General features: G+C 66.6%; 61 protein-coding genes and 2 pseudogenes (1 of these 63 running past the window's edge). 38 read left to right on the forward strand and 25 right to left on the reverse strand.

Annotated elements, in window-relative coordinates; translation table 11 throughout:
- Together AWB95_RS17410 and AWB95_RS17415 are read left to right on the forward strand one after the other, a co-directional pair.
- The coding region (locus tag AWB95_RS17410; protein WP_139818512.1) for an RDD family protein at positions 1-552 on the forward strand (552 nt) is incomplete at its 5' end.
- The gene (locus AWB95_RS17415; protein WP_062540741.1) at positions 553-1,704 is read left to right on the forward strand and encodes a cystathionine gamma-synthase; all 1,152 of its coding nucleotides are present in this window, start codon (positions 553-555) and stop codon (positions 1,702-1,704) included.
- A gap of 42 nt (positions 1,705-1,746) precedes the next feature.
- Here the strand turns inward: AWB95_RS17415 and AWB95_RS17420 are convergent, their stop codons facing one another.
- The 3 genes from AWB95_RS17420 to AWB95_RS17430 all read right to left on the reverse strand — a co-directional run bounded on the left by AWB95_RS17420 (position 1,747) and on the right by AWB95_RS17430 (position 3,604).
- Positions 1,747-2,439, reverse strand: a complete 693-nt coding sequence (locus tag AWB95_RS17420) for a GOLPH3/VPS74 family protein (RefSeq protein ID WP_062540740.1) — start codon at positions 2,437-2,439, stop codon at positions 1,747-1,749.
- A gap of 43 nt (positions 2,440-2,482) precedes the next feature.
- Positions 2,483-2,977, reverse strand: a complete 495-nt coding sequence (gene greA / locus AWB95_RS17425) for a transcription elongation factor GreA (RefSeq protein ID WP_062540739.1) — start codon at positions 2,975-2,977, stop codon at positions 2,483-2,485.
- A gap of 210 nt (positions 2,978-3,187) precedes the next feature.
- Positions 3,188-3,604, reverse strand: a complete 417-nt coding sequence (locus AWB95_RS17430) for a DUF4307 domain-containing protein (RefSeq protein ID WP_062540738.1) — start codon at positions 3,602-3,604, stop codon at positions 3,188-3,190.
- A gap of 80 nt (positions 3,605-3,684) precedes the next feature.
- Between AWB95_RS17430 and mca the strand changes: the two genes are divergently transcribed.
- The 4 genes from mca to AWB95_RS17450 are packed head-to-tail and all read left to right on the forward strand — an operon-like array spanning position 3,685 to position 7,153.
- Complete coding sequence (mca, locus tag AWB95_RS17435) at positions 3,685-4,554, forward strand: mycothiol conjugate amidase Mca (RefSeq protein WP_085168451.1); 870 nt, start codon at positions 3,685-3,687, stop codon at positions 4,552-4,554.
- Positions 4,551-4,793, forward strand: a complete 243-nt coding sequence (locus tag AWB95_RS17440; protein ID WP_062540737.1) for a hypothetical protein — start codon at positions 4,551-4,553, stop codon at positions 4,791-4,793. The genes mca and AWB95_RS17440 overlap by 4 nt, the downstream gene beginning before the upstream one ends.
- The gene (locus AWB95_RS17445) at positions 4,786-6,771 is read left to right on the forward strand and encodes a thioredoxin domain-containing protein (RefSeq protein WP_085168452.1); all 1,986 of its coding nucleotides are present in this window, start codon (positions 4,786-4,788) and stop codon (positions 6,769-6,771) included. Before AWB95_RS17440 ends, AWB95_RS17445 begins: the two co-directional genes overlap by 8 nt.
- A 10-nt stretch (positions 6,772-6,781) precedes the next feature.
- Positions 6,782-7,153, forward strand: coding sequence for a nuclear transport factor 2 family protein (locus tag AWB95_RS17450; RefSeq protein WP_062540171.1), 372 nt, complete (start codon positions 6,782-6,784; stop codon positions 7,151-7,153).
- Positions 7,154-7,228: 75 nt separating this feature from the next.
- Here AWB95_RS17450 and trhA read toward each other — a convergent pair whose 3' ends face one another.
- Positions 7,229-7,951, reverse strand: coding sequence for a PAQR family membrane homeostasis protein TrhA (gene trhA / locus AWB95_RS17455; RefSeq protein WP_373280778.1), 723 nt, complete (start codon positions 7,949-7,951; stop codon positions 7,229-7,231).
- A 65-nt stretch (positions 7,952-8,016) separates the two neighbouring features.
- Here trhA and AWB95_RS17460 point away from each other — a divergent pair, with 65 nt between their 5' ends.
- The 3 genes from AWB95_RS17460 (at position 8,017) to AWB95_RS17470 (ending at position 10,729) form a co-directional block, all read left to right on the forward strand.
- The gene (locus tag AWB95_RS17460) at positions 8,017-8,805 is read left to right on the forward strand and encodes a (2Z,6E)-farnesyl diphosphate synthase (protein WP_062540172.1); all 789 of its coding nucleotides are present in this window, start codon (positions 8,017-8,019) and stop codon (positions 8,803-8,805) included.
- A gap of 14 nt (positions 8,806-8,819) precedes the next feature.
- On the forward strand, positions 8,820-10,181 hold the full coding sequence (locus AWB95_RS17465; protein ID WP_062540173.1) for a hypothetical protein: 1,362 nt from the start codon (positions 8,820-8,822) through the stop codon (positions 10,179-10,181).
- Positions 10,182-10,309: 128 nt separating this feature from the next.
- Positions 10,310-10,729 carry a hypothetical protein gene (locus AWB95_RS17470; RefSeq protein WP_062540174.1) on the forward strand — a complete coding sequence of 140 codons (420 nt, stop codon included), beginning with the start codon at positions 10,310-10,312 and terminating at the stop codon, positions 10,727-10,729.
- A 138-nt stretch (positions 10,730-10,867) separates the two neighbouring features.
- Here the strand turns inward: AWB95_RS17470 and coaA are convergent, their stop codons facing one another.
- Complete coding sequence (gene coaA / locus AWB95_RS17475; RefSeq protein WP_062540175.1) at positions 10,868-11,806, reverse strand: type I pantothenate kinase; 939 nt, start codon at positions 11,804-11,806, stop codon at positions 10,868-10,870.
- A gap of 43 nt (positions 11,807-11,849) precedes the next feature.
- On the opposite strand from coaA, the gene AWB95_RS17480 reads away from it, so the two are divergent.
- From AWB95_RS17480 to phoH2, 5 genes are all read left to right on the forward strand, one after another.
- Positions 11,850-13,055, forward strand: a complete 1,206-nt coding sequence (locus AWB95_RS17480; protein ID WP_062540176.1) for a hypothetical protein — start codon at positions 11,850-11,852, stop codon at positions 13,053-13,055.
- 117 nt (positions 13,056-13,172) lie between these two features.
- Positions 13,173-14,600, forward strand: coding sequence for a glycine hydroxymethyltransferase (locus AWB95_RS17485; protein WP_062540177.1), 1,428 nt, complete (start codon positions 13,173-13,175; stop codon positions 14,598-14,600).
- A gap of 169 nt (positions 14,601-14,769) precedes the next feature.
- Positions 14,770-15,144 (forward strand): hypothetical protein, encoded by a 375-nt coding sequence (locus AWB95_RS17490; protein ID WP_062540178.1) that lies wholly within the window; start codon positions 14,770-14,772, stop codon positions 15,142-15,144.
- A gap of 133 nt (positions 15,145-15,277) precedes the next feature.
- Positions 15,278-16,099, forward strand: coding sequence for an acyl-ACP desaturase (locus AWB95_RS17495; protein WP_062540179.1), 822 nt, complete (start codon positions 15,278-15,280; stop codon positions 16,097-16,099).
- Positions 16,100-16,415: 316 nt separating this feature from the next.
- Positions 16,416-17,723 carry an RNA 5'-3' helicase PhoH2 gene (phoH2, locus tag AWB95_RS17500; protein WP_062540180.1) on the forward strand — a complete coding sequence of 436 codons (1,308 nt, stop codon included), beginning with the start codon at positions 16,416-16,418 and terminating at the stop codon, positions 17,721-17,723.
- Here the strand turns inward: phoH2 and AWB95_RS17505 are convergent.
- Positions 17,720-18,106, reverse strand: coding sequence for a hypothetical protein (locus AWB95_RS17505; protein WP_062540181.1), 387 nt, complete (start codon positions 18,104-18,106; stop codon positions 17,720-17,722). The genes phoH2 and AWB95_RS17505 overlap by 4 nt on opposite strands.
- Before the next feature lie 43 nt (positions 18,107-18,149).
- On the opposite strand from AWB95_RS17505, the gene AWB95_RS17510 reads away from it, so the two are divergent.
- From AWB95_RS17510 to AWB95_RS17520, 3 genes are all read left to right on the forward strand, one after another.
- Positions 18,150-19,031 (forward strand): polysaccharide deacetylase family protein, encoded by an 882-nt coding sequence (locus AWB95_RS17510; RefSeq protein ID WP_062540182.1) that lies wholly within the window; start codon positions 18,150-18,152, stop codon positions 19,029-19,031.
- A gap of 64 nt (positions 19,032-19,095) precedes the next feature.
- Positions 19,096-20,052, forward strand: coding sequence for an oxygenase MpaB family protein (locus tag AWB95_RS17515; RefSeq protein ID WP_062540183.1), 957 nt, complete (start codon positions 19,096-19,098; stop codon positions 20,050-20,052).
- A gap of 12 nt (positions 20,053-20,064) precedes the next feature.
- Positions 20,065-20,652, forward strand: a complete 588-nt coding sequence (locus AWB95_RS17520; RefSeq protein WP_062540184.1) for a TetR/AcrR family transcriptional regulator — start codon at positions 20,065-20,067, stop codon at positions 20,650-20,652.
- 70 nt (positions 20,653-20,722) lie between these two features.
- Here the strand turns inward: AWB95_RS17520 and AWB95_RS17525 are convergent, their stop codons facing one another.
- Both AWB95_RS17525 and glpX read right to left on the reverse strand, forming a co-directional pair.
- Entirely contained in the window at positions 20,723-22,120 is a 1,398-nt protein-coding gene (locus tag AWB95_RS17525) for a class II fumarate hydratase (RefSeq protein WP_062540185.1), read from the reverse strand.
- Between the two features lie 28 nt (positions 22,121-22,148).
- Positions 22,149-23,180: a class II fructose-bisphosphatase gene (gene glpX, locus AWB95_RS17530; protein ID WP_062540186.1), complete on the reverse strand. Its 1,032-nt coding sequence runs from the start codon at positions 23,178-23,180 to the stop codon at positions 22,149-22,151.
- A 54-nt stretch (positions 23,181-23,234) separates the two neighbouring features.
- Here glpX and AWB95_RS17535 point away from each other — a divergent pair, with 54 nt between their 5' ends.
- The gene (locus tag AWB95_RS17535; protein ID WP_085168453.1) at positions 23,235-23,873 is read left to right on the forward strand and encodes a DUF4245 domain-containing protein; all 639 of its coding nucleotides are present in this window, start codon (positions 23,235-23,237) and stop codon (positions 23,871-23,873) included.
- A gap of 13 nt (positions 23,874-23,886) precedes the next feature.
- Positions 23,887-24,690: a dienelactone hydrolase family protein gene (locus AWB95_RS17540; RefSeq protein WP_085168454.1), complete on the forward strand. Its 804-nt coding sequence runs from the start codon at positions 23,887-23,889 to the stop codon at positions 24,688-24,690.
- Here AWB95_RS17540 and AWB95_RS17545 read toward each other — a convergent pair.
- The 4 genes and pseudogenes from AWB95_RS17545 to AWB95_RS17560 form a co-directional block, all read right to left on the reverse strand.
- Positions 24,665-25,816, reverse strand: a complete 1,152-nt coding sequence (locus tag AWB95_RS17545; protein WP_085168455.1) for an AI-2E family transporter — start codon at positions 25,814-25,816, stop codon at positions 24,665-24,667. The genes AWB95_RS17540 and AWB95_RS17545 overlap by 26 nt on opposite strands.
- Positions 25,817-25,849: 33 nt before the next feature.
- Entirely contained in the window at positions 25,850-26,677 is an 828-nt protein-coding gene (locus AWB95_RS17550; protein WP_085168456.1) for an SDR family NAD(P)-dependent oxidoreductase, read from the reverse strand.
- 8 nt (positions 26,678-26,685) lie between these two features.
- Positions 26,686-27,210, reverse strand: a pseudogene (locus AWB95_RS17555) (SDR family NAD(P)-dependent oxidoreductase); the annotation flags it as partial.
- Complete coding sequence (locus AWB95_RS17560; protein ID WP_085168458.1) at positions 27,207-28,274, reverse strand: NAD-dependent epimerase/dehydratase family protein; 1,068 nt, start codon at positions 28,272-28,274, stop codon at positions 27,207-27,209. The gene AWB95_RS17560 and the pseudogene AWB95_RS17555, both read right to left, overlap by 4 nt.
- A gap of 404 nt (positions 28,275-28,678) precedes the next feature.
- Between AWB95_RS17560 and AWB95_RS17570 the strand changes: the two genes are divergently transcribed.
- From AWB95_RS17570 to AWB95_RS17585, 4 genes are all read left to right on the forward strand, one after another.
- A complete protein-coding gene (locus AWB95_RS17570) occupies positions 28,679-28,894 on the forward strand; it encodes a YlcI/YnfO family protein (protein ID WP_232315788.1) in 216 nt (71 codons plus the stop codon).
- A gap of 101 nt (positions 28,895-28,995) precedes the next feature.
- Positions 28,996-29,274, forward strand: a complete 279-nt coding sequence (locus AWB95_RS17575) for a DUF1876 domain-containing protein (RefSeq protein ID WP_085168471.1) — start codon at positions 28,996-28,998, stop codon at positions 29,272-29,274.
- A 3-nt stretch (positions 29,275-29,277) separates the two neighbouring features.
- A complete protein-coding gene (locus AWB95_RS17580) occupies positions 29,278-29,802 on the forward strand; it encodes a 2'-5' RNA ligase family protein (protein ID WP_062541843.1) in 525 nt (174 codons plus the stop codon).
- Positions 29,803-29,851: 49 nt separating this feature from the next.
- Complete coding sequence (locus AWB95_RS17585; RefSeq protein ID WP_085168460.1) at positions 29,852-32,980, forward strand: ATP-binding protein; 3,129 nt, start codon at positions 29,852-29,854, stop codon at positions 32,978-32,980.
- 3 nt (positions 32,981-32,983) lie between these two features.
- On the opposite strand, the gene AWB95_RS17590 is transcribed toward AWB95_RS17585, so the two are convergent.
- From AWB95_RS17590 to AWB95_RS17605, 4 genes are all read right to left on the reverse strand, one after another.
- Entirely contained in the window at positions 32,984-34,093 is a 1,110-nt protein-coding gene (locus tag AWB95_RS17590; protein ID WP_085168461.1) for a 3-beta-hydroxysteroid dehydrogenase, read from the reverse strand.
- Positions 34,094-34,155: 62 nt separating this feature from the next.
- Positions 34,156-34,374 carry an exodeoxyribonuclease VII small subunit gene (locus tag AWB95_RS17595; RefSeq protein WP_085168462.1) on the reverse strand — a complete coding sequence of 73 codons (219 nt, stop codon included), beginning with the start codon at positions 34,372-34,374 and terminating at the stop codon, positions 34,156-34,158.
- On the reverse strand, positions 34,364-35,608 hold the full coding sequence (xseA, locus tag AWB95_RS17600) for an exodeoxyribonuclease VII large subunit (RefSeq protein ID WP_085168463.1): 1,245 nt from the start codon (positions 35,606-35,608) through the stop codon (positions 34,364-34,366). The genes AWB95_RS17595 and xseA overlap by 11 nt, the downstream gene beginning before the upstream one ends.
- Complete coding sequence (locus AWB95_RS17605; protein WP_085168464.1) at positions 35,605-36,174, reverse strand: lipid droplet-associated protein; 570 nt, start codon at positions 36,172-36,174, stop codon at positions 35,605-35,607. Before AWB95_RS17605 ends, xseA begins: the two co-directional genes overlap by 4 nt.
- Positions 36,175-36,249: 75 nt before the next feature.
- Here AWB95_RS17605 and AWB95_RS17610 point away from each other — a divergent pair, with 75 nt between their 5' ends.
- Positions 36,250-37,251, forward strand: coding sequence for a 4-hydroxy-3-methylbut-2-enyl diphosphate reductase (locus tag AWB95_RS17610; RefSeq protein ID WP_085168465.1), 1,002 nt, complete (start codon positions 36,250-36,252; stop codon positions 37,249-37,251).
- Positions 37,252-37,261: 10 nt separating this feature from the next.
- Here the strand turns inward: AWB95_RS17610 and AWB95_RS17615 are convergent, their stop codons facing one another.
- Entirely contained in the window at positions 37,262-38,275 is a 1,014-nt protein-coding gene (locus AWB95_RS17615; protein WP_139818513.1) for a DUF6542 domain-containing protein, read from the reverse strand.
- Between the two features lie 118 nt (positions 38,276-38,393).
- Between AWB95_RS17615 and ychF the strand changes: the two genes are divergently transcribed.
- The 5 genes from ychF to AWB95_RS17640 all read left to right on the forward strand — a co-directional run bounded on the left by ychF (position 38,394) and on the right by AWB95_RS17640 (position 42,761).
- Positions 38,394-39,485, forward strand: coding sequence for a redox-regulated ATPase YchF (gene ychF / locus AWB95_RS17620; RefSeq protein WP_062539034.1), 1,092 nt, complete (start codon positions 38,394-38,396; stop codon positions 39,483-39,485).
- Between the two features lie 54 nt (positions 39,486-39,539).
- Positions 39,540-39,872: a hypothetical protein gene (locus AWB95_RS17625; RefSeq protein WP_062539033.1), complete on the forward strand. Its 333-nt coding sequence runs from the start codon at positions 39,540-39,542 to the stop codon at positions 39,870-39,872.
- 316 nt (positions 39,873-40,188) lie between these two features.
- Positions 40,189-41,331, forward strand: coding sequence for a S1 family peptidase (locus AWB95_RS17630; RefSeq protein WP_232315547.1), 1,143 nt, complete (start codon positions 40,189-40,191; stop codon positions 41,329-41,331).
- Positions 41,315-41,554 carry a hypothetical protein gene (locus AWB95_RS17635; RefSeq protein ID WP_232315545.1) on the forward strand — a complete coding sequence of 80 codons (240 nt, stop codon included), beginning with the start codon at positions 41,315-41,317 and terminating at the stop codon, positions 41,552-41,554. Before AWB95_RS17630 ends, AWB95_RS17635 begins: the two co-directional genes overlap by 17 nt.
- Before the next feature lie 40 nt (positions 41,555-41,594).
- Positions 41,595-42,761 carry a hypothetical protein gene (locus AWB95_RS17640; protein WP_062539031.1) on the forward strand — a complete coding sequence of 389 codons (1,167 nt, stop codon included), beginning with the start codon at positions 41,595-41,597 and terminating at the stop codon, positions 42,759-42,761.
- Positions 42,762-43,152: 391 nt separating this feature from the next.
- Here AWB95_RS17640 and AWB95_RS23060 read toward each other — a convergent pair whose 3' ends face one another.
- The 5 genes from AWB95_RS23060 to AWB95_RS17665 all read right to left on the reverse strand — a co-directional run bounded on the left by AWB95_RS23060 (position 43,153) and on the right by AWB95_RS17665 (position 47,025).
- Positions 43,153-43,440, reverse strand: a complete 288-nt coding sequence (locus tag AWB95_RS23060; protein ID WP_139818514.1) for a hypothetical protein — start codon at positions 43,438-43,440, stop codon at positions 43,153-43,155.
- A gap of 284 nt (positions 43,441-43,724) precedes the next feature.
- Positions 43,725-44,216 carry a hypothetical protein gene (locus tag AWB95_RS17650; protein ID WP_232315542.1) on the reverse strand — a complete coding sequence of 164 codons (492 nt, stop codon included), beginning with the start codon at positions 44,214-44,216 and terminating at the stop codon, positions 43,725-43,727.
- Between the two features lie 128 nt (positions 44,217-44,344).
- On the reverse strand, positions 44,345-46,027 hold the full coding sequence (locus tag AWB95_RS17655) for an alpha/beta hydrolase (protein ID WP_062539029.1): 1,683 nt from the start codon (positions 46,025-46,027) through the stop codon (positions 44,345-44,347).
- A gap of 3 nt (positions 46,028-46,030) precedes the next feature.
- Positions 46,031-46,345 carry a PE domain-containing protein gene (locus AWB95_RS17660; protein ID WP_085168469.1) on the reverse strand — a complete coding sequence of 105 codons (315 nt, stop codon included), beginning with the start codon at positions 46,343-46,345 and terminating at the stop codon, positions 46,031-46,033.
- A gap of 113 nt (positions 46,346-46,458) precedes the next feature.
- The gene (locus tag AWB95_RS17665; protein WP_139818515.1) at positions 46,459-47,025 is read right to left on the reverse strand and encodes a TAXI family TRAP transporter solute-binding subunit; all 567 of its coding nucleotides are present in this window, start codon (positions 47,023-47,025) and stop codon (positions 46,459-46,461) included.
- Positions 47,026-47,319: 294 nt separating this feature from the next.
- Here AWB95_RS17665 and AWB95_RS17670 point away from each other — a divergent pair, with 294 nt between their 5' ends.
- The 4 genes and pseudogenes from AWB95_RS17670 to AWB95_RS23970 form a co-directional block, all read left to right on the forward strand.
- Positions 47,320-47,604: a type II toxin-antitoxin system Phd/YefM family antitoxin gene (locus AWB95_RS17670; protein ID WP_084706970.1), complete on the forward strand. Its 285-nt coding sequence runs from the start codon at positions 47,320-47,322 to the stop codon at positions 47,602-47,604.
- Between the two features lie 68 nt (positions 47,605-47,672).
- Entirely contained in the window at positions 47,673-47,864 is a 192-nt protein-coding gene (locus AWB95_RS23825) for a type II toxin-antitoxin system RelE family toxin (protein WP_269745716.1), read from the forward strand.
- Between the two features lie 54 nt (positions 47,865-47,918).
- A complete protein-coding gene (locus tag AWB95_RS24215) occupies positions 47,919-48,275 on the forward strand; it encodes an Mtp family mycobacterial-type pilin (RefSeq protein ID WP_476638861.1) in 357 nt (118 codons plus the stop codon).
- 51 nt (positions 48,276-48,326) lie between these two features.
- A pseudogene (locus AWB95_RS23970) lies at positions 48,327-48,440 on the forward strand (type II toxin-antitoxin system Phd/YefM family antitoxin); the annotation flags it as partial.
- Positions 48,441-48,596: 156 nt separating this feature from the next.
- Here AWB95_RS23970 and AWB95_RS17690 read toward each other — a convergent pair.
- A complete protein-coding gene (locus tag AWB95_RS17690) occupies positions 48,597-49,292 on the reverse strand; it encodes a hypothetical protein (RefSeq protein ID WP_062539025.1) in 696 nt (231 codons plus the stop codon).
- A gap of 26 nt (positions 49,293-49,318) precedes the next feature.
- On the opposite strand from AWB95_RS17690, the gene AWB95_RS23325 reads away from it, so the two are divergent.
- Positions 49,319-49,480: a hypothetical protein gene (locus AWB95_RS23325; RefSeq protein WP_099539742.1), complete on the forward strand. Its 162-nt coding sequence runs from the start codon at positions 49,319-49,321 to the stop codon at positions 49,478-49,480.
- On the opposite strand, the gene AWB95_RS17695 is transcribed toward AWB95_RS23325, so the two are convergent.
- The gene (locus AWB95_RS17695; RefSeq protein ID WP_062539024.1) at positions 49,470-50,282 is read right to left on the reverse strand and encodes an adenylate/guanylate cyclase domain-containing protein; all 813 of its coding nucleotides are present in this window, start codon (positions 50,280-50,282) and stop codon (positions 49,470-49,472) included. The two genes, AWB95_RS23325 and AWB95_RS17695, sit on opposite strands and share 11 nt — an antisense overlap.
- A 125-nt stretch (positions 50,283-50,407) precedes the next feature.
- On the opposite strand from AWB95_RS17695, the gene AWB95_RS17700 reads away from it, so the two are divergent.
- Complete coding sequence (locus AWB95_RS17700; RefSeq protein ID WP_062539023.1) at positions 50,408-51,817, forward strand: glucose-6-phosphate dehydrogenase; 1,410 nt, start codon at positions 50,408-50,410, stop codon at positions 51,815-51,817.
- Between the two features lie 14 nt (positions 51,818-51,831).
- Positions 51,832-52,860 (forward strand): phosphogluconate dehydrogenase (NAD(+)-dependent, decarboxylating), encoded by a 1,029-nt coding sequence (gene gnd, locus AWB95_RS17705; protein WP_062539022.1) that lies wholly within the window; start codon positions 51,832-51,834, stop codon positions 52,858-52,860.
- An 87-nt stretch (positions 52,861-52,947) separates the two neighbouring features.
- On the opposite strand, the gene AWB95_RS17710 is transcribed toward gnd, so the two are convergent.
- Positions 52,948-53,796: an alpha/beta fold hydrolase gene (locus tag AWB95_RS17710; RefSeq protein ID WP_062539021.1), complete on the reverse strand. Its 849-nt coding sequence runs from the start codon at positions 53,794-53,796 to the stop codon at positions 52,948-52,950.
- A gap of 77 nt (positions 53,797-53,873) precedes the next feature.
- On the opposite strand from AWB95_RS17710, the gene AWB95_RS17715 reads away from it, so the two are divergent.
- Entirely contained in the window at positions 53,874-54,347 is a 474-nt protein-coding gene (locus tag AWB95_RS17715; protein ID WP_062539020.1) for a VOC family protein, read from the forward strand.
- A gap of 51 nt (positions 54,348-54,398) precedes the next feature.
- Positions 54,399-54,620, forward strand: the 5' end (the start) of a protein-coding gene (locus AWB95_RS17720) for a hypothetical protein (protein ID WP_062539019.1). The gene runs 342 nt beyond the window's last position; only the first 222 of its 564 coding nucleotides appear in the window; it begins with the start codon at positions 54,399-54,401; the stop codon falls past the right edge of the window.

The raw sequence follows: 54,620 nt of genomic DNA on the forward strand, positions 1-54,620 counted from the left end.
CCGCCGCCCCCGTCCTCCGGTGGATATGCGCCGCCGCCCCCCGGGTCGGCCATCCGCGCTCTGCCGACGCAGGCCTACACCTCATGGTTCAACAGAGTGCTGGCATTCCTCATCGACAACATCCCGTATGTGTTCATCGTTGGCATCGGCTGGGTGATCTTGATGAGCACCCAGGAGGAGGAGTGCCTGGCCGACGTCACCCGCTACGACATCGACGAGGTCTGCGAGGTCGGCTATTCGTCGACCGGGTTGACGGTGTTCTGGCTGTCGGTGCTGCTGGGGCTGGCCTACCTGGTCTGGAACTACGGCTACCGGCAGGGCACCACCGGGTCGAGCATCGGCAAGTCGGTGCTGAAGTTCAAGGTGGTCAGCGAGGAGACCGGCCGGCCCATCGGTTTCGGCACCTCGGTGGTGCGCCAACTCGCCCATCTCGTCGACGCGATCATCTGCTACATCGGGTATCTGTTTCCGCTGTGGGACGCCAAGCGGCAGACGCTGGCGGACAAGATCATGTCGACGGTTTGCCTGCCCGTGCAAGACCGTCCCGAGTAGATGACTGAAAAGCGCACGCCCGGGCTCGCCACCACGGCCATCCACGCCGGTTTCCACACCGACCCGTCGACCGGAGCGGTCAATCCGCCGATCTACACGGCCAGCACGTTCGCGCAGGACGGCGTGGGCAAGCTGCGAGCCGGGTTCGAGTACTCGCGCTCGGGCAACCCGACGCGGGCCGCGCTGGAGGCGTCGCTGGCCGCCATGGAGGAGGGCAGGTTCGGTCGCGCGTTCAGCTCCGGCATGGCGGCCACCGACTGCGCCCTGCGGGCGATGCTGCGCCCCGGCGAGCATGTGGTGATTCCCGACGACGCCTACGGCGGCACGTTCCGGTTGATCGACAAGGTGTTCACCGAGTGGGGCGTCGAGCACACGCCGGTCGCGCTGTCGGATCTCGATGCGGTGCGCGCCGCGATCACCCCGCGCACCCGGCTGATCTGGGTGGAAACGCCGACCAATCCGCTGCTGTCGATCGCCGACATCGCCGCGATCGCCGAGCTGGCCGGCGAACATTCGGTGAAAGTGTTGGTGGACAACACCTTTGCGTCGCCCGCGCTACAACAGCCGTTGACGCTGGGCGCCGATGTGGTGCTGCACTCGACCACCAAGTACATCGGCGGGCATTCCGACGTGGTGGGCGGGGCGCTGGTCACCGACGACGAGGAGCTCGACGCGGCGTTCGGCTTCCTGCAGAACGGCGCAGGCGCGGTGCCGGGGCCGTTCGACGCCTACCTGACGATCCGGGGCCTCAAGACGCTGGTGTTGCGCATGCAGCGGCACAGCGAGAACGCCGCCGCGGTCGCGGAATTTCTCGCCGGCCATCCGGCCGTGTCCAGCGTGCTGTACCCGGGTCTGCCGGAGCATCCGGGCTACGGCGTCGCCGCCCGCCAGATGCGCGGGTTCGGCGGCATGGTGTCGGTGCGGATGCGCGGCGGCCGGTCAGCCGCCGAAAGCCTGTGTGCGCGAACCGAAGTGTTCATTCTGGCCGAGTCGCTGGGCGGGGTCGAGTCGCTGATCGAGCATCCCGGCGCGATGACCCACGCGTCGACGGCCGGTTCGCAGTTGGAGGTTCCCGACGATCTGGTGCGCCTGTCGGTGGGCATCGAGGACGTCACGGATCTGCTGGCCGACCTCGAGCAGGCGCTGGCTTAGGTTGCGCGAGCAGACGCAAAAGGCCCCGAAAACCCTTGGTTTTCAGGGGCTTTTGCGTCTGCTCGCCACCAGGGCGGGACGTATCGCCGCCGCCGTCACCGCCAGGTTGACTTCGGGAAGGTCGGGCTCGGACTCGGCGACCCAACTGCCGCTGGCGATGTCGGCGGCCCGGCTGTTGACCCACTCCCAGCCTCGGTCGTTGAGGCTGAACACCGCGCCCAGCCCGTCGACCATGTGCAGCAACGAGATGATCGTCGCCGTCGCCGGGTCGGGGTTGTGCTCCTCGAACAGTGCGTTCATCAGCGCCGCGCGAGCGTTCGCCGCCCGGGTACGGTCGACCAACGGCCACGCGTACGTGCGCTTGACCCCCTTAAAAGCATTGCCCTGCAAGCGAACTTGCCGTATCTGGCCGATGCGCTCGAGCTGGGCGAGCACCGCGGCGGGAGTTTGGCGGCGCAGCTTGGCGATAGCGGCGGCCGGGCTCATCGGACGGCGCAGTAGCAGTTGCAGCGCGGGTTCCAGCACTGGGTCGGCCGGGTTGGGACCGCTGAGCACCACCAGGTGTCCCGCTTCGACGGGTTCGCTGTCGACGGCGGGACGGATCCGGCACGCATGCGCCAGATCGAGTAGCGCCGCTGCCGCCAGGACCCGTTCGCGGCAGCGGCGCTCGAGGCCCGGCTGCGCCGACGCGTTGTCGAGCAGCAGCAGAAGAAGATCCTCGGCAATGCGTGCCATGAGCGGACGCGGTCCCGCCCTGTTTCCCCGACCCTTGCCGTAGCTACGAGTGGTACGGCTCCGCGCTGACCAGCGTCACTTTGACGGTGTTGCCGTTGGGCACGGTGTAGGTGCGAGACTCGCCCACCTTGGCGTCGATCAGTGCGCCGCCGAGCGGCGAGTTCGGCGAGTACACCTCCAGGTCGCCGTCGTTGATCCCTTCCCCGCGGGTGGCGATCAGGAACGTCTCGGTGTCCGACTTGTCATTGCCGTAGTAGACGGTCACCACGGAACCGGGCAACGCAACCCCGGACTGCGTCGGCGCCTCGCCGACCTTCGCGTTGTTCAGCAGGTCCTGGAGCTGCCGGATGCGGGCCTCCTGCTGGCCCTGCTCCTCACGCGCGGCGTGGTATCCGCCGTTTTCGCGCAGGTCGCCCTCCTCGCGGCGGTCGTTGATTTCCGCGGCGATGATCGGACGGTTTGCGATCAACTGGTCGAGCTCGGCCTTGAGTCGGTCATGTGACTCCTGGGTCAACCAGGTCACCTGAGTATCCGTCATCTCGTCGCGCTCCTCATGTCATCCGTCCCGCGATATTCGCGTGGTTATGGCTCTGGCTGCGGGGTGGCTCGTTCGCGTTCACAGCGCGTATACCCGCTAATGCAGCAATACACGGTCCCAGCAGGACCGTGCATGCAAACATGCTACCACTGCGAAGCAGGCCGCCGACTACGTTTTCGCAGTTCGGCGTTCGTCGACACGGCCGCCCCGTCACGATGCGCGCAGGTAGCCAGGCACATCGGTGCCGCAGCCGTAGACGTCGCCCATCACCGGCGGCTTGCTGGATTTAAGGGTCGTCGTCACCTGGACCGTGGCCGCGTGCGACGGGGGAACCAGCACCTCGCGGCGTCCCGTTTCGCTGCCGTCTTTGGCGCGGACCCGCACGATGCAGTCCACCGGGCGCGACGGGTCGGATCGCGTCACGCTGATCGTCACCGACACCGTCTCGTCGTCGATCAGCCGGTAGCCGGCCAGCGTGCCTTCCACCTCGCTGCGACCCAGCCGCTGGTAGCCGACGACGGCGATGACCACGCCCGCGGCGACCACCAACAGCGCCAGCGCGATGACGACCCGGCGCCGCGACGCGCGGGAGAGCCGTGGACGGCCATAACGGGGGGTGTCGCTCATTCGCCGGTTTCGGATTCGGATTGCCAGGATGGATCTATTAGGTTAAAGCCCCAACAGCACAGAAACAGGACCAGGCTCCGATGAGCGAACTGCGGTTGATGGCGGTGCACGCCCACCCGGACGACGAGTCCAGTAAGGGCGCCGCCACCCTTGCCCGCTACGCCGACGAGGGCCACCGCGTGCTGGTGGTGACGCTGACCGGCGGCGAGCGCGGCGAGATCCTCAACCCCGCCATGGACCTGCCCGAGGTGCACGGTCGCATCGCCGACATCCGCCGCGACGAGATGGCCAAGGCCGCCGAGATCCTCGGCGTCGAACACACCTGGCTGGGCTTCGTCGACTCCGGGCTGCCCAAGGGCGACCCGCCGCCACCGCTGCCCGAAGGCTGCTTCGCGCTGGTGCCGCTGGATGTCGCCACCGAGCAGCTGGTGCGGGTGGTGCGCGAGTTTCGTCCGCACGTCATGACGACCTACGACGAGCACGGCGGCTACCCCCACCCCGACCACATCCGCTGCCACCAGGTGTCGGTCGCGGCCTACGAAGCCGCCGGCGACTATCGGATGTTTCCGGACGCCGGGGAGCCGTGGACCGTTGCCAAGCTGTACTACAACCACGGCTTCCTGCGCCAGCGGATGCAGCTGCTGCAGGACGAGTTCGCCAAACACGGTCAGCAGGGTCCGTTCGAGAAGTGGCTGGCGCACTGGGACCCCGAACACGACGTGTTCGCCGACCGGGTGACGACTCGGGTGGAGTGCTCGGCGTATTTCAGCCAGCGCGACGACGCGCTGCGCGCGCACGCCACCCAGATCGACCCCAAGGGCGACTTCTTCGCCGCACCGATCGAATGGCAGCAACGGCTTTGGCCCACCGAGGAATTCGAGCTGGCCCGCTCGCGGGTCCCGGTGCGTCTTCCCGAGACCGATCTGTTCGCCGGAATCGAGAACGAATGATTCTTGTCAATACACTTGTCCTGCTGGCCGATGACGCGCCCCGCAACAGCGGACCCGACTTCGGCAAGGCCAGCCCGTTCGGCCTGCTGGTGATCGTGCTGCTGCTGATCGGCACGTTCTTGTTGGTGCGATCGATGAACCGGCAACTGAAGAAGGTGCCCGAGTCGTTCGACCCGGCACATCCCGAGCCCGATCAGGCCGCCGACGAGGGCACCGTCGAACCCGAACCCGATGAGTAACACCCTCGCCACGGCGGCCAGCCCGTATCTGCGCCAGCACGCCGACAATCCGGTGCACTGGCAGCAGTGGACGCCGCAGGCGCTGGCCGAGGCCGTCGCGCGCGACGTGCCGATCCTGCTGTCCGTCGGCTACGCCGCATGCCATTGGTGCCATGTGATGGCGCACGAGTCCTTCGAGGACGAACAGGTGGCGGCCGCCATGAACGACGGGTTCGTCTGCGTCAAGGTCGACCGCGAGGAACGGCCCGACATCGACGCGGTCTACATGAACGCCACCGTTGCGCTCACCGGGCACGGCGGCTGGCCGATGACGTGCTTCTTGACGCCGGACGGGCGGCCGTTCTTCTGCGGCACCTACTACCCGAAAGCTGCGTTCCTGGAACTGCTTTCGGCCGTCGCCAACACCTGGCGAACCCGACGCGACGAGGTGGAACAGGTATCGGATCACATCGCCGCCGAGTTGCGCAACATGGCGTCTGGCCTGCCGGGCGGTGGCCCGGAGGTCGAGCCGGCGCTGTGCGATCATGCCGTGTCTTTGGTGCTCCAGGACGAGGACACCGATGACGGTGGGTTCGGCGGCGCGCCGAAGTTCCCGCCGTCGGCGCTTTTGGAGGCGCTGCTGCGGCACTACGAGCGGACCGGGTCCACGCCGGCGCTGGAGGCGGTGGAGCGCACCTGTGCCGCGATGGCCCGCGGCGGAATCTACGACCAGCTGGCCGGTGGATTTGCCCGCTACAGCGTCGACAACGCTTGGGTGGTACCGCATTTCGAGAAGATGCTGTACGACAACGCGCTGCTGCTGCGCGTCTACGCCCACTGGACGCGGCGCACCGGGAATCCGCTGGCCCGCCGGGTCGCCCGCCAGACTGCCGCGTTCCTGCTGAACGATCTGGCCGACGGCGACATGTTCACCTCGTCGCTGGACGCCGACGCCGCCGGTGCCGAGGGCTCAACCTATGTGTGGACACCCGCACAATTGCGCGAAGTGCTGGGCGACGACGACGGACATTGGGCCGCTTCGGTTTTCGGCGTCACCGAGACCGGTACATTCGAGCATGGCACCTCGGTGCTGCAGTTGCGGGCCGACCCGGACGATGCTGAGCGCCTGGAGCGCGTCCGCACCGTGCTGCTGGCCGCCCGCCTGACCCGGCCGCAACCGGACCGCGACGACAAGGTGGTCACCTCCTGGAACGGTCTGGCGATCACCGCTTTGGCGGAAGCCAGTGTGACACTTGATGATCCGGAGCTATTGGCCGCTGCCCGGCGATGCGCGGCAGCCCTGGTGGACCTGCACATCGTCGACGGCAGGCTGCGCCGGGCCAGCCTCGGCGGACGGGTGGGCGACAGCGGGGCGATCCTGGAAGACCACGCGATGCTGGCCACCGGATTGCTGACTCTTTACCAGCTGACCGGCGAGGACACTTGGCTGGCGACGGCCACCGGGCTGCTCGACGTCGCGCTGGCACACTTCGCCGACCCGGACCGGCCGGGCCGGTGGTTCGATGCCGCCGACGATGCCGAGCAGCTGATGTTCCGGCCCGCCGATCCGCTGGACGGCGCGACGCCGTCGGGGGCCTCCTCGATTGCCGAGGCGCTGCTGACCGCCGCGCACCTGGTGGGCGGCGAGCGCGCCACGAGGTATTGGGCGGCGGCGGCCGATGCGCTGCTGGCGCATTCTCCGCTGTTGGCCCGCGCGCCGCGTTCGGCCGGGCATTGGCTGGCGGTTGCGGAAGCGGTGGTGCGTGGTCCGTTGCAGGTCGCGGTGGCCTGCGACGGGCCCGGATCGGCGCTGCTGGCCGCCGCGCGCAAACTGGCGCCCGGCGGGGCCATTGTGGTCGGCGGGGCGGCGGGCTCGTCGGAGCTACTGCTCGACCGCGACAGGGTCGACGGCGCCGACGCCGCCTACGTGTGTCGCGGCCGCGTCTGCGACCTGCCGGTCACCAGCACCGACGATCTGGCCGCCGCCCTGGCGCGGTAGCCTGCTGCCCATGCCGAGTGCCGAACACATCGCCGACACCGTCAACCGCTACATCAGCCTGGTCGCCAAGGGCAGCGCCGACGACATCGCCGAGCTGTACGCCGAGGACGCCACCGTCGAGGATCCGGTCGGCGGCGAGGTGCACATCGGCCGGCAGGCGATCCGCGGTTTCTACTCCGCGGTCGAAAACACCGAGCGGGACTGCGAATTGGTCACCCTGCGCGTTGCCGGCAACGAAGCGGCATTCCAATTCCGGCTCACGGTGAAGGCAGGCGACGGGGGGATGGTCATCGAGCCCATCGACGTGATGGCGTTCGACGACGAGGGCAAGGTCGCCGCGATGAAGGCCTACTGGTCGGCGGAGAACGTCACCCAGCTGTAAGTCCGAGCAGACGCAAAATCCCCTTTCCCGCAGGCGTTTTGGGCGATTTTGCGTCTGCTCGCGACGGTTTGCGGTCTACAACACCGCGAACCACATGGCAATGTAGTGGCAGATCGCGGCCACCGCGGTAAATGCGTGGAAGAACTCGTGATAGCCGAACGTCGTCGGCCACGGGTCGGGCCAGCGCACCCCGTAGAACACGCCACCCACGCTGTAGAGCGCACCACCGACGATCAGCAGCACCATCGCGGCGACCCCGGCGCCGTGCAGGATAGGGCCGACAAACCAGATCGCCACCCAGCTCAACAGCAGATACAGCGGCACCCCGACCCAGCGCGGCGCCGTCGGCCAGCACACCTTCAGCAGGATCCCGGCCAGCGCGCCGCACCACACGATCCACAGCACCAGATGCCCGGACGCCGGCGGCATGGCGCACACCGCGAACGGTGTGTAGCTGCCGGCGATGAACACGAAGATCATCGAGTGGTCGAGCCGTTTCATCCAGGTCCGCGCCCTCACCGATTTCCAGTGGACGCGGTGATAGGTGGCGCTGACACCGAACATCGCCACGATGGCCGCGGTGTAGGTGAGCGTTGCGAGCCCGGCGCCCGCGCCCGCCAGCGGCCACGACACCGCCACCAGCGTCGCGCCGGCGACGATTGACACCCACGCGGAGTGGACGTGGATCCAGCCCCGGAACCGCGGCTTGGTCAAGACATTGGCAGCGCCTTCGACGACGCGGTCGGCGGCATCCGCGACCGCGCCCATCGGCCCGGTTGACTCGGTTTGGTTGCTCACTAATCCTCACTGACTTACGCCGGGATTACCGGTGAAGAGTGCCTTTCACAGTAGTCTGGATTTCCGTGGAGATTATCCCGCCGCGCCTCAAGGAACCGCTGTATCGAATCTATGAGCTGCGGTTACGGCAGGGCCTGGCGGCCTCCAAATCCGCGCTGCCCCGGCACATCGCCGTGCTGTGCGACGGCAACCGGCGCTGGGCACGCGACGCCGGCTACGACGACGTCAGCTACGGCTACCGGATGGGTGCGGCCAAGATCGCCGAGATGCTGCGCTGGTGCGCCGAAGCCGGTATCGAGATGGCGACGATTTACTTGCTGTCCACCGAAAACCTGCAACGCAACCCCGACGAGCTGGCTGCGCTGATCGAAATCATCACCGACGTCGTCGAGGAGATCTGCGCCCCGGCCAACCGGTGGAGCGTGCGGACAGTCGGGGACTTGGAGCTGATCGGCGAGGAGCCGGCCCGCCGCCTGCGCGAAGCGGTGGAAGGCACCCCGTCCGACGCCGGCTTCCACGTCAACGTCGCCGTCGCCTACGGCGGCCGGCAGGAAATCGTCGACGCGGTGCGTGCCCTGCTGAACAAGAAACTCGCCAACGGCGCGAGCGCCGAGGAACTCGTCGACGCGGTCACCGTCGACGCCATCTCCGAAAACCTGTACACCTCTGGGCAACCCGACCCCGATCTGGTCATCCGTACATCGGGGGAGCAGCGGCTCTCCGGCTTCCTGCTGTGGCAGAGCGCCTATTCGGAGATGTGGTTCACCGAGGCGCACTGGCCGGCGTTCCGGCGGGTGGATTTTCTGCGCGCGCTTCGCGATTACAGCCTGCGTCACCGCCGCTACGGCATTTAGCGCACACTGGACGCATGGCTGCGCTGTCGGCAGTGGTGTTCACACTGAGCTGGTGGCTGGGGCTGTATCTGCTGGCACGCGACCCGCGCAAGCCGGTGCTGGTCTTGGCGGCCATCGGGTTGTGTGGCTTCGCGGCCGTTGTCGCGCTGGACGCGGTGCGGTTGGTAGCGCACAGCGGGCTACTGAGCCACGTCGAGATCTACCTGGTGGCCGTTCCCGGTGTGGCCTGGTTCGCGGTGCTCGCCGAGCTGTCCCGACCGTGCGACAGCTGGCGGGCGCGCACCGGTGAGCTGCTGCTGATCGGCGGCGTCGCGGCGCTGACGCTGGTCGGCGCGGCGATGGCCGGCAGCGTCGACGGGCCGCTGCGGTCCGGGCATTGGGTGATGTTCGCGGTGATATCGGTGTCCACGCTCGGCGCCATGGTCAAGGCCCTGGTGCGGCCGGGTCAGCCGGTTCCGATGGTCGGCCTGGTGGTGTTGGCGACGCTGTTCTTCGCGCTGAGCAACGCGATCCTGATCATTCCGCTCGGTTTGGTGCCCAGCTGGCTGGCGTTGGCGTCGACGGGATGCGACGTGCTGGCACTCGGCGTCGCGGTGGCGCTGTGGGACGCGTTCGACGAGGGCCAGGCGCTGCGCGCCGACATGCTGCGCTCATTCGCCGGCAGCGTGGTGGTGGCGGTGCTGTTCGGCGGGCAGGTGCTGATCGGCATCGGGGTCACCGGGCGCGAGAGCAGCGCCCAGACCGCGCTGACCGTGCTGCTGTTCACCAGCGTGGCGATCGCGATCGCGGTCCAGGTGCTGGCCAACCCGTGGGCGGGAGCGTTGGACCGGATGGCGTTCTGGCGGTCGCCGACACTGCGCGCCGACCGGGCGACGTTGCGGCGCACCGAATCCGCATTGCCGCTGCGCTCGGCCGACCCGCTCGACGGCCTCGACGACGACACCTTCGCCCGGCTCACCCGCCGCGCCCTCGGCCACTACGGCGACCTGTCGAAGCTGGTCGCCAGCCCGCTGACCGCCCTGCCCGAAATCGACGAGCGGCTGGCCGCCCGCGGCGCGCCCGACCAGCCGCTCGAACGGGCCATCGAACTCAAGGCGTTGCTGGCCGATCGCATCGCGGCGCTCAAGCCGCGCGACGGCGGCGACTTCGGCACCACCGAGCAATGGCGCTACTACAACTCGCTGTACTTCCCGTACGTCGTCGGCGTGCGCGCCTACGCGCAGAACGCCACCGCCGCCGGCCTGGACCCGATCGCCCGGCAGGCATGGCAGTGGTTCGTCACCGAGGTTCCGCAGCGCTCGCTGCACAACTGGCAGAACGCCGCCGCGCGGCTGATCGCCGCCGATCTGCGCGGCCGGGTGGCCGTTTCCAGTTAAGGAATGCCGGTGATCGTCAGCCGGTTGACCTGCGCATGGCATTAGTTGGCAGTGCCATGCGTCGATCTGGCAGTTCCGGAGCGGCACCCTCAAACATGTCCGAGCACGTCACCCAAGGAGTTTTTGACATGACCGCTACTGCCGGATTGGCCACCCGCCCGTTCGCCGACTCGACCGACTCGTTGCTGCGCTTCGCGATGCGCGCCGACGCCACGCTGACCGGGCTCGCGGGCCTGGCCGTCGCCGTGTTCGCCGACCCGATCTCGTCGCTGACCGGCTTGAGCTCGATTCAGGAATACGCGATGGGCGCCTTCTGCGTGTTGTACGGGCTGGCGGTGTTCAGCATCGCCGCGGCGCCCGACCTTCGCCGCGCCGGGATCGCCGTCGTGATCGCCAACGTCGTCTGCACCGTGGGGGCGGTTGCCGTCGTGGCCGCCGACGTGCTGCCGCTGACCGCCACCGGTGCCGTCGCGACATTGGCCGCCGGCGTGTACACCGCGCTGTTCGGCTACCTGCAATACCTCGGAGTGCGCCGGCTTCCGGCGTGACTCCTGCCCGCTGGTGCGGGGCGCCGCCGTTCGAGGTTTGCGGTGCGCGGCCCCGCACCGGCTTAGCTGGGCGAGCAGACGCAAAGTCCCCGCACGCACGGCGTGTCGGGGCTTTTTGCGTCTGCTCGCGTGTCGCGGCTACAGCTTGCGCAGCCGCAGCCGGTTGATGGAGTGGTCGGCGTCTTTGCGCAGCACCAGGGTGGCCCGCGGCCGGGTGGGCAGGATGTTCTCGACGAGGTTGGGCCGGTTGATCGAGCGCCAGATGTCGCGGGCGGCGGCGACGGCCTGCGAATCGTTCAGCCCGGCATAGTGGTGAAAATGCGATGCCGGATTGGCGAACGCCGTCGAGCGCATCGCCAAAAACCGGTCGACATACCACTGTTCGATGTCCTCGATCCGCGCGTCCACATACAGCGAGAAGTCGAACAGGTCCGAGACCATCAGCGTCGGCCCGGTCTGCAGCACGTTGAGGCCCTCGAGAATCAGGATATCGGGGTGGCGGACCACGTGTTTGGCGCCCGGCACGATGTCGTAGTGCAGATGCGAGTACACCGGCGCGCACGCGTATCGCGCACCCGATTTCACCGAAGTGACGAACCGCATCAACGCCCGCCGGTCGTAGCTCTCCGGAAAACCCTTGCGGTGCATGAGGTTTCGCCGCTCGAGTTCGGAGTTCGGGTACAGGAAGCCGTCGGTGGTGACCAGGTCGACGCGCGGATGGTGGTCCCAGCGGGCCAGTAGCGCCTGCAGCAGACGGGCGGTGGTCGACTTGCCCACCGCGACGCTGCCGGCCACCCCGATGATGAACGGCACGGGGCGGTCCGGGTTCTGCTGCGGCTCGCCGAGGAACTCCGCGGTGGCCGCGAACAGCCGCTGGCGGGCAGCGACCTGCAGGTGCAGCAGACGGGCCAGCGGCAGATACACCTCTTCCACCTCGAGCAGGTCGACCTGCTCGCCGAGACCGCGCAAGGCAACGACTTCGTCTTCGGTCAGCGGCAGCGGCGTGGACATCCGCAGCGCGCGCCACTGACTACGGTCGAACTCCACATAGGGGCTCGGCTCGCTCAGCCGTGGCATGGCCCTCAGTCTTGCAGGGGCGGCACGGATAGCGTTAACCGGTATGGAGCCCGACAGCCTGATCCGCGACTACCTGCTGCTGGGTCTGCGCTTCGACCGGATCGAGTCCGGCTATGTCGACGCCTACACCGGCGACCTCGCGCTGCGGCGGCTGGTCGCCGACGAACCCGCGCCCGACCCGGCCGAGCTGGTCCGCCAGGCTGAGCGGCTGATTGCCACGCTGCCAGATGTGCCGCGCCGCAACGGTTTCGACGACACACGCGCCGATTTCCTGCGTGCGCATCTGCGTGCGCTGGCGTGCGCCGGCCGCAAGTTCGCCGGCGAGGACATCGGGTTCGTCGAGGAGGTGCGCGCCTACTTCGACGTCGACATCGCCAAAGGCGACGCCGAGACCTACCGGCAGGCCCATGCGCGGCTCGACGAGTTGCTCGGCGGAACCGGCCCGCTGGCCGAGCGGATGATCGCCTACCGCGCCGCCGAGGAGATCCCGCCGCAGCGGCTGGCCGAGTGCATCGAGGCGTTCTCCAGCGCGCTGCGCGACCGCGTGCGCGCCGAATATCCGCTGCCGGACACCGAAACCATCGAATACCAGGTGGTCACGGATAAGCCGTGGTCGGGATTCAACTACTACCTGGGCAACTTCCACTCGACGGTGGCCGTCAACGCCGACCTCAAGCAGCTGATGTCCAACCTGCCGCGGCTGGTCGCCCACGAGTCGTATCCGGGCCATCACACCGAGCACTGCCGCAAGGAGGCCGGGCTGGTCAGACGCCACGGTCAGGCCGAGCAGACGCTCTTCCTGGTCAACACCCCGCAATGCCTGATCGCAGAGGGCCTGGCCGACCTGGCACTGCACGTCGCCGTCGGCCCGGGCTGGGGCCGTTGGGCGGCCGACATCTACGCCGACCTGGGTTTGCGTTTCGACGGCGAGCGGGCCGAGGCGATTTCGGAGGCGACGGCGGCGCTGGCCGGCGTCCGTCAGGACGCGGCGCTGATGCTGCACGACGAGCACCGCGACGCCGACGAGGTGACGGATTTCCTGCGCCGCTGGCTGCTGGTCACCGACGAGCGCGCCCGCCAGATGCTGCGGTTTCTGTCCTCGCCGCTGTGGCGCGCCTACACCAGCACCTACGTCGAGGGATATCGGCTGCTGCGGAGCTGGCTGGACAACCGGCCGGCCGGTGTCAGCCTCACCGAGCGGTTCGGCCGGCTGCTGGACGAGCCGCTGATCCCGTCGGCGCTGCGCTGAGGCTGACCCCTTTTTAGCCGCGAGCGTGCGTGTCGCCGGCCGACACGCCGACCACTTCACCGGGTTTGCGCACCCTCGCGGCAGAAGGACCACGCGCCCGGCCCTAGGCTGGCACCTATGACTGCCGAGTACGCCGACACCGCGAGCGCCGCCTACCGGGCCGCATTGCAGGTTGTCGAATCCGTAGAACCCCGCATCGCCGCAGCGACACGCAAAGAGCTTGCCGATCAACGTGATTCGCTCAAGCTGATCGCCAGCGAGAATTACGCCTCACCCGCGGTGTTGCTCACAATGGGCAGCTGGCTGTCGGACAAGTACGCCGAGGGCACCATCGGGCACCGCTTCTACGCCGGGTGCCAAAACGTCGACACCGTCGAAAGCGTGGCCGCCGAACACGCCCGCGAGCTGTTCGGCGCGCCCTACGCCTACGTCCAGCCGCACTCGGGCATCGACGCCAACCTCGTTGCGTACTGGGCCATTCTGGCCACTCGGGTCGAGGCGCCCGGCCTGGCCGAGGCCGGCGTCAAGCACGTCAACAACCTGTCCGAACAGGACTGGGAAGCGCTGCGCCACAAGCTGGGCAACCAGCGGCTGCTGGGGATGTCGCTGGACGCCGGCGGCCACCTCACCCACGGTTTCCGGCCCAACATCTCCGGCAAGATGTTCCATCAGCGCAGCTACGGCACCGACCCGCAAACCGAGCTGCTGGACTACGACAAGGTCGCGGCGACGGCGCGGGAGTTCAAGCCGCTGATTCTGGTCGCCGGCTACTCGGCCTATCCGCGGCGGATCAACTTCGCCACCATGCGCGAGATCGCCGACGAGGTGGGCGCCACCCTGATGGTCGACATGGCGCACTTCGCCGGGCTCGTCGCGGGCAAGGTGTTCACCGGCGACGAGGACCCGGTGCCGCACGCGCACGTCACCACCACGACGACGCACAAGTCCCTGCGCGGCCCGCGCGGCGGGCTGATCCTGGCGCAGCGACAGTACGCCGACGCCGTCGACAAGGGCTGCCCGATGGTGTTGGGTGGTCCGCTGGCACACGTGATGGCCGCGAAGGCCGTCGCGCTGGCCGAGGCCCGTCAGCCGGAGTTCCAGAGCTACGCCCAGCGAGTCGCCGACAACGCCAAGGCCCTGGCCGAGGGCTTCCTCAAGCGGGGAGCGCGGCTGGTGACCGGCGGCACCGACAACCACATCGTGCTGCTGGACGTGACGTCGTTCGGCCTCACCGGACGCCAGGCCGAATCGGCGCTGCTGGACGCCGGCGTCGTCACCAACCGCAACTCGATCCCCGTCGACCCCAACGGCGCCTGGTACACCAGCGGCATCCGATTCGGCACGCCGGCGCTGACCAGCCGCGGGTTCGGTGCTGGCGACTTCGACCGGGTAGCCGAGCTGGTAGTCGACGTCCTGAAAAACACCACACCCGAAGGCACGTCCAAGGCCAAGTACACGCTGGCCGACGGCACCGCCGAACGCGTGCGCGACGCGTCCGCCGAGCTGCTAAAGGCCAATCCGCTCTACCCGGAATTGACGCTGTGAAGTCGGCGAGGTTCTTTGCCTGCATCGCCGTCGCAATGTTGGCAGCCTCGCCGATCGCCGCCGCAGCACCGCCCGGATTTCCCGACGTGAATGCGTTCACTCCGGTGGATCCGCAGGCCTACCTGGGCGCCAGTCGCTCCCTCGATAACAACGAAAACGATGTGGGCATGTGGGCGTTTGGTTTTCGACCGCTGACGGAGTGGTCTGCAGCTGGACCTATTTCCCGAAGGCCATGGAAAGCCCGACGGGTTGGCCCGGCACCACATGCATGGGCAACATTCCCGGCCTCCCCGATTCGGTTCCCGACACTGGCGGCTTGGGATGCGCGCGGGTGTGGCCCCGGCCCGTTTCCTCCGAGTTCGTGTTCGACCGGCATGGCGGAGCCTGTCCGCCGTTTACCGGCGCTGCTCTCCTGAGTCCGGGGCAGAAGATCGAAACCGGTGACGCCACCCGTGTGGTCGGCGTGAACCAGTTGCTCGCCTGTATCGATCCCTCCCGTGGCAAGGGATTCGCCCTCCGGCAGTCCGGCAGCTGGGCGTTCTGACCGCCTGTCGGCGCAGCGGGCTGACCTGGGGGTATCCCGCTATGTACAGCCTGAGGACTGGGCGCTGGTCGACCGTTAGCGACTCGCCGCACCGATTTCACGGAACCTGTTAACCCGGGTTACAGTTACTTTTATGGCCGTGAAACCCGTTGCTAATGCACTGACGCTTGAACTCGAGCCGGTGGTGGAGCAGCTCATGGACCACCACCTCAACACCGAGGATCTCTGGTTCGCGCACGACTACGTGCCCTTCGAGCAGGGCGAGAACTTCGCCTTCCTCGGCGGCCGCGATTGGGACCCGTCACAGGCGACGCTGCCGCGCGTCATCACCGACGCCTGCGAGATCCTGCTGATCACCAAGGACAACCTGTCCGGTTACCACCGCGAGCTCGTCGAGCACTTCATCCTCGAAGAGTGGTGGGGCCGCTGGCTGGGACGGTGGACCGCCGAGGAACACCTGCACGCCATCGCGTTGCGCGAGTACCTGGTGGTGACCCGTGAAATCGACCCAACCGCCAACGAGCAGGTCCGCGTCGAGCACGTGATGAAGGGCTACCGGGCCGACCGCTACAGCCAGGTCGAGACCCTGGTTTTCATGGCGTTCTTCGAGCGCGCCCACGCAGTGTTCTGCCGCAACCTGGCCGCCCAGATCGAAGAGCCCGTGCTGGCGGGATTGATCACCCGGATCGCCAAAGACGAAGAGCGCCATGAGGAGTTCTTCGCCAAGCTCGTCGCGCACTGCCTGGACTACACCCGCGAGGAGACGGTCGCGGCGATCGCCGCCCGGGCCGCGGAGCTCGACGTCGTCGGCGCCGACATCGACGCCTACCAGGACAAGGTGCAGAAGATGGCCGAGGCGGGAATTTTCGGCGAACCCCAGCTACGCCAGGTGATCTCGGACCGCATCACTGCCTGGGGCTTGGCCGACCAGCCCGAACTGCAGCAGTTCGTCTGAACTTCACGGCGGCGAACGTGCGCAGTTGTACGCGTCTGCGCGGCGTGTCGTGCACAAACACGCACACTCGCGGCTAAGGCGCGGCGCGCCTGCACGGTGGGCATGCCCCGACCGGAGTAGCGTCGTATCCGATGGCTAGCGACGTGCTCTGCTGTCCAGACGGCACCTCTTGTCACGACCACAACAGGACTGTCGGTGGTGATCCGCTGCGCCCGGCTTGGCCGCGCTGGCGATCACCACGAACCGGCCCCGGTCCTGGTGCCGCCGCCCCGCCGATACGATCCGCGCGGGGCCGCGCGGATCCTAGGAGCGCTCCGTGACTGATACCCGGACGTATGTGCTGGACACCTCGGTGCTGTTGTCCGACCCGTGGGCGTGTACCCGGTTCGCCGAGCACGACGTGGTGGTGCCGCTCGTCGTGATCAGTGAATTGGAGGCCAAGCGCTATCACCACGAGCTGGGCTGGTTCGCCCGTCAGGCGCTGCGCTTGTTCGACGACCTCCGGCTGGAGCACGGACGACTCGATCAGCCCATTCCCGTTGGGGTACAAGGCGGTACGCTGCACGTCGAACTCAACCACAGCGACCCCGCCGTGCTGCCCGCCGGTTTCCGCACCGACAGCAACGACTCGCGGATCCTGTGCTGCGCCGCCAACCTTGCCGCCGAGGGCAAGCGAGTCACGTTGGTGTCCAAGGACATTCCGCTACGGGTCAAGGCCGGCGCCGTCGGCCTGTCCGCCGACGAATACCACGCCCAGGACGTCGTCACCTCCGGGTGGACCGGGATGGCCGAGGTCGACGCCTCGGCCGACGACATCGACGTGCTGTTCGCCGACGGCGAAGTAGACCTGGCAGCTGCACGGGACCTGCCCTGCCACACCGGAATTCGGCTACTGGGCGGCAGCTCGCATGCGCTCGGGCGGGTCAACGCCCACAAGCGTGTGCAGCTAGTGCGCGGTGACCGCGAGGTGTTCGGGCTGCGCGGACGCTCCGCCGAGCAGCGGGTGGCGCTGGATCTGCTGCTCGACGAGTCGGTGGGCATCGTGTCGCTGGGTGGCAAGGCCGGGACCGGCAAGTCGGCGCTGGCGTTGTGCGCGGGCCTGGAGGCGGTGCTGGAGCGGCGGACCCACCGCAAGGTGGTGGTGTTCCGCCCGCTCTACGCCGTCGGCGGCCAGGAGCTGGGCTACCTGCCCGGCAGCGAGAGCGACAAGATGGGCCCCTGGGCGCAGGCGGTGTTCGACACCCTCGAGGGCCTGGCCAGCCCGGCCGTGCTCGACGAGGTGCTCTCCCGCGGCATGCTCGAGGTGTTGCCGCTGACCCACATCCGGGGCCGCTCGCTGCACGACTCGTTCGTGATCGTCGACGAGGCGCAATCGCTGGAGCGCAACGTGCTGCTGACCGTGCTGTCGCGGCTGGGTGCGGGATCGCGAGTGGTGTTGACGCACGACGTCGCCCAGCGCGACAACCTGCGAGTGGGGCGCCACGACGGGGTGGTGGCCGTGATCGAGAAGCTCAAGGGGCACCCGCTGTTCGCGCACATCACGTTGCTGCGCAGCGAGCGTTCGCCGATCGCCGCGCTGGTCACCGAGATGCTGGAGGAGATCAGCAGCGGCCCGCTTCCCTAACCATTTAGCGCGGCGACCAGTCCGGCGGTGTCATCCACGGTGACGGTCAACGCCGAATGATCCCGCAGACCGATCACCCGGCGCACCGGCGGCTCGAAGTGGATGCAGACGCCGGCGTCGGCGTTGGTCCCGAACGTGAGCCCGTCGTCTGCAAACGACAGCCGCGGCCCCAGCGCCGTCCACCACCGGTACGGGCCGGTGACATGCGCGTCGCGCACTTGGCTCAGCGGCACGTCGACCCTTAGCGGCCCGTACCGGGCCACGAAGCGGCCGTCCGCGGTGAGGGTGACGCCCTGACGCCCCGGCCAGCGACGAATCGGCAGCCACAGCGGCGCCAGCCGCGGCTCGTAGCGGTAGGGGAAGAAACGGTCCTGGGCAGCCATGACTGTCACTATCCGGCATCGTGCCGACGGTTAGGCTGCCAGGGTGGGACGGGTGCGCGACAGCCAAGCCTGGCGGTACTGGCGTACCGTTCTCGGCGTCGTGGTGGCCGCCGCGGTGCTGGTGATCGGGGCGCTGACCGGTCACATACGGCGCGCCGACGCCGACAACGTGGACTGTGCGCAAGTCAAGTGCGTGGCGCTGACGTTCGACGACGGGCCCGGCCCGTTCACCGACCGGCTGCTGCGCATCTTGGCGGGCAACGACGCCAAGGCCACGTTCTTTCTGATCGGCAACAAGGTGGCCGCCAACCCGGCCGGCGCCAAGCGCATCGCCGAGGCCGGCATGGAAATCGGCAGCCACACGTGGGAACACCCCAACATGACCACGATCCCGCCGGAAGACATTCCGGGCCAGCTGTCCAAGGCCAACGACGCGATCGTCGCCGCCACTGGCCGCGCGCCGACGCTGTACCGGCCGGCCGGCGGGTTGTCCAACGCGGCGGTACACCAGGCCGCCGCTCGGCTCGGCCAGGCCGAAATCCTTTGGGATGTCATCCCTTACGACTGGATCAACGACTCCAACATCGCTGCCACCCGGGCGGTGTTGATGAGCCAGATCAAGCCCGGCTCGGTGGTGCTGTTCCACGACACCTACTCGTCGACCGTCGATTTGGTCTACCAGTTCATCCCGGTGCTCAAAGCCAATGGCTATCACCTGGTGACGGTCAGCCAGTTGCTAGGGCCGCGGGCGCCGGGCAGCAGTTACGGCGGCCGCGAGAACGGCCCGCCCGCAAACGACCTGCGCGACATTCCGCCCGGCGAGATCCCGACGCTGCCCAACACGCCGTCGCCCAAACCGATGCCCAACTTCCCGATCACCGATATCCCCGGCGCCAACTCCGGCGGTCCGAACAACGGGACGTAAGCCTATTGACACGTTGACACAAATACGTAGTCTTTGTGTCAACCGTTCGATCCGGGAGTGGGCGATGACCGTGCCGGCAGCTATCGATTCGCGTTCGGGCGCCGACAGCGTCGTGCGGCCCCGGGTGATGGCGGAGTTCCGCAAGCATTCCGGCAGCGTGTTCGCCGGTCTCTTCGGCGCAGCCGCGTTCGACGAGGTCGCTCTGGTTCCGGTGGCCGCGGCGGTGGACAAGACCGGCCGCTTCGCCCGAAACTTCGCCGACCGCGGAGTGCGCAGCGGCTTTTCGGCATTGCTGGCGATCTGGGGTGACGCCGACGACCGTGCGGCGGAGGGGGAGCGGCTCAAGCTGTTGCACCGCGACGTCCGCGGCCGGGGAACCGGCGAGTTCGCCGGCGTCCGTTACAGCGCGCTGAGCCCGCAGTTGTGGAATTGGATTGCGATCAGCGGGATCTTCGTCGTCCTGCAGTCGTTCACCCCGGCGACCGGCATCACGTTGACGCCGGCCGAGCAGGAGGCGGCGTATCGCCAACTGGTCGAGGCGTTTCGTGCCATCGAGCTGCCCGGCAAGTCAGGAAAGCTGCCGGCCAGCTACGCCGAGGCAACCCGGTATTACGACCGCATGGTGGAGACCGAGCTTGCGGCCAACCAGTTTTTGGACCGCGTGACGGCCGATCTGACCCGGCTGCCGTTGCCGACTTTGCTGCTGCCGGCGCCGATCCGGCGCGCGCTGACTCCGCTGTGGCTGGCGGTGCGGCCGGGGGCCGGACGGGTGGTCAAGGTGTGCTCGTTCGGGATCATGGATCCGCGGGTGCGGGAGCTGACCGGATTCCGCTGGCAGCCTTGGCATGACGTCGAGTTCGAGGTCTATACGCGGTTGGTGCAGCTGGCCTGGCGGGTGCTGCCGGACCGGCTGCTGCTTGTGCCCCTGGCATACAACCGCCTGCAATACGAGAAGCTGGTCCGATTGCATCGTTCGGTCGCGCTGGACTCGTTCGCGCCGCCGGGCTGTCCGGTCGGCTGACACACTGTACGGATGCGAAGGCAACGCAGCACCGCCAGTCCCACCGAGCAGGAGGACGCGATTCTCAAGGCGGCCGCCGAAGAGGTCGCGCTGGTCGGGGTGGGCCGGGCCAGCCTCGACGTCATCGCCCGCCAGGCCGGTGTCAGCCGCAGCACGCTGTATCGCCGCTTCCCCAACCGAGACGCGCTGATCACCGAGCTGGGGCGCCGCACCTTCGACTTCGCGATGGCCCGGCTGCGCACGGTCGCCATGGATTCCGGTCCCAAAGATGCTGCGGTAGCGGCATTCTGCGAGGGACTGCGGCTGCTGACCACCGAACCCGTGATGCGCAAGTTCCTGCAACTCGACAGTGACCTGACGGCCGTGGCCGGGGTGTATCAGGAAGCTCAAGCCTTCCTCGACAACGCATCGCTGGCGATGGCGAAGGCGCTGCGCGCCGCCGGCGCCACCATGCCCGACGACGAGTTGCTGGCTGTCGCCGAATTACACATCCGGGTGGCGTGCTCCCTGGCGCAGGTGCCGACCAAGGTCCTCGACGCCAGCGACGACGACGCGGTGCGCGCCTACGCCCGCAAGCACCTGGCGCCGCTGGTCTGGTAGGAACGGCGAGCAGACGCAAAAGCCCCCAACACGCGGGGCTTTTGGGGGGCTCTTGCGTCTGCTCGGCGGACTACTCCTCGACTTTCGCCATTGCGAGCACGTCGAGGCGACGGTCGAGCTCCTCTTCGGAGAGCTTGTCGCCGATCAGCCCGCGGTCGATCACGGTCTGGCGGATTGTCTTGCGCTCCTTGAGCGCTTCCTTGGCCACCGCTGCGGCTTCCTCGTAGCCGATCGCCGAGTTCAGCGGCGTCACGATCGACGGCGAGGACTCGGCCAGCTCGCGGAGGTGCTCGACGTTGGCGGCCAACCCGGCGATGCAGCGCTCGGCGAAAAGCCGCGACACGTTGGTCAGCAGCTTGAACGACTCCAGCATGTTGCGCGCCATCATGGGGATGTAGACGTTGAGCTCGAAGGCGCCGTTGGCGCCGCCCCACGCGATCGCGGCGTCGTTGCCGATCACCTGAGCCGCGACCTGCGTAACAGCTTCCGGGATAACGGGGTTCACCTTGCCCGGCATGATCGAGCTGCCCGGCTGCAGATCGGGCAGCTGGATCTCGGCCAGCCCGGTCAACGGGCCCGACCCCATCCAGCGGATGTCGTTGGCAATCTTGGTCAGCGACACCGCGATCGTGCGCAGCGCGCCGGACGCCTCGACCAGCCCGTCGCGGGCGGCCTGGGCCTCGAAAGAGTTGGTGGCGGTTCGTAATTCGGTCAAACCCGTCTTGGCTACCAGCACCTCGACCACTTTGGCGCCGAAGCCGTCGGGCGCGTTCAACCCGGTGCCGACTGCGGTGCCGCCGATCGCCAGCTCACCCAGCCGGGGCAGCGTCGCCTGCACTCTTTCGATGCCGGCTTCGATCTGGCGGGCGTAGCCGGAGAACTCCTGCCCGAGCGTCACCGGAACGGCGTCCATCAGATGCGTGCGGCCCGACTTCACCACTGTGCGCCACTCACGAGCCTTCGCCGCCAGCGCTTCCTGCAGCGCCTGCAGCGCCGGAAGCAGGTGGCGCACAGCGGCTTCGGTGGCCGCGATGTGGGTGGCGGTCGGGAAGGTGTCGTTGGACGACTGCGACATGTTGACGTCGTCGTTCGGGTGCACCGTCACACCGTTGGCCGCGGCGATCGACGCGATCACCTCGTTGGTGTTCATGTTGGAGCTGGTGCCGGACCCCGTCTGGAACACGTCGATGGGGAACTGGTCGTCGTGCTGGCCGTCGGCGATCTCGTTGGCGGCGGCGATGATCGCGTCGGCCTTCTCCGGCGCCAGCAACCCGAGGTCCTTGTTGACTTGCGCGCAGGCGCCTTTCAGCAGACCCAGGGCGCGGATCTGGGTGCGTTCGAGTCCGCGGCCGGAGATCGGGAAGTTCTCCACTGCACGCTGAGTCTGGGCGCGCCACAACGCTTTTGCCGGCACACGGACCTCGCCCATGGTGTCGTGTTCGATGCGGTATTCGGCGCTGTCGGCCATAAGGTGTGATCCTCGCTAGGGTTATCGGTCAGGGCAGTGGATATTGGGCGTTGGAATCGCCGGTGAAGTCGATCGCAGAGTATTCGTTGAGCTTCGAAAGCCGGTGGTAGGCCTCGATCATCCGCACGGTGCCCGACTTCGAGCGCATCACGATCGACTGGGTGGTGCAGCCGCCGGGGTAGTAGCGCACGCCCTTGAGCAAGTCGCCGTCGGTGACGCCGGTGGCGCAGAAGAACACGTTGTCACCGGAGACCAGGTCTTCGGTGGTCAGCACCCGGTCCACGTCGTAGCCGGCGTCAATCGCCTTCTGGCGCTCGGCATCATCCTTGGGCGCGAGCCGCGCCTGAATCGCCCCACCCATGCATCGGATCGCGGCGGCCGCGATGATCCCCTCCGGGGTTCCGCCGATCCCGGCCAGCATGTCGGTGCCGGAGTTCGGCCGGCACGCCGAGATCGCACCGGCCACGTCGCCGTCGGTGATCAGCCGGATCCGCGCCCCGGTGGCACGGACGTCGTCGATCAGCTGTGCGTGCCGCGGCCGCTCCAATATGCACACCGTCATGTCGCGCACCGACAGGTCCTTGGCCTTGGCGACAGCGCGGATGTTGTCCGCGATCGGCGCGGTGATGTCCAGGACGTGCGCCGCTTCGGGGCCGACGGCGATCTTGTTCATGTAGAACACTGCCGACGGGTCGAACATCGCGCCGCGGTCGGCGACCGCCAGCACCGAGATGGCGTTGGGCATGCCCTTGCTCATCAGCGTGGTGCCGTCGATCGGGTCGACGGCGAAGTCGCAGTCCGGGCCGTCACCGTTGCCGACCTCTTCGCCGTTGTAGAGCATCGGCGCGTGGTCCTTCTCGCCCTCGCCGATGACCACCACGCCGCGCATCGACACCGAGTTGACCAGTTCACGCATCGCGTCGACGGCCGCGCCGTCGCCGCCTTCCTTGTCGCCGCGGCCCACCCAGCGGCCCGCGGCCATGGCGCCGGCCTCGGTTACCCGCACGAGTTCCAAGGCCAGGTTGCGGTCCGGGGCTTCGCGACGAGAAGAGGCGGTCATGGCGCCGATTGTCCCAGAAGCAGGTCGGCGGCCTAAAGCTGGGATACTCGTGCTGTGACGACCCAGCCGCAGCCGACGCCCAAGCCGGCGAAGCCCCGGTTGCTGCAGGACGGCCGCGACATGTTCTGGTCGCTGGTGCCGCTGGTCGTCGCCTGCATCGTGCTTGCCGGCCTGGTCGGGATGTGCACCTTCGCGCCAGGCGCGGGCAACCGGGGACAGGTGCCGTCCTACGATGCCGCGGCGGCCTTGCGGGCGGATGCCCAGACGCTCGGCTTCCCGGTCCGGCTGCCCCGGCTGCCCGAGGGCTGGCAGGCCAATTCCGGCACCCGAAGTGGTGTCGAGGACGGCCGGACCGACCCGTCGACCGGTCAGCGGCTACGGGCCGCGGTGTCGACCGTGGGATACATCAGCCCGGCCGGCATGTATCTGAGCGTGAACCAGAGCAACGCCGACGAGGCCAGGCTGGTCGGCTCGATCCACCCGTCGATGTATCCCACCGGCACGGTCGACGTCGACGGCACCCATTGGATTGTGTATGAAGGCGACGGCGTCGAGCCGGTGTGGACCACCCGGCTCGACAGTGCCGCCGGCCCCGCCCAGATCGCGATCACCGGCGCCGGCAGCGCCGCCGAATTCCGTACGCTGGCCGAGGCCACCCAGTCACAGCCGCCGTTAGTGGCGAGACGGCCGTAGAGAAGAGGCAGCCGTGAGCGCACCCGAAGCGGATCTGGCGGGCTGGACTGCGGCGCCGTTCACCGGCGGCGGTTACACCCACGACGTCTACCGCAAGGGCGAGGGACCCGGCGTCGTGCTGATTCCCGAAATACCCGGCATCCACCCCGGGGTGCTGGCGCTCGGTAATCACTTGGTGGACAACGGCTTCACCGTCGCAATCCCGTCCCTGTTCGGCGAGCCGGGCCGGGCGGCGACGGCCGGCTACGCGGTGTCCACCATCGCTCGCGCCTGTGTGGCAAGGGAATTCGCGGCGTTCGCGACCAACAAGAACCGGCCGGTGTCGCAATTCCTGCGGGCCCTGGCCCGCAACCTCAACGCGTCGACACCTGGCAAAGGCGTCGGAGTGATCGGCCAGTGCTTCACCGGCGGCTTCGCGCTGGCCGCCGCCGTCGACGACAGCGTCCTTGCGCCGGTGCTGAGCCAGCCGTCGCTGCCGATACCGCTGACCCCGGCGCAGCGCCGCGACCCCGGAGTGTCGCGACTCGAACTCGACGTGGTCGCCGACCGCGCCGCCAACGACGGGCTGTGCGCGATGGGCCTGCGGTTCAGCGAGGACAAGCTGTCACCGGGTGAACGCTTCGCCACGATCAAGGAACGCCTCGGCGACGCGTTCGAAGTGATCGAAATCCCTTCCGGCACAGGCAACGAGCACGGATTTTCCAAGATGGCGCACTCCGTGCTCACCGACGAGGTCCGCGAGATCGAGGGGCATCCGGCTTACGAGGCCCGCAAGCGGGTGGTCGAGTTCCTCACTGCGCGGCTGGCGGCTTCTTAGGCGATTTGGGCGCGATTGTTTGCGCTGAGCGACGATTATCGCGCCGAAGTCGTTGCGGGTCTTCCGGCGCGACGCCTCTGTACGCCGCGAGATAGACGTCGATCGTGGTGACGACGACGATCATCAGCACCGGCCCGATGACGATGCCCCACGGCCCGAACATCGCAATGCCCGCGAACACCGACAGCAGCATCAGCGCGGGGTTGAGCCGAGCGTCGCGCGGCACCAGGACCGGACGCAAGAAGTTGTCCAGGTTGGTGACCACGATCAGATGCCAGAGCACCACGAAGGCACCGCCAATGATGTTGCCGAAGAACATCATTCCGATGCCGAACGGGATCGTGACAATACCGCCGCCCAGCGGGATGATCGACAGCGCGGTCAACAGGATCGCGAAAATGAAGAAGCCGTGGTGGAATCCGGCGATGTAGATCGACGCGGCCCCCGCAACGCCTTGGCAGAATGCGATGACGAACTGGCCGCTGACCGTGCCGCGCACCATCGAACCCATCTTGCGCAGGTACAGATCGGTGACGTCTTCGCCAAGCGGATTGAGTTGGCGGATCAACGTGGTCAGCTCTTCGCGATGGGTCAACAGCGCGACGAACACGTACACGAAGATGATCGCCGACGTGACGGCACCGAACACGTTTCCGGCGGTGTCCGCCACGACGTGCAGAAACCATTCACCGGCCTTCTGCGCAACCGTCACCATCGCTTTTCGCAGCGACTCCGCCGAGACGGTCGTGTGTACGAAGGGCACCCGCGCCAGCAGGTCGTTCGCGATGTGTAAACCCTTGTCGCCCAGCTGGTTCAGATCGGTGCGCTGGACCCAGTCGGTGACGTGGACGACCATCCGGGAAATCTGCGCGATCGCCAGCAGCACCACCAGGGCCAGCGGAACGATGACCGCGAGCAGCGCCACCAGCAGCGTGCAGGTGGCCGCCAGCCCGGTGGACAGCCGCCGGTCGAACCGCTGGAAAAGCGGTGTGAACAAATACGCCCCGACGGCCGCCACCACGATCAGCACGAAATAACTGCGCAGGAAATACGCCGCGAACGCACACGCGATCAGCGTGACGACGGCCAGCGCGCGTTTCTGGCTGGGCGTGAATTCGATATCCATCACCCGCCCTCCACGTCGGTCCCGACGTGAACGTTAGCGCTGGGCGGCCGATCTGGCGGCTTGGCGCGCCCGTTGTGCGCTGATGAATCGGATCGACAAGCGCTGCAGCAGACCGGGCGCCAGCCGCGCGAACAGCCACGAGGCGTACGCGCGCCTCGGCACCACCAACAGCGCCTTGTTGCGCTCGATCGCGCGCAAGGTGTCGCGGGCGAGGCGGTCGGGACTATAAGCGGTTTTCATGCCCTGCCCGCGCAGGTAGTAGTCGCGGCCGACAAAACCGCCGATTGCGCCCTTGTCCAGAATCGGTGTCTCGACGGCGGCCGGGCAGATCGCCAGCACGCCCACTCCGCGGGACACCGCCTCCGACCGCAGTGCCAGCGATAGCCCGACTACGGCGTGCTTGGTCATCACGTAGCTGGTGATCTGTCCCGCCGCGGTCAGCCCGGCCATCGAGGCGGTGTTGACGATGTGGCCGTGGCCCTGCCGCAGCATCACCGGGTACGCCGCGGCCACGCCGTGCACCACTCCGCGGATGTTGACGTCGATGATCGCGTTCCACTGGTCCAGGGTCAGCAGTTCGGTGTCACCGCCCCAGGCGATGCCGGCGTTGTTGAACATCAGGTCCAGTCGGCCCGCGCGGGCGACCACGTCGTCGACGGCGGCCTGCACGGCGGCCGCGTCGGTGACGTCGAGAACAGCCGCCCGGGCATTACGCAGGCCCTCAACGGTTTTCGCGGCGGCGTCGCCGTCGATGTCGGTGCACACAACGTCGGCCCCGGCGGCCGCCAGCGCCCGACAGAGCGCCGCGCCGATACCCGAGCCGCCGCCGGTAACGATCGCTTGCTTGCCGGTGAAAGTCACTGTGGCTGCACAAACCCCGGCGCGACGGCGTTGACCCGTATTCCACGCGGCGCCAATTCCAGCGCGGCGACCTGGGTCAGCATCGACAGTCCCGCCTTGGCCGCGCAGTAGGCGCTCATCGCCGCGGCGGGTTGCCGGCCGTTCAGCGAACTCAGCGACACCAGCGCCCCGCCGTCGCGCAGTTGCGGCGCAGCATGTTTGATCACCAGGAAGGCGCCGGTGAGGCAGACGTCGACCACCGCGCGGAAGTCTTCGACCGGCAACTCGGTGATCAGCCCGACCCCGCTGAACCCCGCGGTGTTGACGACGACGTCGAGCGGCCCGGCCCCGGCGAACAGCCGTCGCACCGAATCCTCGTCGGTGACTTCGACATTCGCCGACAGGTGCGGATCACCGAGCTCGGCGGCGACGGCGTGCGCGCCGTCGGCATTGCGATCAGCGACGGTGACTCGGCAGCCGTCGGCGGCCAGCGCGTGCGCCACGGCGCGGCCGATGCCGGACGCCCCGCCCACGACGACAGCTGCGGAGGTCATGCGTGCTGCCCGTCCGGCCGGTGATCACCCCATTTGGCGCTGATCACGCCCCACGGGTCGGCGTAGCGGCCGGGGTAGCGGTAGTACGGCGATCGGCGCTTGAGCAGCTCATGTGCCAGCGGTGCGGCCAGCCGTGCCGGGTAGCGCCGCCAACCCATTCGCTCGGCGGCGTCGATAAGCAGTTGTGGCCACGAAATACGTTGGAAGTCAAGCACTTCCTGCGACCGGGTGGTGTCCATCCAGTCGGTGGCAAACCAGTCGTCGTCGCTGTCGGGATTGCCTTTGCGGCCCAACGGAATTGCCCCCGTCAGCCCCATGGCCGCCGCGGTGGCCGGCGCGAGATCACCCTGGGTCAGCCGGTGCGAGTCGTCGCCACCGATCAGCAGCGTCTCCCCAACCGCGGGTGCCGTAGTGGCCGCGGCGAACGCGCGGGCGACGTCGCGCACGTCGACGGTCTGGATGCGACCGTCGGTCGGCAGCGAGGCCTCGAAGTAGATGGTGTCCAGGTCGACGTCGAAGCGCGGCTCGGCGGTGAGCACACCGCCCAGCCGCAGGATCACGAAGTCGAGCCCGGACTCGCGCACCAACTGCTCGGCTTCCACCTTGTGCGCGCCGTAGATGTCCGACGGCCGCAGCGGGGTGTCCGCGGTGAGCGGGTCGGTGGTGCGGTGCGGGTTGCGGGCGCCGTAGGCGGCGATGCTCGACGCTTGGACGAATCGCGGCGGCGACCCTAATCCCTTGGCGGACTTCAGCAATAGCCCGGTGGCGTCGACATTCACGGCGCGGGCGAGCGCCGGCCGGGCGTAGCACAGCGGCGGGATGATCGCGGCCAGGTGGATGATCGCCGCGGGGTTCACCGCTTGCAGCAGGGTGTCGACGGCCGTGGGGTCGGTCAGGTCGGCCCAGCGCACGTCGACGGCCTCGGGCAGCTTGTCGGCCGCCTTGCGGTTGGCGGGCACGTCGAGGTCGGTGGCGACGACGCGGCGACCGTCGTCAACCAGCCGTCGCACGGTCGCGGAGCCGACCAGTCCGAACGCGCCGGTGACCAACACTGTCTCAGTCATGGCGCATTACGCTACACGTCGACGCGGAATCGATGCGCGCCCGCGGCTTTGTAGCCGTTTGTAGTCGGAGCGACTACCCTGCTAGTGGTGGGCGACCGCCTAGATGTTGACCTACTCGACGATTATGACCCGTTCGAAATCGATACTCAGGCCGCGCACCTTTTCAAACACCCGCATTTGGGTGTTGCCGATATTGCCGACGTTTGGGAGGCTGACCCGTTGTTCTACCCGGCCAAGCCGCCCGCGCATTGGCTGATGTGCGCGGAGGTTGCGGGCACCGTTCTCGTGGTTCCTATTGCGCCCGCCCAATCGGGTGACCCTCGGCGATGCCGTCCGATCGGCTGTTACCCCGCTTCCAAAAATCTCGCAGACCAGTACCGGAGAGACCGATGACGAAGAAGCCCATGACCCCAGACGAAGAGTACGAGTTTTATGGGCGGCCCGAGAATCAGCAGCCGCAAGGCCCGCCTCGTAGACGCCGAGGTCGTCTGGCCGATCCCGTGCCGGTTAGGTTTCCGCCGGAACTGTTGGAGAAGGTCCGGCGTGCAGCCGAAGCCGATGACCGGTCGGTGTCGGCGTGGATACGGCGGGCAGTCGAGCACGAACTACATGCGGGTTGAACTCGGCTCCGCGAGCGTTGCACCGCGCGGGCGGTTCGCTGCGAAACGTAGTTCTTCTTGACGCCCGAGAGTGGCAGGCTGGTCACCGGAAGGTGATGGCAATGTACGACCGCAATCTGGACTACAACTGGCACGTCGACATCGAATTCGACGAGGACGACACCCATACTCACGCCACTGTTCGCGCGCAACGCGGCGACGGCCAGACGATCACCACATTGGGCGACGCCTACCGCCACCCGGGGGACGCCAGCCAGCCGATGATCGGCGAGGAGATCGCCGCCGCCCGCGGGCTGATCGCGTTGGGCACCGAGCTGCTGCACGACGCGTCGCTGCGGATCGAGCAGGTCACGCACCAGCCGGTCCACCTCTACCGCTGACTCGTGGCTCTGGCGGTTTGCCTGCTCTTCGACCGGCGATCCGAGCGGGCGATCCGCGGGTTGTGGGACCGAATCGAAGACCGGGGTGTGCCGAGCCTGCGCTCTCACACTCACGGCCGTCACGTGCCGCACGTGTCCTACGCGGTGCTGCGCAGCTGGGATCAGCCCGCGGTGACCGCGGTACTGGCCGACTTGCGCGACGGCGGCCCGGTGGAACTCAGCTTCGACGGTGTTGGGCTGTTCCGGCGCGGCCGGACCTGGCTGGTCGCCGGGGTGAGCGCGGATTTCGTTGCACGCCAAGCGCGGGTGGTCGAGGCCGTCACCGCCACCGGCGCGGAACTGCACAAGCACTACGTGCCGGGAATCTGGCTGCCCCACTGCTCGCTGGCGCCGCGCGCGATGCTGGCGCAGCTGCCTGAAGTGGTGGGTGCGGTACTGGACGTATTGCCGCTGCGAGCGCGGCTGGACCGCGCCGCATTGGTCAACAGCGCAACCGGTGACGTTTGCCCGCTGCCGTCGCTGCCGTGACTCGGCAATAAACGCCCTGGTAGTGGCCGAAAAGCTTATCCTTGGCGGGATGACGGCGGCAACCACGTGCCGGACCTGCGGCACCGAGCCCCTCGAGAACGCACGCTTCTGCCACTCGTGCGGTTCGCCGATCACTGCGGCCACCAGGCCGGCCGAGTACAAGCAGGTGACGGTGCTGTTTGCCGATGTGGTGCATTCGATGGATATCGCCTCGGCCGTCGGCGCCGAACGGCTGCGCGAGATCATGACCGAACTGTTCAACCGTTGCGGCGCAATTGTGCAGCGGTATGGCGGGACTGTGGACAAGTTCACCGGCGACGGCATTATGGCGGTCTTCGGCGCGCCGGTGGCGTTGGAGGACCATGCTTTTCGCGCCTGCTTCGCTGCCTTGGAGATTCAGCGCGCGAACGCCTCGAGCGATGGTGTCGCGCTGCAACTGCGAGTCGGCCTGAACTCGGGTGAGGTGGTCGCAGGTGAGATCGGTTCCGGGCCAGGCAGTTACACCGCCATTGGCGAACAGGTCGGGATGGCGCAACGGATGGAATCGGCCGCGCCGTCGGGTGGGGTGATGCTCAGCGAATCAACCGCGCGGCTGGTCGAGAGCCGGGTGGTGCTGGCCGACCCAGAGCTTGTGCGCATCAAAGGCGCCGACGAACCCGTGACGGCTCGTCGTCTGCTGCGGGTGGAGCCGCATCACGAGGCAGTCGGTCGTGCGGAGTCGAGCTTGGTCGGTCGACGCTGGGAGATGACGGCCGCTGAAGCGATCTTGGAGCGGGCCATCGACGGCAACGGCGGTGTCGTCGGCCTCGTCGGACCACCCGGGATCGGTAAGAGCCGCCTGGTCCGTGAAATTGCCGCGATGGCCGATAAGCGGGGTGTCGCGGTGTATTCCGCTCTGTGCGAGTCCCACACCAGCGATATCCCGTTCCACCTGGTCGCGCAGCTACTTCGTGCGAGCACCGGAGTGGCGGATCTCGACGGCAACGCCGCTCGGGTTCGGGCCAGAACCCGGGTGCCCGATGCCGATGAGCAGGATCTATTGCTGTTCAACGATTTGATCGGCATCGCCGATCCCGATGTCGAATTGCCCCAGATCGACCCGGATGCTCGACGGCGCCGGTTGACGGCACTCGCCAACACGGCCACGCTCGCCCGCACGTGGCCCGAGGTTTATGTCATCGAAGATGCGCACTGGATCGACGAGGTCAGCGAGTCGATGCTTGCCGACTTCCTGTCGGTGATCCCGCAAACCCCCTCGCTGGTCGTGATCACCTACCGCCCCGAATACCGCGGCGCTTTGTCGCGGGTGGCCGGTGCTCAGACGATTGCGCTTGCCCCGCTGAGCGATTCGGAATCATCGGCATTAATCGCTGAGCTACTTGGCCCGGACCCGTCGATCGGCGAACTGGCCGACGTGATCGCCGAGCGCGCTGCGGGGAATCCGTTCTTCGCCCAAGAGATCGTGCGCGACCTGGCCGAACGCGGTGTGCTACAGGGCAAGCGAGGAGAGTACCTGCTGTGCGCGGCGGTGGACGACGTGAGTGTGCCGGCCACCCTGAAAGCCACCATCGCCGCCCGCATCGATCGGCTGGAGCCGGCCGCCAAGAGCTCACTGAGTGCTGCTTCGGTTATCGGATCTCGGTTCAGCGTTGAGTTGCTCGCCGAATTGGATATCGATCCGGTGTTCGACGAGCTTGTCGCGGCCGAGCTGATCGATCAGGTCAAGTTCACCCCGCACGCCGAGTACACCTTCCACCACCCGCTGATCCGCACCGTCGCCTACGAGTCGCAGCTGAAATCGGACCGCGCTCAACTGCATCGGCAGCTAGCCGCCGTCATTGAACAAACCGACGCGAATGCCGCGCTGATCGCCGAGCACTTGGAAGCCGCCGGCGATCTCCCTGCCGCCTATGCCTGGCACATGCGGGCCGGTGCCTGGTCAACCAACCGCGATATCTCGGCGGCTTGGGTGAATTGGGAGCGAGCATGCCAACTCGCCGATTCGCTGGGCACCGATCCGGACGGCCTCGCGATGCGCATCGCCCCCCGCACACTGTTATGCGCCAACGCCTATCGGGGTAGGGATCCCGATGTCTCGCGGCTTTTCGAGGAACTACGCGAATTGTGTACCGCGGCGGGCGACAAAGCGTCCCTGGCGATAGGTATGAGCGGACTGGTGAACGAGCACATGATGGCTGCCCGCGTTAATGACGCCTCGCGGCTGGTCGCCGAACAGATGGCCCTGCTCGAGTCGATCACCGATCCGACGCTCACGGTCGGGGTGTCGCTTGGGCCTATCGCCGTCAAGTACGAAACCGGCGAGGTGGCTGACATCTTGCGGTGGTCAGAGACCGTCATCGATCTGGCGGCGGGCGACCCCGCTAAGGGTGACTTCATGATCGGATCGCCATTAGCGACGGCACTGGCATCGCGGGGGAGTGCAAGGTATCGCTTGGGACGGCCAGGGTGGCGCGAAGACTTCGATAATGCCCTGGTAATGGCGCGGGCGAGCGACCCCATGTCGCATGCAATTGTCATCTGCTACAAGTACGTTCCGGCGATACCGTGTGGGATGGTCCTCGCCGACGACGTTGCGGTGAGCGAGATCGGCGACGCACTGCGGGCAGCCGAGGGATCGGTCAACGACATCGCGCTCGGACTTGTCCGGCTGACGATGGGCGTCGGCCTCTTGCATCGGGAATCCGCAGAAGACCGTCGGCGCGGACAGCAACTATTGGAGCAGGTCCGCGACATGTGTATGCAAGGCCGGTTCTACCTGACCGAATTGGCGGTTACTGACGTGTACGTCGCTCGGGAGATGGCCAGGTGCGGAGACCTCGACGACGCCATATCCAGGTTGCGTAGCGCTTTAGACAATTTGTTCAGTCATGCGCAGCTGTCCTGGTGCGTTCCCGCTACGGCCATTCTGGTAGAGACGCTGCTGGTCCGCGGCGGCGATGGCGACGTGCAGGAGGCCCGCGCCGCAATTGACCGGCTGGCCGCTGCGCCCGCGGATGACGGGCTGGTCATGCGCGACATCATGCTGGTGCGGCTGCGCGCGCTGCTGGCCCGGGCTCACGGCGACGAGGCGAGCTATCGCACTCTCGTCGACCACTATCGCACTATGGCGAATGACGTTGGCTACGAAGGCCATATCGCACTGGCCCAAGCAATGTGACTGCTACTCCGGCGGGGGCGCGGCGACGACGGACGCCAGCTGGGGCTGGCTGGCGGCTTTGACCTTCTCGAACAGCTCGCAGTAATAGGGCAAGCAGTCGGCCATCGCCTGCTCGGTGGTGAACAGCGGCCGGTAGCCGAGGTCGCGCTCCGCCTTGGCGACCGAGAAGTAGTTGTCGAGGTAAAGGCGTTCGACGGCAAGGGGTTCCAGCGGCGGCTGCGGCAGCCCGAACTTGAAGTGCAGCCGCTGCCACACCGACATGACGTCGCGAACCAGCCGGCCTGATACCCGCACGCGCGGCCAGCGCACGCCGCACTCCTCGACGATCGGCCGGGCGAACTCGAACATGTTGATCGGCTCGGCGTCGTTGATGAAGTAGGCCTGGCCGGGCGCGGTGCCACCCGGCACCAGGTGTTCGGCGGCCAGGATGAATCCGTGAATCAGGTTGTGCACGTAGGAGTTATCCAATTTGGCGTTCTTGCTGCCGATGAGCACCTTGACATGGCCGGCGACAACGCTTTCGAACAGCTTGCGAAACATCGTCTGGTCGCCGCGGCCCCAGATGCCGCTGGGCCGGATCGAACAGGTCAGCAGTCCGTCAATTCCGTTCTGCGACAACACGAACTTCTCGGCGACGACCTTGGTTTCGGTGTAGAGGTCGTTGAACCGGTCGGTGTAGGGCAGAGTTTCGTCGCCGTTGGCGATGCGCCGGCCGCCCATTACCACGCTGTTCGACGCCGTGTAGACGAACCGTTTGGTTCCGGCCTTCTGCGCGGCGTGTACGAGGTTCTTGGTGCCGTCGACGTTGACCGCGAAGCTGCGACGGCGGTACTCGTCGGTGACCGACGCGCCGCCCATCAACTCGATGATCGCCGCGGTGTGGAACACCGTGTCGATCCCGTCGACCGCAGCAGCAACGGTGGCCGGATCGCAAATGTCGCCCTGCAGCACCTCCAGCCCCGGTTGCGGGGACAGCGGCGACGGCGCGCGGTCAAATGAGCGCACATGGTAGCCGAGGTCCAGCAGCCTGGTCACCAGGTTGGCGCCGACGAATCCGGAACCTCCGGTGACCAGGACGCGGCCGAGTTCAGTGGTCAGCGATGCATCACCCATGCGACGAGCATAACTGAAACGTGTTCCAGTTTGGGACGGAAATCCTCGAACTGGTTGCCCGGTCAACTATCGTCGGCGTCACTGGCGGCCAGCGCGTCGGCCACTCGCTTGCGAGCTCCAGCTAAGTGCTCTTCGCAGCGTTTAGCCAGCTGTTCGCCTCTTTCCCACAGCTTCAGCGAAGCATCGAGGTCGAGCCCACCCTGCTCCAGCAGTCGCACTACCTCGATCAGCTCGTCGCGGCATTCCTCATACCCGAGCTCACTAACAGGCTTAGTCCCCATCGGTCGGTCCTTCGCTGATCGCCGCCACCGCGCCGTCGCCGACCCGCACCCGCAACCGGGTCCCGGCCGGCGCGTCGTGCACCGAGCGCAGCACTGAAGCGGGTCCAGATGACGGAATGGTCTGCACCACCGCATAGCCGCGGGCCAGGGTGGCGGCGGGACCCAGCGTCGCCAGCCGGGCGGCCAGATGGCCCACGCGGTCGCTCTCCGCGCCGATCAGCCGGGCGATGTCGCGTCGCACCGCGGACCGGGCGCGGTAAATCTCGTCGGCGCGCACCTGTAACGCGGCCAGCGGCTCGGCGAGCACCGGCCGGCTGCGCAACGAAGCCAGCACACGTTCTTCCCTGGACACCCAATTGCGCAACGCCTGGGCGCTGCGCCGCCGCAGGTCGTCGATCAAATGCTGTTCGGCCGCGGTATCCGGCACGATCTTCTTGGCCGCATCGGTGGGGGTGGCGGCACGCAGATCGGCGACCAAGTCGCACAACGGATTATCGGGTTCGTGACCGACCGCGCTGACCACCGGAGTGCGGCAGGCCGCGATCGCGCGGCACAGCGTCTCGTCGGAAAACGGCAGCAGATCCTCGACGCTGCCGCCGCCGCGGGCCACCACGATCACGTCCACGTCGGGGTCGGCGTCCAATTCGCCTAGCGCCTCGACGATCTGCGGGACGGCGTTGGGGCCTTGCACGGCGGTGTTGCGCACCGCAAAGCGCACCGCGGGCCAGCGCGCGACGGCCACCGTCGTCACGTCGTGCTCGGCGGCGCTGGCCCGGCCGGTGATCAGCCCAATAACGTTGGGCAGGAACGGAATCGGGCGCTTGAGCCGCGGGTCGAAGAGCCCCTCGGCGTCCAGCAGCCGGCGCAGCCGCTCGATGCGCGCCAGCAGCTCGCCGATACCCACCGGTCGAATTTCGCTCAGCCGCAATGAGAATGTGCCGCGCCCGGTGTAGAACGTGGGCTTGCCGCAGACCACCACCTGGGTGCCCTCGGCCAGTTTGACCGGCGCGCCCAGCACCAGATCACGCGGACACGTCACCGTCAGCGACATGTCGGCGGCCGGGTCGCGCAGCACCATGAACACGGTCTTGGAGTCCGGGCGGATATTGATCTGGGTCAGCTGGCCTTCCACCCACACGGTGCCCAGCTTGTCGATCCAGCTCGCGACGCGGATGGCCACCGCGCGGACCGGGAACGGGTTCTCGGCTGAATTCGGCTGCGCGGCTTGGGTCACTTCGCGGTCGCGCGGGTGATCCTGTTGGCCAGCAGCGTCTGGAACGGCGCGCGCGCCCGGGTGGCCTCCTCATAGGCCAGCAACGCCTCGAGCTCATCGACGTCCAAGGTGTTGAGCCGCGCCCGCAGCTGCGCCAGGGTCAGCGTCTCGTAGTCGAGCTCCTTGGCCACCGGCGGCGCGGGAGTGTCGGACGCCGGCTTCTTCTTGGCGTGCCTGGCTATCGGCGGATCGGCCGGCGCATCGGATGTCGAGTACAGCGCGAACCGCCCTTCGGCGCGGCGTTCGCTGTCAGCGGCGTCGACGGCGGTCTGTTCCTCGTCCAGGTCCTCGTCGAACGTAGCCCACTCCGGCTGCTCGTCCTTCGGCGGGAAGATCGTCTCCAGGGTGGCGTCGCCCTTGATCACCAGATCGGCCATATTCTGCTGGAAGCGCATCACGATGTGCGCGGCCTGGCTGGCCAGTGTCATCGGGTACATCAGGATGGTTTTCGGCAGCTTGATCGTCTCCTCGACGGCGACGGTCGCCGCTCCCACCAGCAGCCGGACCCCATACGGTGCAGTAGCCATGCGTCCCAGCCTGCCCTACGCAACGGTCCAGGCCAAGCTGGCCCCGACGTGTCGGCGGTAAGTACGCTGGTTGGCATGCCACCGACCGTCAACATGGGGATTCCGAGCGCGGCGGGCTCGGTGGTCGAGCCGGCTACCGGCAAGCGTGTGCTGCTGGCCGAGCCCCGCGGCTACTGCGCCGGCGTCGACCGCGCTGTCGAGACGGTCGAGCGTGCGCTGGAAAAGCACGGCCCGCCGGTCTATGTCCGCCACGAGATCGTGCACAACCGGCATGTGGTGGAGACGCTGGCCAAGGCGGGCGCGGTGTTCGTCGACGAGACCGACGAGGTTCCCGAAGGCGCGATCGTGGTGTTCTCCGCGCATGGCGTGGCGCCGACGGTCCATGCGTCGGCCGCCGAGCGTGATCTGCAGGTCATCGACGCCACCTGCCCGCTGGTCACCAAAGTGCACAACGAGGCCAAACGCTTCGCCCGCGACGACTACGACATCCTGCTGATCGGTCACCAGGGTCACGAAGAGGTCATCGGCACGGCCGGCGAGGCGCCCGACCATGTGCAGCTGGTCGACGGGCCCGGCGCCGTCGACCAGGTCACGGTCCGCGACGAGAACAAGGTGATCTGGCTGTCGCAGACCACGCTGAGCGTCGACGAGACCATGGAGACCGTGGAGCGACTGCGGGAACGCTTCCCGAAGCTGCAGGACCCGCCCAGCGACGACATCTGCTACGCCACCCAGAATCGCCAGGTCGCCGTCAAGGCGATGGCACCCGAGTGTGAGCTGGTGATCGTGGTCGGCTCGGCCAACTCGTCGAACTCGGTGCGGCTGGTCGAGGTGGCGCTGGGTGCGGGGTCTCGCGCCGCGCACCTGGTGGACTGCGCCGACGACATCGACCCGGCCTGGCTGGACGATGTCACCACCGTCGGCGTCACGTCCGGAGCGTCGGTGCCCGAAATCTTGGTGCGCGGCGTGCTGGAGCGGCTGGCCGAACACGGCTACGACGTGGTGCAGCCGGTGACCACGGCCAACGAGACGCTGGTGTTCGCCCTGCCGCGAGAAATCCGCCCCGCCCGTTCCTAGTTCGGCTGCTTTACGCCTCGGTGTCGCGCGGGGGTGAGTTCCGGTAGCGAACCCGTGAGATCGGGTGATGCGTTGCCGTGGCGCCCGTCGGGGCGGCCCGGCGGCGCGGCGGCTCGGCGGGCTTGGCCGGCTCGTACGGCTCGATGGGGTCGTACGGGTCGAAGCGACTGCTGCGGCGGCTGGCCGCCCCGCCGCGACGCACATGCGGGTCGCGACGGATCTCCCGTGGCGGCCGGCCGCGCAGGTCCGGGTCGCGCGGCATCCTGGTTCGCCGCGGCACGTCGGGCGAATCGGCGTCGCGGGCGGGCGCCGGCCGACGACGACGGGGACGTTCGACCGCAGGCTCGGCCGCGTCGTCCAACGGCGGCCGCACATGCCGGGAGCGGGAGGCGGCCGGGCGCCTGGCCGGTCGTCCACTCGCTGCCTTGCCCGATCTCGTCGAACGCTCGCTGCGCCGTGCCCGGGCCGTCGCGGCCTTGCCGGTGTGCTCGGGCTTGGCGGATTCGCGCCCGAGGAGCGATGTCAGCTTGGCGACGATGCCGCCCTTGCCCTCGCTGGCCGTGTCGGCTTCACCCGTCGCCGCCGAGCGCGCCCCCATTCCCAGATACCAGCGGACCATCCCGATCAGCAGCACGGCGGCCGAGGTGAACAGCATCAGCGGGAAACGCTCGATCAGCGGATAGCCGCAGTTGATCAGCAGGTCCTTCAGCCCGGTGATCTTGGCGCCGTGGAACAGCCAATACGCCCCGGGCACCGCACAGAACAGGATCAGTGGCGGCTGGATGACCCCGGTGAAGACGCCGGCCTGCCGCACCGCCAGCACCGCCCCCAGGCAGCCCACAACATAGAGGGCGGAGAAGACACCGGTCAGCTCCTTGTTGCCCGACCCGGCGTCGAACGCGAAGCCCACCGCGGTGGCCGTCACGCCGATGACGACGGCCGCCCACCACGGAACACCGGGCATGCTGGGGATGATCGAGCGATGATCCGCCGTCACCGCCGATCTCGCCCGCTGTGCTGACACATGTTGACCGTACCGGCTCGGCGCCGAAAGGCGCGTAAAGACCTGCCCTCGAGCTTTAGGGGCGACCCGCTGCGCCCGGCTCCGCCGCGCTTGCGATCGCCCCTACACTTGGCTCCCTGTGAGCTTGAGCCTGGGGATCGTGGGTTTGCCCAACGTCGGCAAGTCGACGCTGTTCAACGCGTTGACCAAAAACGACGTGGTGGCCGCCAACTACCCGTTCGCGACCATCGAACCCAACGAGGGCGTCGTGCCGCTGCCCGATCCGCGGTTGCCGAAGCTGGCCGAGATGTTCGAGTCGGAGCGGATCGTTCCGGCGCCGGTGACGTTCGTCGACATCGCCGGGCTGGTCGCGGGCGCGTCCGAAGGTGCCGGGCTGGGCAACAAGTTCCTGGCCAAGATCCGCGAGTGCGACGCGATTTGCCAAGTGGTGCGGGTGTTTTCAGATGACGACGTGGCTCACGTCGCCGGGCAGATCGACCCCAAATCCGACATCGAGGTCATCGAGACCGAGTTGATCCTGGCCGATCTGCAAACACTCGAACGCGCCGTGCCGCGGCTGGAGAAAGAGGCCCGCAACAATAAGGACCGCAAACCGGTCTACGAGGCCGCCGTGGCCGCTCAGCAGATCCTCGACGGCGGCAAGACGCTTTTTGCCGCGGGCCTGGACGCCTCGCTGCTGCGGGAGCTGAACCTGCTGACCACCAAGCCGTTCCTGTATGTGTTCAACGCCGACGAAGCGGTGCTGACCGATGCCGCGCGGGTCGCCGCGCTGCGTGAGCTCGTGGCGCCCGCGGACGCGGTCTTCCTGGACGCCAAGATCGAAGCGGAACTGGCCGAGCTCGACGACGAGTCGGCCGCCGAGCTGCTGGAGTCCATCGGGCAGACCGAGCGCGGCCTCGACGCGCTGGCCCGGGCCGGCTTTCACACCCTGAAGCTGCAGACGTTCCTGACGGCCGGGCCCAAGGAGGCGCGGGCGTGGGTCATCCACCAGGGCGACACCGCGCCCAAAGCGGCCGGGGTGATCCACTCGGACTTCGAAAAGGGTTTCATCAAGGCCGAAATCGTGTCGTACGACGACCTGATCGCCGCCGGGTCGATGGCCGCCGCCAAGGCGGCCGGCAAGGTGCGGATGGAGGGCAAGGACTACGTGATGGCCGACGGTGACGTGGTGGAGTTCCGACACGGAGCAACAACTAAGCCGGTGAAGTAGCCGTTGGCTTGGCCGCCTCTACCGTCACGGGCCGTAGAGATGAGAGGCAGTCACATGACAACCACTACCAACGCCTTCCACCCGATCCCGCTGCCCACCGGCATCGTGTTCGTCGACAACTGGCAACCCGTAAATCCGCAGCCATACCGCGTTGTCATGGGCGCCGACCCCAGCATCGACCGCCGCGACGTGAAAGTGCGGACATCCGCCATTCAGTTCGCCGACGGCCGCATCGACGATGCCCACATCGAACCCCAGGCGATTCACGTCGACGACTGCGACTGGCCCCTGACCGCCGCCCAGGCGCGCGAGCTGGCCGCTGTGCTGATCGCGGCCGCCGACCAGGTCGACGCGATGTCAGAGCCCACGGGAACGGTCGACGCATGAAAACCGTATTCGCACTGGCGATCGCAGCCGCGGCGGCGGGGGGCATCGCTGTCGCGCCGGCAGCCCACGCCGACCCGGACCGGCTGCGACTTCACCCACAGCTGCAGCTATGACCCCAAATGGAGTGGCCCACTGATGCCCACGTGGGACGCGCCGGGCACCTATGGGGGGTGGACCGCGCTGCCCGAGCTCTGCGATCCAATCACGTACCGCTGCGGACAGGTAGCGGCGCCATGAGGCCGTCGAATGTGCCGCCGCGCTGGTAAGAAACGTTGACAGCGCGTCCACTGGAAGACTACAGATACCGTTGTGCGTTGTGACTGAATCCGGTCCAAGCGATACATCCGCTGCGGGTGTTGTGCCGGGGAGCCTCGGCTGGCGCATCCAGGTTGCGACGCTGGCGCACCGATTCTTCGGGATGATCCACGACCCGAAAGTGGCTCAACTGATCGAGCAGCCAGCGGACGGGGGGAAAGCCGGCGCGTGGCCCGTCGCGTACTTCACGCTGTATCTGCAAAAGCTCGGGGTACCAGGGGGCAACGCCTCCGCGGTCATCCGGATTTTGAGCGCGATGGAACACGTCGGCCTACTAATGCGTGCGGGTTGGCGAGCCGACATGGTCGGCTGGCCCATGCAGGGTCAGCTATACATTTCCCAGGGAGTGCAATCGCAGCAGATCAGCGGCAACCTGTGGCTGTCAGAAGTTCTCGGCGCCGAGCTCGTCATCGAGTCCTATAACGCGGTCACGGTTCTGATCGGCGGCGGCGAAGGCAAACCAGTGGGCACCGGATTAGTGCTGGACCATAAGCATGTAGTCACCAACCGCCATGTCATTGAGGGGCTGGTTGGCCCGGGCGTGATCAATCGCAACATCGAGGTCCGTGCGTCATTCACGCCGCCTGGAGCCCAGCCGCGAATCCGCCAATCTCGGATCATCGCCCACGGCGAAATCGACGTGGCAGTCATCGAGACAGAGCTCGCGGAGAACGAGCAACTCCTTGCGCTGCCCGGCATGTCATTCCGTGACCCCAAGTGGCACGACGAGGTCTGTGTATTCGGGTACCCCTACGTCCCCGGTCTGACCGAACGGACCATCATTGTCGAGCACGGCACGGTCGTGAAACCGTCGACGCAGGGCGCCGCGGTGGGTGGATACCCGCGCCAAAAGACTTTCCTAACATCAGCGATCGCGCGGCCAGGCAACAGCGGCGGCCCGATCGTGGCGCAAGATGGGCGCGTGATCGGCCTGGTCGTCGAGAACGCACGACACGGTTCCGGCGCAAGCGCTGGCGGCGCACCACCAGCGGACGAGCCCGATCACGAACTGCGCGAGTCGCAGTCGCGATCGAACGACCCCGACTCTCCGCCGTTCTATCGCGGCATCCCGGCCAGTGAAGTCATCCGCGCGATCGAGGAACTTCATTTCACTGGTATCGCGGTGATTGAGAACCCCGTCTAACGTGGTCGTCTTCGCCTGGCGCGGAGTCACATCGGAGCGAACAATACATACCTACGACGTCGAGGTCTACCGCGACGGTCCCTGGTGGATGGTCCGCATCCCCGAACTCGACGGACTCACCCAAGCACGCCACCCCGGCGAGATCGAAGACATGGCCCGCTCACACATCGCGGTGAGCACCGATCAACCCATCGACACAATCGCGGTGTACGTACGCGATTGATCCCCGGCGAGCAGCTTTTGCGCGAGCTACCGTTGACCGTGTGACGACGCTGTTTGATCAATTCGAGCGAAACGATCCTTCTCCGATGTCCTACGGGGGCAGTGTTTTTGACTTCTACAACCGGATCGATCGACCGGAGTGGGCTCGTGTGCGAGACGAGCTAGAAGACTGGTACCGCCACTACCGGAACGACAGCGAAAAGCTGAGGACAGACTTCCGCAGCCCCGATAACGATCAGCATTTCGCCACCTGGTGGGAGCTGTATGTTTATACTTTTTACCGGCTGCTCGGCTACGAGATCACAGTGGAGCCCACATTGCCCAATGGCAAGAAGCCGGATTTCCTGATAACCCGCGACGGTGTGGGCGCGTACGTTGAATGTAAGGCGGTTGTCGAAAGGTCCGTGAGCGCCTTGGAGGCGTCGATACTTGAGTGCACCGATAAGGCCAGCCACCCCGACTTCGTCGTGGAACTCGATATCGAGCAAGAGGGCAGCCTGCAGCCGGCCGTCGCCAAGATCCGCACGCCGCTTGAGAAGTGGTTGCAAGAGTTAAACGCCGATGACGTCATAGACGACCTCGAGGCCGGCAAGCCACTGCCGACACTCCCCCTCGAAATTGACGGCGACTGGCAGCTGTTGTACACCGCCTGGCCCGTTCCCCCCGAACAGCGAGGCAAATATACGCGCCTGCTGGGCATGCACTCAGCGCGCGTAATGTGGAACGACAGCGTGGGACTCATCAAACGAGCCGTCAAGGACAAAGGCAGCAAGTACACCGATGTCGACACGCCGCTCGATCACCCGTTGATCGTCGCGCTCAACACCGCGACGGTCTTCATCGACGACGACGAGGTAGACCAAGCGCTATTCGGAGCACGGTCGACATTGTGGAATCCCCACGGGGAACCGAGGTTTACTCCGCTGGGTCGCCGTACGAATGGATACTGGTGTGGCGATCCGCCGAAGGGAACTCGAGTGTCTGGCGTGCTATTGGGCCGCAACATAGATCCGTACGGAGCCGCTAGGGCCACACCACGCATGTGGATCAACCCGTGGCCCCAAGTCCCCATTTCCGAAACATACGGGCTCACGACAAACACTCTCCAAGATGACGAGCAAGTCCTCAGAACCGACGGCGACCTCGTGATCCACGAGTTGTTTGACCTACCCGAAAACTGGCCGCTGGTTGATAAGCAGCGGCGCTAACTTCCGGCTGTGCAATACAATTCGCGCAAATAACAGTCAAAAAAGCAGAGCATTTCCGACGGATCCGCGGTATGATCAGCGCCTGAGCGCGAACGAATTACGTTGTGGTGCAAGGCGGGAAGTCTCCGAACACCCCGCGCTCATCACCAGCCAACACTCATTTATGCTGGCGTTCTGCACGATCCGCGATCTCGGCCAAGCGGCGCCTCTCGGCCTGGACACGCTCGGCGTGGCGATCTGCCGCGCGCCGGCCCCAGTGGGCACCCGCGACCAGGCCGATAACCCCCGACGATTACCGGCCACAGCTTCACGATCAGGCCGACCGCAAAGAACGCAGAGCGACGAACTGCGTCCAACGATCGTAGCGCCGCGCGATGACATGCGAGGTGCGTCAACCGATCGCGGCCCTGATCTCGGCAGTCCACACCGTATGCCCAGCCATCGCGGCGCCTGGGTCGTAACTATCGCCCACCCGGTATCGCAACGGGCCCGTCCCGTCGACCAGTTCATCGAAATCGGCCTGAGCCATGTCGGCCACATGCCGGTCCTCGATTAGCGACAGCGGGTCATCAGCGCCCAGCAGCCACACCCGGCCGGCGTCGGCGCCTGCGTAGGTGAACCGGCCGGCATCCTTGCCGGCATGCTCGAGCGCGTCGGCCAGCCGGGCACTGTCAACCACAACATCACCATCCGATCGCAGGGCTTGCTCATGCGGGTACAGGTGCCCATCAATCCGCCAACGCGCCATCTTGTGATGCCAGTGCGCGATCAGCACATCGCGCAGCGGCGTCGCGCTACGGCCGCCGCGTGGCCGCCCCCTCTCCACCTTCGGCATCAAGCACCAACCCCTCTCCAACGAAACGTGCGTTCATCGGCTGGGGCCGAGGCCATGTCGGCGATGATGCCGATGATGTCGTTTTGCGGGGGGGGGCGAATGCATGCGCCGTCGGCGACGGGCATAGATCAACCTGCGGGTGCGGATTGATGAATTACCTTAGGAAATGGCAGGCCGTCTCGGCGCACGTCACCCGAAAAGCAGGGCGAGATCACCGTCAGCGTCGGCGGATACTGCGGAGGATATGCCGCCTCTATTTGTAGGCGATATCCGTCGGTGGCATAAGCGAAGCGATTCGGCTTTTCAAATCCGTTGCGCTCCATCACGGTGAGACCCCAGCTCTGCCAAAGTTCTCCGCTGCGAGCGACTAGCTCTGCTGGAGCAGTGCCTTCGGGACCAATCACATGCATGGCCGCCGTGTACTCGGTTGGTCCCGGACCCGGACCCGTGTAATTGTCATCGCACGCCAAATTGCTACCGCCCTGGCTGTCGCTGCTGTCGAGAACTGTGCCTGGCGGCAAGCCATCAACGGTTTTCTGTAAGTAGTGAAGCACCGTGTCTTGCGCCTCTTGTTGACTGCTCGGAACCTTCGGTGACGGAGCGACTGGGGTGGGCTCCATAGGTCCTCCTGGGATAGGCGTGGCGCCGGACGGCGTCGGCGGCCCGAGCGGTGCAGCTGGCCTGGTCGGTGAGCACGCGACAATCAGCGTACTGACAATGGCGATAGCTGCATGAAATCGAATTTTCGTCATGATGGTGGAGTGACGTCTGTTCTGCCAGCAATTATGCGCCCCATGTTGGCAAGCGCCGGGTTGCCCGGGTCCCAGTAGCTGCTGTGGGCGGCTACTGAGGGTAAGCCGAGCGGACCCGCCGGCCCGGGCGCAGCCTCGAAAGGAATGGCGCCAAATCCTGCTCCCGTCGGGTCAGGGCCAAGGGTGTAATCGGTAACCCAGTCGATGATGTCGTTTTGTGCTCGGGTTGCGAAAACGTGGGCACCGGGGTCGAGGTTCAGGTCGCTCGCGTGTCCTGTCAGCATCCCTGGGCTTCCCACGGCGATTACGTTGTTCGCGTCGAGGTGGTGGCCATCGAGCGCCGCTGCGCCCAGTTCGGTGGAGCCGTAACTGTGTCCGATGACCGTGTTGAGCGACGGGCCACCGGTGAGCGCGTCGTTGTGCGAGGCGCGCAATCCGGCCTGGAAATCGTCGAGCGCGGCGGCGCCGTTGTGGGCATAACTGGTCGAGGCTGCTTCCAGGAGGTTCATGGGCCGGTCATAACCCATCCACGTCGTCACCGAAACGTCTCCCGCCTGAAGCGTGCGGTCGGCCTCCCTTGCGGCCCAATACATTCTTTCCGACTTCTCGGCGCTGCCGTGGAAGCGCGCGAGGTCTTGGCCGGTGCCGGGCACGAAGGTGGCGTTGCGTTTGGCGGTATCGGGGTTGTTGATGGAGACCGCTGCGTGGCCTTTGTCGTCGATGATTCCCAGATACTTGGGTAGTTGGCCTGGCGGAACCTTGTCCGGTGGTGGGCCGAGCTCGTTTTGAACCTGTGAGTAACCGTCATGTGTGTGATTGGCGGCATCCCACTGCTTTTTCCATTCGGTGTATTGAATGTAGTCCAGGCGTGCGATCCCAGGCGCCTTGCCGGCCGCCCAGTCGGGATGTTGGGCGCGCAAGCGGTCCAGCTCAGCTTGGTTGGCTTTTTGTAGCTCTGCCAGATGCATTCGGTTGTAGTGGTCGCGATCGACAAACGGCATGCCGGCGTGGTTACCGATCGAGTGGTCTTGGGCATATAGCCGGTCTTTTTCCTCCTGGCTCAGCTTGTCCCAATGCTCGCGAAACTCCTTGGGGTCCTGCGGTACCGGCGTGGACGGCCGCTCGCCGGGCGGGGCGAGCGGCACCTCACGCCCGTTAGACGCCGGCCGCACGGTCAGCGGAGTTGCCGGCGGCTTGCCCAACTTGGCTGCTCCGGCCTGGACGAGCTGAACGTTTTCGGCGTGCGTCTCTTTGACCAGGCCTTTGATGAAGTAATTCTTCTGCTCGGAGGTGGCTTGTGGGTCGTTGGCGATTTTCTCGATCATCTGTTGGGTCTTCTCAACGTTTTCGATGATCTGCTGCTTGGTATTGGCCACCACGCCAGCCGAATCGCGATACAGCTTGGCCGCCGCAGCCGACCCGTTCACGTGGGCTTGCAGCGTGGTGATCTGCTGCTGATGTTTGGCGTGCGCGGCGTTCGCAGCCTGACCCGACCACACATCGTCCTCAAACAGCCTCGTGCGGCCCTGCTGAAACGCCCACAGCTGCTCATCAACGGCCTTTCGGTCAGCGTCGAAAGCGTCGGCAGCATCTAACAGGGTGGTTTCGTCGGCCTCAGGCCAGGCCGGCGGCGCGGTCATCTCCTCGCCGTACGGGCCGCCGGGCCGTTCGATGCCCATTGGCTAGCCCGACGCGGGGATGCCGGATATCTGCCGGTCAATCTCCTCGCCCAGCGGTTCATCGGTGCCGACATAGGCACGAGCTGCCGCGCCCAAAGCCTGCGCGTAGTTGCTCGCTTCGGCCTTGGCCGCCGGGCGATCCGCGACTAGGGGAGCGACAGCGCTGGTCACGTGGGCTGCGATGGCCGTCGACAGCGGATCGGCACCAGCGGGAGAGACCGGTTGCGGAGCGTCGGGGATCGCATTGGCAGCGCTTAGCAACTCCTGCCCTACGCCGGAAAGAAGCCCGGTCTTGACCCGCAAGTTAATCACCGCCATCGACACCCCCTCTCGCAATACGTCGTGTGGCAAATATATCCAACAGTCAGCAACGTCCGCCGCACCAATTGTCGACAAAACCCAAGGTGGGACGCTCCCCTTTTTACCCTCGGCTATCTATACCTAGTCTCCAGTGTCGGCTTGATCAGATCGCGTACCCGTTGGGCGTATCCCTGTTCGATTCGTTCGATCTCAGCAGCCATGCGCTTAATGCGATCCTCATAGACGGCGGCTTGTTCGGCGCGCGCGATGTTGTCGGCTTCCAGCTGCACCTGGATGTCGGGGTCGTCGCTGTTGTGCAAGGCTAGCCAGTCCGTGATGGCGGTAATCGTGAAATCGTTGGCCACGTGGTAGTGCTCGGATTGCAGCCGGGCGACGAACCGCAGCAATGGTTGGCGTCGATCTTCGACGGCTTCCCCACCCTCGACCATCACCTCAAACATCGTGTTCATTGTCCCTAGGACGGATGTGACTGCCTTGATGATGTCGGGGAACTGCCGCAGATCGCTCAGCGTGAGCGGGGCGTTTTCCGCCGTGCTTTGAGCGGTCGCGCGGACTCGGCGGATCAGCTCATCGAGCACCTCACATGCGGCGACCCCCATGGGCCGATGACCGAGCTTGGTATGGGTCTCCTGTCGCTTCTTTTCCAATAGGCGCAACATCGCATGTGGACTCTGCATCAACCACCCCTTCGGCCGGCACGCCAGCAGTACACCAGATCCGGCCGCAGTGTGCAGGGATTCGTCAGGAACTGTCGCCACTTCCGAAAACCCGGGTACCTCAAGCGAACTCGACCGTCCCGGGGCAGCTCACTGGGATCCATGCAGGTGGTTGATTGACGACATCTGACCTTCCCAGGACAGTGAGCGCATTCGGGTGAGTCGATCTATGCGTGCTCGTGGAGGTTCACCTTCGAGGGTTCGCAGCGCTCGATGCTGTGGGCCAAGGTCAGCAAGCACGCTAGAATTCTGTACATGTTGACGCTTCCGCTGGCTGAGGTCCGGGCCAACCTTTCCAAGCTGGTCGACGAGGCCGTCCGCACCCATGAGCGCATCGAGGTCACCCGGCAAGGTCGCCGGGCAGCGGTGATTCTCAGTGCGGACGACTTTGATTCGATCATGGAAACTCTGGCGATCCTCAGCGATCAAGAGTTGGTGCGTGAAGTCCGAGCAGCAGAGGCAGAGGCGGAAAACGGCCAGATCTACACGCGCGACGAGGTGAGTAAGGAGATGCGCGCCGCCGGTCGGCTCCCTCAGTGACATACCGAGTCGAGTTGACGACGGCTGCGAAGAAGGCGCTCACCGATCTGTTGCCAGAGTCAGTGGCCGTGGCGTGCTGGGAGTTTATTCGGGGCCCGCTCGCGGAAAACCCTCAGCGAGTGGGCAGACCGCTTCGCGGCCAGTTGGAGGGACGGTGCTCGGCGCGGCGGGGCCAGTTTCGCGTCATTTACCAGATCTTCGACGAACGGGTGGTGGTCCGCGTCATCCACATCGCGGATCGCCGTGACGTTTATTGGTGAGACGACGTGGTCGAACGTCTAGCGGCGAAGTCGCGAGCCGACCATTCTTGGAAGATGGCGACTGTGAAGCTAGCGAAACCGGCGCGGTGGTCAACAAGCCTGCTCGTGGGATTGGTTTTGTCCGCTCTCGGACTGGCTGCCGGCATCGCTCAGGCAGCCCCTAGCCATCACTGGTGCCCGGGTGATCCGTGGGATTCGAGCTGGGGCACGGCCTACGACTGGGACTGGAGTCAATGCCACGACTGGCAAGGCGCGGCGGGTCCGGCGGGCTTCGGTCCCTGGGGACCCCCGCCGACGTGGGCGCCGCCGCAGCCACCCCCACCGCCGTGGGCGCCAGGGGCACATGTGATGTGGAAGACGGATGACAATAGTTGGGGCTTCTGGAACAACAAGATATGGACGCCGATCTGACCCGGTCTTCCAAGCGGTAGCAAGCCGTTGCGTGATTCCTACACTTGACTAATGGCGCAGGTAATCCCACAGCGCGAGTTGCGCAATCACTACGCGCAGGTGGTCGAGGCCGTAGCAGCGGGCGAGACGTTAATCATCACACGGAACGGCGAACCGGTCGCCGAGCTTCGACCGATCCAGCCAGGGCGTCGCGCTTTCGTTCCGCGGGCTGAGGTGGCCGCGCTGGCAGCGACTGGCGTTCGAATCGATCGCCACCGATTCCGCGAGGACCTTGATCGTCCGATCGACCAGAACCCGCGAGTGAGTGGTCTAAGTCGCGAATTACGGGACGCTGACGGCGACTTCGCCGCCGAGTTGATATCCCGGCGCCAGCGGCAACGTATCGCCGCTCCAGAACGAACCGGGATCGAACCAATTGGACGGCTTTTCGGTGGCGAGCAATCCCATCTCCTGGTAGGTGATGGCGACCGTCTCGGCGCAGTAGGCGGTCTCCAGGCCGACATCGTTCCGCTGCGCTCTGCGTCGTTGCGCCACTTCACGAACCTTCTTGTCTACCACCGGGATTCCTTCTACCCAGTCGTATGCGGTCGGGATCCGGCCCAAGAGCCAACGCCCGGTGAGTCGCGCCGCGGTGGGGAAGGGGGTGCCGTCCAGGCGGGCGATGACCCGCAGCATGCGGTCCTCCTGCTCGCGGTCGGCATACGGCGTCAACTGCCGTAGCCAGCAGCGCTGGTGGTAGTGGTGTACCCAGCGTTCGACGGCTTGCCGGGCGTCGTTGAGTTGCACGCCGCGATGGTTGGTGCCGGTCCAGACGTCGGTCAACTTGTCGCCGAGCTCGGCATGCCAGATCAACGGCGGCAGGTCGTCGATGGCCACCGTCATCCCGACGTGGTTGACCGGGCTGTTGGACAGGGTCTGAATGGTGCGGTCCGGTCGGGAGCTGCCGCGAAACAGCCAGATGTCGCCGGTGCGGGTCTCATTCAGCGCGCGATCCAAGCTGACGGTGCTCGCATTCACACCCGCAGCTTATGCACACTTACCCCATGCGCAACGTGTGGAAGTGGCTCGGCGTGGCCGGTCTTGTCGGCGTGGCCGCAGGGGGAGTGCTGGTGGCCCGCGACCAGCGGCGGCGAAAGTCCTACCCGCCCGACGAGATCCGGGCCCGGCTGCACCAGCGGCTGGCCGAATCCGAATCTAAGCGGTAACCGCGTAGAGCCGCTGAGTCCCGCTGAACCCCTTCAGCTCGGCGTCGCGGCCGTCGTCGAAGGACACGTCGTCGCAGTCTTTGATGGCGTCGCGCACCGCCTCGCTGACCAGGATCTCCCCGCCCGCGGCCTCCCCAGCGACCCGAGCCGCCATCGCGACGTTGCGGCCGAACAGGTCGTCGCCGCGGCGCACCGACCGACCCATGTGGATCCCGATCCGTACCCGAAACCCGTTGCGCCGCTTACGTTGAGCGTCGCGCGCGAGGGCGCGCTGAAGCTCGACACCACACCGCACCGCATCCTCAGCACGGGAGAAGGCGATCATGAACCCGTCGCCCTGACTCTTCACGACATGCCCGGAGTAGTTCTTGACCAGCCGGCGCACCAGCTTGTCGTGGGCGTCGATCAACTTGACCCAGGCGCGGTCGCCGATCCGTTCGTTGAGCGCGGTGGATTCCTCGATGTCGGAGAACAAGATCACCACCCGCCCATCCGGGGTCACCCGGGCCAAGTCGGGCCGCTCCACTTCCGCCCAGTCGGCGAGATCCTCGATCGAGCTGCGCACCGCGGCGCCGAGCCCTTCTTTGCGCACCAGGTTCGCGGTCTGCCACACCGTCTTGACCGCCTCACGGCCCCCGGACAGCAGCCAGCTCCGGCTGTCGGCGCGGCGTCGCAGCGCCTCGGCCTCGCGTCGGCTGCGGGTCAGCGCCACCCACAGGAAGGCCAGCGCCGCGCCTTCCGCCACGGCGACCCCCGCCAGGACGTAGACCACGATCATCAGCCGGTCACCCATGCCAGGCATCTTTCCCGATCAAGCGTGCCGGGGCTCAGAGCATCCGTTGTCGGGCCCCACCGCAGTGTCTAGGGTGAAAACTGGCCGCCGCGGGGGGGCGAGGAACTTGTCGACGATGTGGGTGGAGGTCCAGGTTGGCCGAGCGCGGCGGTAGCTCCTCAGACATGTTGGTGATTTTCGGCATTACCGGAGATTTGGCCCGCAAGATGACCTTCCGGGCGCTGTACCGCCTGGAGCGCCGCAAGGCGCTGGCTTGCCCAATATTGGGGGTGGCCAGCGACGACATCACCAAAGAGGAGCTGGTCAAGCGGGCGCACAAAGCGATCACCGACACCGGCGAAAAGATAGACGACGCGGTGTTCGACCGACTCGCCGAACGGCTGTCCTACCTGCACGGCGATGTCACTGACTCGGCGCTGTACAAAAAGCTGGCCGAGCAGATCGGCTCGGACCGGCAATGCTTGTTCTACCTGGAGATGCCGCCGTCGCTGTTCGCCCCGATCGTGGAGAACCTGGGCAAGGCGGGGCTGCTGAAGCGGTCGCGCGTCGCGGTGGAGAAGCCGTTCGGCCACGACTTGGCGTCGGCGCGTGAACTCAACAGCCGGCTGCGCGCAGTGCTCGATGAGGAGCAGATCCTGCGGGTGGATCACTTCCTGGGCAAGCAGCCCGTCGTCGAGCTGGAATATCTGCGGTTCGCCAACACCACCCTGGCCGAGTTGTGGGACCGGCGGAGCATCTCCGAGATTCACATCACGATGGCCGAGAATTTCGGCGTCGAGGACCGGGGCAAGTTCTATGACGCGGTCGGTACGTTGCGCGACGTCGTGCAGAACCATCTGCTGCAGGTGCTCGCACTGGTCGCCATGGAGCCGCCGGTCGGTCCCAGTGCCGATGATCTCAACGACAAGAAGGCCGAGGTGTTCCGCGCGATGCCGGCGCTGGACCCCAAGCACTACGTGCGGGGCCAGTATCGCGGCTACACCGACATCGACGGCGTGGCCAAGGATTCGCAGACCGAGACATTTGTTGCGCTGCGGATGGAAATCGACAACTGGCGCTGGGCCGGGGTACCGATCTTCCTGCGGGCCGGCAAATCGTTGCCCGAGAAGGTAACCGAGGTTCGATTGTTCACCCGCCGCGTTCCCGCATTGGCGTTTTTGCCCAAGCGGGAACGAGCGTCGCGTAACCAGATCGTGCTGCGTATCGATCCCGACCCCGGGATGCGGTTGCAGTTGGTGGCCAAAGACGGTAACTCTTCCTGGCGCGATGTGCATTTGGACTCTTTGTTCGCTGCTGAGTTGGGCGAGCCCCTTCAGCCTTATGAGACGCTGCTGTCGGCTGGGCTGCGCGGCGATCGGCAGTTGTTCGCCCGAGAGGACAGCATCGAGGAGACGTGGCGGATCGTGCAGCCGCTGCTGGACACTCCCGGCGACGTCCACGAATACGAGCCCGGCTCGTGGGGGCCTGATGCCGCACGCTCGCTGCTGCGAGGCCATCACGGCTGGGAAGAGCCCTGGATGCCAAACAACCACGCGTCGAGGTAAGGAGAACTGACGACATGCAGCTAGGAATGATCGGCCTTGGCCGGATGGGCGCGAACATCGTCCGGCGCGTGGTCAAAGACGGCCACGAATGCGTGGTGTACGACCGCAATCGGGACGCCGTCAAGGCGATGGCCGGCGAGGACAACGTGACCGGGGTGTCGTCGTACGCTGAGCTGGCCGAGAAGCTCAGTAAGCCGCGGGTGGTGTGGGTGATGGTGCCGGCGGGCGACATCACCACCGGCGTGATCGAGGAGCTGGCCAAGACGCTGGACACAAACGACATCGTGATCGACGGCGGCAACTCCTACTACCGCGACGACATCAAGCACGCACAGATGTTGGCGGACAAGGGGATTCGGCTACTGGACTGCGGCACCAGCGGCGGGGTGTGGGGCCGTGAACGCGGCTATTGCCTGATGGTCGGCGGCGACGACGACGCCTTCAACCACGCCGAGCCCATCTTCGCCACCGTCGCGCCCGGCGTGGACGCGGCACCACGCACACCCGGTCGCGACGGCGAAGTCGCTCAAAGCGAGAAGGGTTATCTGCACTGCGGGTCGGCCGGGTCGGGCCACTTCGTCAAGATGGTGCACAACGGCATCGAGTACGGCATGATGGCCTCCCTCGCCGAGGGGCTCAACATCCTGCGCAATGCCGACATCGGTACCCGCATCCAGAAAGGGCAGGGCGACGCGGAGACCGCGCCGCTGGCCAACCCCGAGTACTACCAGTACAACATCAACATCCCGGATGTCACCGAGCTCTGGCGCCGCGGCAGCGTGATCGAGTCATGGCTGCTGGATCTGACCGCGATCGCGCTGCACCAAGCACCCGACCTCAAGGAATTCGCCGGCCACGTCTCCGATTCGGGCGAAGGTCGCTGGACTTGCATCGCGGCGATCGACGAAGGGGTTCCCGCGCCCGTCCTGACGTCGGCGCTGTACTCGCGCTTTGCCTCACGGCGCCTTGACGAGTTCGCCGACAAGGCGCTCTCGGCGATGCGCAAGCAGTTCGGCGGCCACGACGAAAAAGCTAGCGGCTGACCCGCAAGCACACCACTATCATTGCGCGGGCCGTCATCAAATGATGACGGCCTCCGGAAAGATGCAGACCCTCTGCGGCCATCGCCACTAGCGGCTGACGAACGAGACGACGACGTCACTGAATGCGTCGTTGTCGTCGCCGGCCGCGGTGTGGCCGGCCTCGGACAGTTCGACGAACTCGGCGCCCGGCACCGTGGCCAGAAAGTGCTGCACCCCTTCGGGACTCACCACGTCGGAAAGCTTGCCGCGGATCAACAGCACCGGAATCGTGAGACCCGCGGCGGCGTCCTCGAATTTCTCGGTGCGCAGTTGGGGGTCGTCGCCGGGCTTGGTCATAAACGCCGGATCCCAATGCCAGTACCAGCGGCCGTCGCGCAGCCGAAGGTTCTTCTTCAGCCCCTCCGGGCTGCGCGGCTTGGTCCGATGCGGCAGATAGGCGGCGACGGCGTCGGCGGCCTCTTCGAGCGTGTCGAACCCATCCAGACCGCTGAACATGAAATCGCGGATCCGCGCGCTGCCCTGCTTCTCGAATCGCGGCACCACATCCACCAGCACCAGCCGGGTGACGCGTTGCGGGCCGGCGCGGTCCGCTACCAGGATGCCGGTCAACCCGCCCATGCTCGCCCCGATCAACACCACCGGCCGCCCGATCGCGTCGAGCACGTGCATGACGTCGGCTGTCAGTGTCTCGACGTCGTAGTCCGCGTCGGGTGCCCGATCGCTGTCACCGTGGCCCCGGCTGTCGAGAGCCACCACATGGAATCCCTGGTCGGCCAGCACCTGGCCGGTGTTTTTCCAGGAGAACCGGTTCTGGCCTCCGCCGTGCAGCATCAGCACGCTCGGCCGGCCGTCTGCCGCGCCCCGGTTCCATTCGTCTGCGACCAGGGTGATCCCGTCGACGCCGGAGTACTCGACGGTCTGCGGTGTGCTGTTCATCGCCCTGACGTTACCGCTGCGATGAGTTTTGCCCGCCGCCCGAGTCGATCACATCGAAACGACGACTAGGAGGTGCCATGCCGGCGATCACGCCATCGCTGTGGTTCGACGACAATCTCGAGGAGGCCGCGCAGTTCTACACCTCGGTGTTCCCCAACTCGCATATCGAAGACTTCAAGCGGTACACCGAGGCCGGCCCGGGCGTGCCGGGGTCGGTGGCATGGGGCAGCTTCGTGCTCGACGGCACCCGATTCATCGGCCTCAACGGCGGCCCGCATTTTCGGTTCACCGAGGCGGTGTCTTTCACCGTCGACTGCACAGACCAGGACGAGGTCGACTACTACTGGGACCGGCTGACCGACGGCGGCGAGGAGTCGCAGTGCGGCTGGTGCAAAGACCGCTACGGGCTGAGTTGGCAGATCGTGCCTCAGCGACTCGTCGAGTTGGTGAGTGATCCCGATCCCGCACGTGCCGCCGCGGCCACCAGGGCGATGCACGGCATGCGCAAGATCGTCATCGCCGAGCTGGAAAAGGCTGTCGCGCAGCTTTAGTTCTAAAATTTCGGACGCCCGGGCGGGCCGGCGCCACGTAGTTTGGACACTATGGCTGACGACGTTTCCACCCCTGGCGAAGAGCCCGTCGAGGAGACGCAACCCGCGCCGGCGATGTCCACCACGCGCCCGAACCCCGTTCTCCGGATGTCACTGGTGGCCGGAGTGATCGGGACAGTGGTCCTGGCCGGGCTGGTCGGCTGGCTCGGTTTCCGCGACTACGAAGCGCACCAATCCGACGCGCGGCGCAATCTGTTCGTCCAAGCGGCGCGA

Origin of the sequence: Mycobacterium celatum (genome assembly GCF_002101595.1) — a bacterium.
Lineage (GTDB): Bacteria > Actinomycetota > Actinomycetes > Mycobacteriales > Mycobacteriaceae > Mycobacterium > Mycobacterium celatum.

Excerpts from the sequence above, each read along its gene's own strand:
- AWB95_RS17415 (WP_062540741.1), top strand. The coding sequence starts at position 553 with ATGACTGAAAAGCGCACGCCCGGGCTCGCCACCACGGCCATCCACGCC.
- AWB95_RS17420 (WP_062540740.1), bottom strand. The coding sequence starts at position 2,439 with ATGGCACGCATTGCCGAGGATCTTCTTCTGCTGCTGCTCGACAACGCG.
- greA (WP_062540739.1), bottom strand. The coding sequence starts at position 2,977 with ATGACGGATACTCAGGTGACCTGGTTGACCCAGGAGTCACATGACCGA.
- AWB95_RS17430 (WP_062540738.1), bottom strand. The coding sequence starts at position 3,604 with ATGAGCGACACCCCCCGTTATGGCCGTCCACGGCTCTCCCGCGCGTCG.
- mca (WP_085168451.1), top strand. The coding sequence starts at position 3,685 with ATGAGCGAACTGCGGTTGATGGCGGTGCACGCCCACCCGGACGACGAG.
- AWB95_RS17440 (WP_062540737.1), top strand. The coding sequence starts at position 4,551 with ATGATTCTTGTCAATACACTTGTCCTGCTGGCCGATGACGCGCCCCGC.
- AWB95_RS17445 (WP_085168452.1), top strand. The coding sequence starts at position 4,786 with ATGAGTAACACCCTCGCCACGGCGGCCAGCCCGTATCTGCGCCAGCAC.
- AWB95_RS17450 (WP_062540171.1), top strand. The coding sequence starts at position 6,782 with ATGCCGAGTGCCGAACACATCGCCGACACCGTCAACCGCTACATCAGC.
- AWB95_RS17465 (WP_062540173.1), top strand. The coding sequence starts at position 8,820 with ATGGCTGCGCTGTCGGCAGTGGTGTTCACACTGAGCTGGTGGCTGGGG.
- AWB95_RS17470 (WP_062540174.1), top strand. The coding sequence starts at position 10,310 with ATGACCGCTACTGCCGGATTGGCCACCCGCCCGTTCGCCGACTCGACC.
- coaA (WP_062540175.1), bottom strand. The coding sequence starts at position 11,806 with ATGCCACGGCTGAGCGAGCCGAGCCCCTATGTGGAGTTCGACCGTAGT.
- AWB95_RS17480 (WP_062540176.1), top strand. The coding sequence starts at position 11,850 with ATGGAGCCCGACAGCCTGATCCGCGACTACCTGCTGCTGGGTCTGCGC.
- AWB95_RS17485 (WP_062540177.1), top strand. The coding sequence starts at position 13,173 with ATGACTGCCGAGTACGCCGACACCGCGAGCGCCGCCTACCGGGCCGCA.
- AWB95_RS17495 (WP_062540179.1), top strand. The coding sequence starts at position 15,278 with ATGGCCGTGAAACCCGTTGCTAATGCACTGACGCTTGAACTCGAGCCG.
- AWB95_RS17505 (WP_062540181.1), bottom strand. The coding sequence starts at position 18,106 with ATGGCTGCCCAGGACCGTTTCTTCCCCTACCGCTACGAGCCGCGGCTG.
- AWB95_RS17515 (WP_062540183.1), top strand. The coding sequence starts at position 19,096 with ATGACCGTGCCGGCAGCTATCGATTCGCGTTCGGGCGCCGACAGCGTC.
- AWB95_RS17520 (WP_062540184.1), top strand. The coding sequence starts at position 20,065 with ATGCGAAGGCAACGCAGCACCGCCAGTCCCACCGAGCAGGAGGACGCG.
- AWB95_RS17525 (WP_062540185.1), bottom strand. The coding sequence starts at position 22,120 with ATGGCCGACAGCGCCGAATACCGCATCGAACACGACACCATGGGCGAG.
- glpX (WP_062540186.1), bottom strand. The coding sequence starts at position 23,180 with ATGACCGCCTCTTCTCGTCGCGAAGCCCCGGACCGCAACCTGGCCTTG.
- AWB95_RS17545 (WP_085168455.1), bottom strand. The coding sequence starts at position 25,816 with ATGGATATCGAATTCACGCCCAGCCAGAAACGCGCGCTGGCCGTCGTC.
- AWB95_RS17560 (WP_085168458.1), bottom strand. The coding sequence starts at position 28,274 with ATGACTGAGACAGTGTTGGTCACCGGCGCGTTCGGACTGGTCGGCTCC.
- AWB95_RS17570 (WP_232315788.1), top strand. The coding sequence starts at position 28,679 with ATGACCCCAGACGAAGAGTACGAGTTTTATGGGCGGCCCGAGAATCAG.
- AWB95_RS17575 (WP_085168471.1), top strand. The coding sequence starts at position 28,996 with ATGTACGACCGCAATCTGGACTACAACTGGCACGTCGACATCGAATTC.
- AWB95_RS17585 (WP_085168460.1), top strand. The coding sequence starts at position 29,852 with ATGACGGCGGCAACCACGTGCCGGACCTGCGGCACCGAGCCCCTCGAG.
- AWB95_RS17590 (WP_085168461.1), bottom strand. The coding sequence starts at position 34,093 with ATGGGTGATGCATCGCTGACCACTGAACTCGGCCGCGTCCTGGTCACC.
- AWB95_RS17595 (WP_085168462.1), bottom strand. The coding sequence starts at position 34,374 with ATGGGGACTAAGCCTGTTAGTGAGCTCGGGTATGAGGAATGCCGCGAC.
- AWB95_RS17605 (WP_085168464.1), bottom strand. The coding sequence starts at position 36,174 with ATGGCTACTGCACCGTATGGGGTCCGGCTGCTGGTGGGAGCGGCGACC.
- AWB95_RS17610 (WP_085168465.1), top strand. The coding sequence starts at position 36,250 with ATGCCACCGACCGTCAACATGGGGATTCCGAGCGCGGCGGGCTCGGTG.
- AWB95_RS17625 (WP_062539033.1), top strand. The coding sequence starts at position 39,540 with ATGACAACCACTACCAACGCCTTCCACCCGATCCCGCTGCCCACCGGC.
- AWB95_RS17650 (WP_232315542.1), bottom strand. The coding sequence starts at position 44,216 with ATGGAGCCCACCCCAGTCGCTCCGTCACCGAAGGTTCCGAGCAGTCAA.
- AWB95_RS17655 (WP_062539029.1), bottom strand. The coding sequence starts at position 46,027 with ATGGGCATCGAACGGCCCGGCGGCCCGTACGGCGAGGAGATGACCGCG.
- AWB95_RS17660 (WP_085168469.1), bottom strand. The coding sequence starts at position 46,345 with ATGGCGGTGATTAACTTGCGGGTCAAGACCGGGCTTCTTTCCGGCGTA.
- AWB95_RS17665 (WP_139818515.1), bottom strand. The coding sequence starts at position 47,025 with ATGCAGAGTCCACATGCGATGTTGCGCCTATTGGAAAAGAAGCGACAG.
- AWB95_RS17670 (WP_084706970.1), top strand. The coding sequence starts at position 47,320 with ATGTTGACGCTTCCGCTGGCTGAGGTCCGGGCCAACCTTTCCAAGCTG.
- AWB95_RS24215 (WP_476638861.1), top strand. The coding sequence starts at position 47,919 with ATGGCGACTGTGAAGCTAGCGAAACCGGCGCGGTGGTCAACAAGCCTG.
- AWB95_RS23325 (WP_099539742.1), top strand. The coding sequence starts at position 49,319 with ATGCGCAACGTGTGGAAGTGGCTCGGCGTGGCCGGTCTTGTCGGCGTG.
- AWB95_RS17695 (WP_062539024.1), bottom strand. The coding sequence starts at position 50,282 with ATGCCTGGCATGGGTGACCGGCTGATGATCGTGGTCTACGTCCTGGCG.
- gnd (WP_062539022.1), top strand. The coding sequence starts at position 51,832 with ATGCAGCTAGGAATGATCGGCCTTGGCCGGATGGGCGCGAACATCGTC.
- AWB95_RS17710 (WP_062539021.1), bottom strand. The coding sequence starts at position 53,796 with ATGAACAGCACACCGCAGACCGTCGAGTACTCCGGCGTCGACGGGATC.
- AWB95_RS17715 (WP_062539020.1), top strand. The coding sequence starts at position 53,874 with ATGCCGGCGATCACGCCATCGCTGTGGTTCGACGACAATCTCGAGGAG.